This window comes from Polaribacter sp. 2305UL8-11 (assembly GCF_058147165.1).
Genome location: NZ_JBYVJW010000001.1, coordinates 288,358 through 346,028, shown reverse-complemented (window position 1 = coordinate 346,028; position 57,671 = coordinate 288,358). Strand labels below are relative to the sequence as shown.

Genomic DNA, 57,671 nt, shown 5'->3' with positions numbered 1-57,671 from the left:
AATGCAGCTGGTGTATCTACATTCCATCCACTTTCTGATGCGTCTCCAACAATCCATAATTTATCAAAAGGAGGAAGATCTGGTGTTTTTTTAACAATTTCTATGTTAATTTTTAGATTTAATAAATCTACTGTTAACAAATATTCTTCATCTGCATTTAAATCATTTAAAATTTCCCATTGTAGATCGTCTCCACTTCCTTTTTCATTATAGACAATTTTGTTATCATCATTTTTGTCTTTAGTGTAAAAGTCTTGGCACCAACATCCATCTTGACTTACAGGAAATTTAAATTTTCCTTTTTTTAGAGCTCCTTTGTAAATAAATACACCTTTTTTGTCTTTGTCTGGAGTTAGTTGTGTTGCATTGGAAATATTCCAACCATTAGGAGTTGCATCGCCAACCATATAAAGGTTTTTAGAGACTGGTTTATAGGTTATTACATCAAAATTAATTAATGATATTTGCGTAGATTTATCTTGTAATACTTTGGCAGTTACCCTTGCTTTTAAAGCAACTTTTGTATTTGGAGAAATACCGAATTGCAAAAGTAAATTATTTAATGTTTCATGATTAATTTCGAAATTATAATTATTTTTTTTATCTGAAATAGGTTGAAGTAAAGGAACAGAAAAATCGTTTTCTTTGAAATCTAAATCAAGTGTGTAAGTAATTGCAGAACCTGTACCATTGTTAGTACCTGTTGACCAAGAAAATTTTAATTTCTTGTTAAATTGTAATTCTTTAAGTTCTGATATACTATCTGAAATTTTTAATGTTAGTTTATCATCTATATTATTTAGTGAAATATCTGTCAAATCTTGTTCGCAAGAGAATAACATTATTGCGATTAATGGAAGCAAAAGCCTATACATTATAGAAATTTTGTATTTTATATTTGTTTTCATTTTGTAACTTTTTTTAAATTAATACCCAGAATTTTGCGTTAAATTGGGGTTTCTATCCCTTTCTATTTGAGGTATTGGTAGTAGTAAATGTTTTTGAGATGCATTTGATTTTCCTATAGATTGCAAAAAGTCTAGCCCAAATTGTCCATTATTTACTCTAATTAAATCAAACCAACGTTGCCCTTCAAAAGCTAATTCTATTCTTCTTTCTTTTAAAACAGCATTTCTAAATGAATCTTTATCTAAACCAGATGTAATATTTGGCAAACCTGCTCTTTTTCTAACAGTGTTTAGAGGTTTTTCTGCCAAATTTGTTTGTCCTATTTCATTTAAAGCTTCTGCTTTCATTAATAAAACATCTGAAAAACGTAGCACAGGAAAATTCATTGGACTATTATCAAAAGTAGATATTACACTTGCTGGCACTAAAAATTTTCTAACATTATACCCTGTAAAAGAGAATGCAGGATCATATACTTTGCCGTCAAAATTTGGACCATCTTTATAAAGGACTGTGACATCTTTTCTTAAATCATTCTGTTCATAGGTATCTATAAACTCTTGTGTGGGCTGGTTCCATCCAAAGCCTCCACCTACAAACCCTGAACCTCTTGGTCCCATAAATGGGCTAGTCCAAGATGCTTGGTTTTCGTTATTCCAAAAACTATATCCAGCATTACTTGTGTATTGAACTTCGAATAAAGACTCTATAGAGTTTTCTTGATTTGGATTAAAATTATCTGCATAATTAGCATTTAAAGAAAAGCCTAAAGATTCTACTTGTTCTACAAGTGGTACAACTTCGCTCCATCTACCTAATGTAAGATAAACTTTTGCTAGCATTCCTAAAGCTGCACCTTTGCTAGCTCTACCAATATCGTTATTGCTATAGCTAGATTTGGTAGGTAATAATTCTATGGCTTTTTTAAAATCATTAATAATTAATTCATACACATCTTCTTTTGGTTTTCTTGATGGCATTAAATCTGTATCTGAAGATCCTGGTTCAGTAATTATTGGTACGTCTCCAAAATATCTAACTAATATGAAGTAGTAATGTGCTCTAAGAAAATACGCTTCTCCCATAGACCTGTCTTGAATTGCTTTATCTATGTCTAAAGCAGGTGCTACTTTTAATACTATGTTTGTCATTAAAATACCTGGCCAAGGGCCTCTCCATAAATCTAAAACTCCTGCATTGTCTGTAGCTGTTACAAAATTAGACATGTCTTGAGTTTCTATACCATCTGAGCCTCCACCAGCTCCAACAATACTATTACCTGCCATAATATCTGAAGTCCACATTCTTAAGTTATATAGCTTTGGCCATTGTAGGGGTTGGTATGCACCATTAACAACAGTAATTAACTCCTCTTTATTTTCTGGGAAATTTAAAGTATTTATGGTATCTGGAGGTGTTTTGTCTAAGAAATCGTCAGAACATCCTGAAATACTAATAATTAGTATAAAAATCGATATGAAATGTTTTATATTTTTCATTGTTTTATATTTTTAAAATCCTACATTTAATCCTAAAGAAATGGTTCTAGATACAGGGTATAAGTTGTTATCTATACCATTTGCACTTACTTCTGGATCAAAACCAGAATAATTTGTAATTGTAAATAAGTTTTGACCTGATAAATACAATTTAGCATAACTAAAAATGTTGTTTTTTAATTTATCTACAGGTACATTATAAGCTAAAGAAACATTTTTTAGCCTTAAATAAGAGCCATCTTCTATATATCTACTAGAAGCTCTTAAATTGTTATTAGGGTCTCCAAAAACAGCTCTTGGCATAGTGTTGCTTGTACCAACACCTCTCCACCTGTTTAGTACAGATTTAGAGTGATTTGTAGTTATAGCCATACCTTCTGTAATAATTCTATTTGCATTAAAAATTTCGTTGCCATAAACACCTTGTAAGAATATGTTTAAGCTAAAATCTTTATATCTAAAGGTATTGTTTATTGATAAAGTAAAATCTGGATTAGGGTTTCCAATAAATGTTCTATCTGAATCATTTATAATACCATCGTTATTTAAATCTTTAAATCTGATGTCTCCAGGAGATGTACTATTACTAGGAGAGTTTCCTGGCACTTGCAATGCATGATTACTAACATCTGCTTGGGTTTGAAATATACCATCTTGTACAAAACCGTAAAAAACATCTACTGGGTATCCTTTTTGAATTCTTGACAAGTTATAATTTAAGCCTATACTTCCTCTAGTTAAAGGAACATCGCTATTTATATTAATTACTTTATTTCTGTTTAAAGAAAATACAATATCAGAATCCCAGCTAAAATCTTCTTTTTGGATATTTTTTGTTGATAAAACTACCTCTACACCTTTGTTCTTAATTTGTCCTGCATTTACAAAAGGTACAAATATATCTGAAAAACCAGAAGTTACAGGAACAGCTTGAGGCACCAACATATCTCTTGTGTTTTTAACATAAGCATCTACTGTTAGATTTACTCTATTATCTAAAAAAGCAGCATCTACCCCAACATTAAACTGTTCTTGAGACTCCCATTTTACATTAGAATTTGGCAATGCTGTTGGTGCTACTGCACCAACTATAGAGTTATTAAAATTATATGAAATAGTATTGTATGTAGATGCAAAAGAATAATTACCTATTTCTTGATTACCTGTAATACCATAACCTAGTCTTAGTTTTAAATCGTTTACAATTTTAGATTTAAAAAAATCTTCATTAGATATTCTCCAAGCTAAAGAACCAGAAGGAAACGTACCGTATTTATTACCAGTACCAAACCTAGAAGAACCATCTCTTCTAACTGTAGCTGTTAAATAGTATTTTCTCTTATAATCAAAATTTGCTCTTGCAAAAAGCGAAAAAATAGACCACTCAGAATTTGAACCTCTAACAGTAGGTTGTTTTGTTCCGTTATTAAGCGTTTGGGTAGATTCGCTGGCAAAGTTTCTAATTGAGCCATTAATAAATTCGAATTTATTTTCTTGAGCACTTGTCCCAACAACCGCAGTTACGTTAATTCCGTTATCAAATCTTTTTTGGTATGTTAAGGTATTGTCCCATAAGGTTGTTACACTTTGGTTGGATCCTTCTGAAAGAAATGCATCTAACTGAATATCTGAATCCCATTTGTAGGATGGAGACCATGTGCGTGTTTTCCAAGAATTAATCTCTAAACCTAATAATGTTTTGAATTTAAAATTCTTTAAAAAAGTAAGTTCACCAAAAACTGAACCTTGAAGGTTGTATCCTTTTGTAGAATTTTTTATTGTTGTGGCTTTTCCTATAGGGTTTTCTACATCACCAGAAAAAACAGGCTGCCCAATTGGTCCAGAAAAATTACCATTACTTCTGTATATTGGTTGTGTAGGAAGTGACTGTAAAGCATTTTGGATATTAATATCTCCAGATGATTTAATATCGTGATTTAGCTTTAAATTATTACCAAATTTAATATTATCGTTTATATCTGTGTCTGAGTTGAATTGTACTATATATCTTTTATAGTTATCATTTATAATTATTCCATCTTGGTTAAAAGTATTAAAAGATGTATATATTTTAGATTTTTCACTCGCTCTAGTGTAAGAAAATGTGTAGTTTCTAATAAAAGATGCTTTAAAAAATGCGTCTAACCAATCTGTTCCATTACCAAGTGATTCTGGATTTGTAAAATTAGGATTAGGGGTTATTCCTCCATTAACTAACATTTCGTTACTTAGCTCTGCAAATTCTCTAGCATTTAATACATCCAATAAGTTTGTTGCATTTGCAATACCTGTAAAACTATCAAAGTTTAGTTCAGATTTTCCCTTTTTTCCCTTTTTTGTGGTTAAAATTACAACTCCGTTTGCTCCTCTAGATCCATAAATTGCTGTTGCAGATGCATCTTTTAAAACTTGTAATGAGGCTACATCACTCATGTTTATTTGATTTAACCCACCATTTAAAGGAACACCATCTACAACAATTAAAGGATTATTGTTACCAATAGTTCCTACCCCTCTAATTCTAAAAGTAGGGTTACTACCTGGTTGCCCAGAAGTAATAACTTGTACACCAGCTGCTCTTCCTTGTATAGCATCACCAACATTAGAAACTGGTTGTTCTTTAATATCACTTACATTTACAGTAGTTACAGAACCTGTTAGGTCTTTTCCCTTTATTTTTCCATATCCAATAATTACTATTTCTTCTAGAGCAGCTACATCATTGTTAAGTTTTACTTCAATAAATTTTTTATCTGCTAAAACTTCTGTGTTTTTATAACCAATATAGCTAACTATTAAAATACTTGATTTACTAGATACTGTTATTGTAAAGTTACCATCAAAATCTGTTGCTACTCCATTGGTAGTATTTTTTTCTAAAATAGATGCACCTGGTAAGGGTACTCCAGTCTCATCAATAACTTTACCAGTAATTGTAATATTAGTATTTTCTTGAGCTAATAATACTTGAAACGAAAAAAGAAAAATTAGTAAAAAAAATAATGTACATTTTTTCTCTAAAATCATTTTTAATTTATTTTTCTCCATCTTGTGTTGAATTTAATTTGTGAAAATTGTATAACTAGAATACGACACTTCAAAGTAAATGAAAAAATGAATTGAAAAAACCTACAAAAAATTTCATATAGATAAATATAGACTAATTAAAAACATAAAACCCTTATAATTAAGATTTTACATTAATAATGAGCATTTTTTTATATAGATTATTTTGGGGCTTTATAAGCTATATTTAACTTAAATCTTTATAGAAGTATTTCTAATTAGCTCTTTATCAAACTTGTCGTTATTAAAAATAGAGTTTTTTCTAACTCTACTTTTGAAAGCATATATAGAATTAACAGAATAGTCTAAAATTTGAGCAATCTTATCATTATGAGTTATTCCCAATTTTAATAGTGCAAAAATTCTTAATTCTTTATTTAGAATTTGCCCCTCTTTAAGTTTTACTTTAAAATCTTTTTGCATTAGTCCATTAAAAACATCTACAAAATTTGGAAAAAGATTTATAAACGCAGTATCAAAATTATAAAGTAGTTTTTGTTTCTCTTTTTTTAAATTGTATTTAGACAGGTCAAATTTTGCTTTTTTATAGTTTTCATTTTCAATATCATCAATTAAATTATTTTTAAGCGCATTAAATTTTTCAAAAATATTATCATATTCTGTAAAAAAAAATCCTAGATACTCATCTTTTATCTTATTTGCTTCTATAAGTTGTGTATTAACATCTAACACTTTTCTATTTGTATTTTGAAGATTTTTATGTGCAATAGAAAGTATTTTTCTAGTTTTTTGAAGTTTTTTAAATTGTATAATTACTATTACTGTAAAACAGAATAGTAGTAAAGAAAATGAAGTTACTGCAATGTATTGCCAATATAATTTGTTGCGTTCTATCTCAACACTTTTTACAATTTCGTCTCCTATTAAGGGTAAAATTTTTCCAATTTGTAGTTTACGTTGTTGAGCTCCATAAAAAATGGCATCTATATTTGATTTCTGTATTAATTTTGAAGCATTTTCTAAATCGCCTATTTCAAACAATATTTGAGAGAGCAAAATCATAGATAACGATTCTTTTGTAGAGCCTTTGATATCTGCTATGGTAGATGCTACAAAATAATCTATCGCTTCTTGTTTTTTACCTAAATCTTTATAGGCTTTACCAAGCATGTAATTTAAGATAGCTTGTTCTCCAGAAGAAATGTTAGAATTCTTAATTCTTTTAAATGCAATTATAGCATCTTCTATTTTGTTGTCTTTTAGATTTATATAAGCTTTAAGAAAAGAATGATAAAAAGTTTCTTTTTCGGTATTTTGTAATGCTAAAAGCCTATATTTTTCTGCTAACCTTGAATAATCTTTAGAAAAATAAGAAATAGTATTATATTCTGCCAAATCTCCATAAGTTCTTCCTTTTATACCATAATATATAGAACGTATATTTCTTGGCAATATTAAAGAATCTATTGAATTTAAATAGTCTAAAGATTCTTTATACATACCAGATGCAACTAAAATCTCTGCAAGATTTATTGTGGCTATAGCAATAGTTTCTTTATTTTTTAATTTATAAGCCAATTTTTTTGCACGAAAAGCGTAATGAAATGCAGAATCTCTTTTAAATACTTTAAACTCATTAAAAAGTGCTGTATTAAATTTGTATCTTTTTTCTAAATCATCTTGCTTAGTTTTTTTTAATAAATTACTTAAACTATCTACTTTTTTTTCTTTTAATAAATCATACTCTTTAAAATTACTTGTAAGCCACATAAGTTTTTGAAGAGAACTCTCTGATTGACTAAAAGATTTATTCATAAACATTAATATTATTAAGTAAATAAATGTTTTTATATATTTAAGTTTCATCTGTATTTTTTTGAGTTAAAAATATTACTGTAGAGATAAAGCGTTTAATAGAAAAGTATCTTGTTTTTACTCGTTTTAAACAAGTAAATTTAATAGATTTTTTAACATGTAATAGAAATAGGAGTCTAATAAATATATTATTTGTAGTTGTATTGTTTACATAACATGTAAATCTTGGGCACTAACTTTTTTTAAAAATCAAACAAAAAAATAACTATTTAGCTAAAAAATTACTAACAATTATTATACTTTATTTGATAGTTTATAAACCTATTTAATTCGTTTTACTAATAACTTTGAAAATAATCTAATCACAAAACAATTTCTTCTTATGAAAAAAATCATGTTCTTTTTAAATGCTATTACAACTTTGTTTTTTTCTAATAAATTTATTAAAAACGATTAAAATAAAATCTTTCCCAACATACTTAGACTTTAAATACAAGGTATGTTTATTATATTAAAAAAATGAAAATAACTCTAACAACATTTATCATTATTATTCTTATGTCTTTTTCATGTAATAACACTAAAAAAGAAATAGCTGTTTTTAAAAAAGAGAACTTAATACCTTGGTCTATAGTAGGTTTTGATGTAAAAGAAAGAACACCTAAACAACGTTTAGAAATGTTAAAAAAATTAGGTTACAACCAATATGCTTATGGTTATAGACCAAAACATGTACCTACAATGTTACAAGAATGGCAAATGGCTAAAAAAGAAAAAATTAAAATTAAAGCAGTTTGGTTATATGTAAATCTTTTTAAAGATACAATTGGCAAATTAAGACCAGATGCTGAGGTTGTTTTTAAAAATTTAGAAAAAGCTGAACTAAAAACCCAAATATGGGTAGGATTTTATCCAGAATATTTTGACAAACTTTCAGAGAAAGAATCTTTTAAACAAGCTGTAGAAATGATTTCTTATTTATCTAAAAGAGCAAAAAAAATAGGTTGTAAGATTGGGTTATATAATCATGGTGGTTGGTTTGGGAAGCCAGAAAATCAATTGCGAATTATAAAAGCATTACCTGAAGAAGATTTGGGTGTTGTTTTTAATTTTCATCACGCACACGATACTCTAGATGATTACTCTAACAACATAAAAAAATTACTCCCTTACTTATGGTCTGTTAGTTTAAATGGTATGAAAGCAGAAGGTCCTAAAATTATTACTATTGGAAAAGGCACTTTAGAAAAACAAATGATTCAGCAATTATTAGATTTAAACTACAAAGGGCCTTTTAATATTTTAGGTCATGTAAAAGGTGGTGATCCTGAAGTTATTTTAGAAGAAAATTTTAATGGATTGCAAGCTCTTTTTTAATAAAAATTTAACATAAAAATTAATTTTCTGGTCAATTTTTCACTTCTTTTAAATGTTATTTTACCCTAATTATCATCAATTTTAACTTTATAAGAGTTTTTTTTTAACACAAAAACTAACAAAAAACCTTCTTAATCTATTGATTTTGCAAGGTTTTCACGTTTTTTAAACTTTATCCGACAGTAATTGAACCTTAAAAATGGAATAATATCCGAATTTCACAACCTCAATAAAGAGCAAAATTTTAAATATCAGGCACCAATGAAAAAAATAGTATTTTTATGTATCCTATTTGTAGGATTTTCTACAGCAACTTTTTCGCAATCAAAAAAAGGATTAAAAAAGATAGAAAAAAAAGCAACTGAATTAGTAGAAAAACTAAATGCAGAAATTATTAAAGGAGATAAATCTTTATCTCTTTCTGATGAGCAAAAAGCAAAAGCAATTAAAATTCACGTAGAAAGAATATCTGCTTATAGAAAACTTGGCAAAGACGCTAGTAAAGAAGATAAACAGAAATTAAATAAATCTTACTTTAAAAAAATATTCTCAGAGGTTCTTACTAAAGAGCAACTAAAAGCTAGAAAAAAAGGTAAAAAGAAATAAGTCTTGAAACGGAAAAATATCTTTTTATTAATATTCATTTCTATCTCATTAACTGCGTTTGGACAGATATCCCCTAGCCAAATGGTAGTTAATATGGGTAGAGGTATCAATGCTGGAAATGTTTTGAGTGCTCCTGTAGAAGGTAACTGGGCTCCAGCATTTACAGAAAGTTATTTTCAAGATATTAAAAGCGCTGGTTTTAAAACAGTAAGAATTCCTATAGATTTTTTTGGAAGCAGAACTTCTGGAGATACATCTGGTTATTCTAAAAATGAAAATACAGCCGCGAGTTACTCAGGTAGTTCTTCAGATTACGTAGTAAGTAGTTCTTATTTAGATAGGTTAGAACAAGTAATTAATTGGTCTTTGAACAACGGATTGATAACAATTTTGGATTTTCATGGTAGTACTCTAAAAAAAGAATTTGCCTATACATTTAGTTCAAAAGCAAAATGGGCAAATTATTATACACACCCAACCTCTGCAAAAAGAGCCGCAGATAACCAAAAATTTAAAGCAATTTGGACACAAATAGCCAATCGTTTTAAAAATTATTCAGACAACTTATTATTTGAAATAATTAACGAGCCTTACTTTTGGATTAGTGATACTGAGATGGATACTCTAAATTCAGCTATTATTTCTATTATTAGAAATTCTGGAAGCAAAAATACAGATAGAAACATTATTATTACTGGAGGTTCAAAAAATTCTTATGAAGCTGCTCTGCAAATAAGTGATGCAGTTATAAATAGTGATGACAACTTAATTGCAACGTATCATTATTACTGGCCAAGAGCATTTACAGCTTCTTCTGGTGAAAATGACAATGATTTTGATTGGGGGACAGCAGCAGATAAAGCTGAGATAGACACCAATTTTGGAGCCGTAAAAACTTGGGCGCAATCTAAAAATATTCCTATTTTGTTAGGAGAATTTGGAGCAGATAACGAAAAAGGTTACAATTACGCTAATGAAACTTTTGGCAATTATGGAGGGCCTGAAAAAGAATCTCGTGAAGAGTTTCACAGATATTTGGCTCAAAAAGCAGTAGACTTAGGTTTTTCTTTTACGGTTTGGGATGCAGGAGATAAATCCAATAAAACCATTTATAAGGTTAAAGATAGAACTTGGGTTGTTGGTGTTAAAGACGCTGTTTTAGGAATAAATAGTACTTTAAACGTAGAAAATAATAGCCAACAAAATCATTTTGACTTGTATCCAATACCAGTAAAAAAATACTTGAATATTATATCATCAAAAAAAATAAAAAATATATCTTTAAAAGCATTAGACGGAAAATCGTTTAAATTTAAAAGTATTGATAATCGTATAGATGTATCAAAATTTACTAACGGTATTTATTTCTTGCAGATTTCTTTTCAAGATAAAACTATAAAAAACACTAAAATTATTATTAACAAATAAACTTACTCTTATGAAAAAAATTACTATTTTATTATTTCTATTAATTTCTACAGTTGGCTTTTCACAAGTTGCTAATGGCACTTTTGATTCTGATATAAGTGGCTGGATTTCTCAAAACTCTGCAACCATTTCTTACGAAGCTTCTATGGGAGCTGCTAGTAATGGATCATTAAAAATTGTTGCTGCAGATGCTGTAAACTCTGGAGCAAAAATAGAAAACAATATTACCCCTGCATCAGCTGGAAACTACTTACTTAAATTTAAAGTAAAAGGCACAAAAGACACTAAAATTAGAGGAGACGTATTTCAAGGAAGCTTTAATGGAGGTACAAATTATACTATTAAAGCAACTGATGTATGGGAAGAATACACAACAACCTTTAATAATTTAACTACTGATGAAATTAATATTAGAATAATTGGTAGAACTAAGAATGCTACCTATCTTATTGATGATGTAGAGTTTATCCAAACAACAACAGAAAATTCCTACGTTTCTAATGGCGATTTTGAAACTGGTTCTTTAGATAGTTGGTCTGCTTCTGGAGCAGATGTTACTTTATCTTCTGGTACAGGTAATGGAAGCACAACTGCTGCAGTATTAACTTTTAATCAAGACATTACAGGAAGTAACTTTTTAGATAACGTTGAGCATGATTTTGGTAAAACTGTAAACCCATCTGATATTTCTATAACTTTTGATGCGAAATCTAACAATACAACAATAGAAATACAAGCTGTATTTAAAACAATTGATGCATCTGGTGCTGTGTTAGAAACAGCAACAACTGGAAAAAAATCAGTTTCTGCTGCAGATACATGGGAAACAATTACTTTTAACAAACCTCTAACCAAAGCTTTTAATAAAATACAAGTTAAACTAAAAATAAAAGATTCTAGTCCAGCAAAAAATGCAGATACAGTTTCTTTTGATAATGTTACTTCACAATTCTCTTATCCTGTATTAAATATTAAAAATAATGAGTTTACTTCTAGTGTATCTATTTATCCAAATCCAAGCAGCGGTTTGTTATTTATAAAAACTGATGTTAAATTAGCAACAATTCAGTTGTTTAATCTAATTGGTAAAAAAGTTTTAGAAACAAAGAAATTAAGTAATAAAAGTTTAGATGTATCAAATGTAAACAGCGGGGTTTACTTCCTTAAAATCTATGATATAAACAACAATGTAGCAACTAAAAAATTAATAATTAACTAAAAATCAAATATTATGAGAAAAATTTTACTAACAATATGCTTACTAGCTTCAGTAGCAATAAATGCACAAATAACATCTGCTGCAAATGGTGATTATACAGCTGCTGCAACATGGGTAGGAGGTGCTGTTCCCACAGCAACAGATGATGTAATTATAGAACATGAAATTAAATTAAAAGTTAGTGGCCAGTTTGCACAAAGTATTACCATAAACAATGGCTTTTTACAAATAAATGCAGGCAAAAGTTTAACAGTTACAAATAATGTTACTACAGTTGGTAATAACAGATTAAGATTTGTTGCTGGTCCAAATAATATGGGTACTTTAACTTTAGGCGGAACTTATTCAGGAACAAATGTAACTGCAACTTATAGGTTACCAAATAATGATAAATGGCACTTAATCTCTGCACCAGTAAAACAGGCAAGATTAGATCTTTATGCTAGTAATAGTAAAACTATTGTAACAAATGCAAGTAAATCATCATTAGCAACTTATGATGACACCAATGGTGCTGGAGCAAAATACGTATATTTTGCAGACCCTTTTCCTTCTGGAACTGATAAATTTGTAGTTGGTAAAGGATATAGTACTAAACTAAATAATACTGCAAATACTGCACAACCAGATACTCAATTTAAAGGTAAAATTGTAGATACAGACATTAATTACCAGATGCCAATCTCTACAACTAGCGATTTTATTTTAGTTGGTAACCCATATACAAGTTACTTATTTGCAAACTCTAATGCAAATGCAACAAATAACATTATTACAGAAAACTCAGCCAATCTAGAAGAAAATACAATTTGGCTTTGGAATGGAACAAGTGAAACTTTTACAACAAAAAATCAATCTGATGCCGCATTTAATATAGCTCCAGTTCAAGGTTTTTTTGTGAAAGCTAAAGTTTTAGCAGCAACAACAAATTTTAAATTTAAAGAAGCTATGCAAACTCATGGTAGTGGAAATACTTTTTTAAAGAATGCTTCTAATAATAGATTTGAAATTGATTTATCTATTACCAATAACAAAGCTAACAGTAAAACTTCTATAAGATATATAGACAACAAAACTACATCTTTTGATAATGGATATGATAGCTCTTTATTCAGCGGTTTAGGAAATAATTTTGCAGTATACACAAATTTAGTAGAAAACAATACTGGTAAAAAGCTAGCAATACAATCTTTACCAAATTCAGATTACGAAAACATGGTAGTTCCAGTTGGTGTAAATGCTGTAGCCAATACAGAAATAGTTTTTTCTGCAAAATCTATAAATATACCAAATGGTTATAAAGTATTTTTAGAAGATAGGTTAGAAAATACATTTACACGTTTAGATGTAGAAAATTCAGAATACAAAACCAAGGTTACAGAAGCATCTACAATAGGAAGATTCTTTTTACATACCAAAACTTCTAATGTTTTAAACACAGATTCAGAATTATTAAATACAGTAAGCATATATAAAACAAACAACTCTAATTTAAGAATTACTGGATTACAAAAAGGAAATGCATCTATTTCTATATTTAGTACTTTAGGTAAAAATGTTTTTACAACTTCTTTCAAAGCTTCTAATAGTAACACCATTAGTTTACCACAATTATCTACTGGTGTTTACATAGTAAACGTAAAAACAAACACAGGACAATTAAGCAAAAAAATAGTATTACAATAATCTACCCACCTAAAATAGAAAACATCATGAAAAAAAATATAGAAAATAAAAACCAAGATATTACTCGTAAAGAAGCCATAAAAAAAATTGGTAATTATGGTAAATATGCTGCTTTAACTGCATTAGGAACTTATATGATTTTAAACCCCCAAAAAGCCCAGGCACAAAGCCCTGAAGCTCCTGGTACAGGATTTTAAAAAATTTCCCCTAAATAAGTGCCTAAAAAGGATAAACATAACGTTTATCCTTTTTTTGTTTAAAAAATATCCGTTTGTAAACGGATATTTTTATTTACTTTTATAGAGATGAAATTTTATATAGAAACAGAAAGACTTATTCTTAAAGAAATAGAAGAAAGTAATATTGATGCAATGTTTGCTTTAGATTCTAATATTAAAGTACATAAATATTTAGGAAAAAATCCGATTACAACTAAAAAAGAGGCTGAAGAAAATATTAATTTTATTAGAAAACAATACAAAGAAAGAGGAATTGGACGTTTTGCAGTAATCGAAAAAGAGTCTAAAGAGTTTATAGGTTGGTCTGGACTAAAGTTAAATAAAGGCAATAAAGAGTCTTTAAATGGCTTTAAAAACTTTATTGATATTGGCTACAGATTTATACCTACATATTGGAGAAAAGGGTATGCTTTAGAGTCTGCCAAAGCTTGCTTGGAATATGGGTTTAAAATAATGAACTACCAAACCATATATGGAGCTGCAGACATAGAAAATATTGGTTCTAATAAAATTTTACAAAAAATTGGATTGCAATTTGTAAACGAATTTGATTACAAAGATGTAAAAGTAAATTGGTACGAATTAAAAAAAGAAAACTATGGAAAATAAAAAATGCTTAGAATGTGGAGACGTTGTTAAAGGCAGGGTTGATAAAAAATTTTGTTCAGACTATTGTAGAAACTCCTTTAATAATAAGATAAACAAAGACAGTAAAAACTTAATTAGAAACATAAATAATAGGCTAAGAAAAAATTATAAAATTTTATCAGAATTAAACGTCTCTGGTAAAACAAAAGTTTCTAGAACAAAATTGTATGATAAAGGTTTCGACTTTAATTTTTTTACCTCTATCTATAAAACTAAAACAGGAAACACTTATTTTTATATTTATGATGAAGGGTATTTGCCCTTAGAAAATGAAACTTTTTTGTTGATTAAAAGAGATCTGTAACATATTTCAAAACCAACAAAAAAATATTTTAAAAATAAAAAAGTTAACGTTTATTTTAACCCAAAGAAACATAGTGATTCTTTACTAGAAAGAGGCTTTTCTATTAACTTTCTAATAATTATAACCCTTATAACATTTGTCTTTTTCCTAATTACTGTTTATTTTTTTTATAAGTATTATAAAAATAGAAAAATGAATTTATGAGTAAAATAAGATTTTTTTACTTCCAAGTATTTCCCTGTACACTAATAGCAGCTTTTAAAACATCTTTTTGGCTTAATTGCCCAATTAATTTTCCGTTTTCTACTACAGGAAACCTTCTTCTATGTGAGCTAATAAATTTAAAGGCGGCATCAAAAATATTCATGTCCTTATCTATTGTATCTACATCTGTAACCATATATTTACCAACAGTATTGTTCGTATCAGAAGGCATATTATAATATTTGCTTTCAGAAATATGTTTAATACAATCTGTTTCAGAAATAATACCAATCAATTCATTTTTATCATTAACCACTGGTCCACCAGAAATTTTATAAGTAATTAATTGTTCTATAACATGATCTAAAGAATCTTCTGCTTTAAAAGTAACTAATTTTGTAGTCATATAATCAGACACTAAAATTTGCGCTTCTTCTTTTTTTTGACTCGTATCTCTTTTTCCTTGAAAGCTTTTAATACCCATAATAATTAGTTTTAGTTTGTTTTAAATTTAGTGATTTTTCTGTTTTATCCAACATTTAGTCTAAGTTTTTTTTATTTCATACTTTTATAAAAACTTATTTTTTAAAATGAAAGCATTTTCTTCTCTTGTTTCTGTATTAATTATTCTTGGTACAATTTATTGGAGTTTTTCCGATTTAAAACCTTCTTTATCAAATCAAAAAAAAGAATCAAAAACAGATTTTTCTATAGATAATGCTTTGCATCATTTAAAAAACATTAGTAAAGAAACCCATTTTGTAGGTTCTAAAAACCATAAAAACGTTCAAGACTATATTGTAAAAGAACTACAACAGATGGGGTTATCAACAGAAATTCAAACCCAAACAGCTATTAATAAAAAATGGGTAGCAGCAACAACAGCACAAAACATCATAGCCAAAATTAAGGGCACTACAGACAAAAAAGCATTGCTGTTATTAACACATTATGATTCTAACCCACATTCTTCACTTGGTGCAAGCGATGCTGGTTCTGGAGTTGTTACAATATTAGAAGGCGTTAGAGCTTTTTTAGCCCAAAATAAACAACCAATAAACGATATTATTATTTTAATTTCTGATGCAGAAGAACTAGGTTTACTTGGTGCTCAAGCATTTGTAAACGAACATTCTTGGGCAAAAAATATTGGACTGGTTTTAAATTTTGAAGCTAGAGGAAGTGGAGGTCCAAGTTATATGTTGATGGAAACCAATGGAAAAAACAGCAAATTATTATCAGAATTTTTAGCTGCAAAACCCAATTATCCTGCTGCAAATTCTTTAATGTATAGCATTTATAAAAAATTACCCAATGATACAGATTTAACTGTTTTTAGAGAAGATGCAAATATAAACGGATTTAATTTTGCTTTTATTGGCGATCATTTCGATTATCATACAGCACAAGATTCTTACCCAAGGTTAGACAGAGAAACACTTTTACACCAAGCAGATTATTTTACAACTACTTTAAACTATTTTGCCAATGCAGATTTATCTAACCTTAATTCTGATGAAGATTTTGTCTATGTAAATTTCCCTTTTGTAAAACTGGTTATTTATCCTTTTTCTTGGGTAATTCCCATGTTAATTATTGCTACTATTCTTTTTATTGTTATCGTTTTCTTCGGATTTAAAAAAAGAAAACTCTCTGTAAACGGAATTTCAAAAGGTTTAGGAGTTTTTCTCTTATCCACACTTCTTTGTGGAGGAGTATCCTTTGGTTTATGGAAATTATTATTGATAATTCACCCACAATATCAAGATATTTTACACGGTTTTACCTACAATGGTTACCAATATATTGCTGCTTTTGCGTTTTTAAACCTTTGGCTTTTATTTAAAACCTATAAATACATTGCCAAACATGAAAAAACAACAGATTTATTAATTGCACCAATTTTAATTTGGTTAATTATTAACATTTTAATTAGTGGCTCATTAAAAGGAGCTGGTTTTTTTATTATTCCTGTTTTTTGCGCTTTGATAATTTTAGCAGTTGCTATTTTTATGGATTTAGAAGAAAAATCAAAACGAATTTTATTTACAATCATATCAATTCCAATCATTTATATTTTTGCTCCTTTAATAAAAATGTTTCCAGTAGGTTTAGGCCTAAAAATACTTTTTGTAAGCGGAATTTTAATTGCACTAGTTTTTGGATTAATGATTCTTACATTTCACCAAAAGAAAACATTTTGGATGCAAAAAACAGCTGGTTTATTTACAATTATTTTCTTTGGATTAGCTACTTATAATAGTGGTTTTTCTATTGATAATAAAAAACCAAACAGTATTGTTTACATTCAAAATTCTGATGATAAAACAGCTTATTTTGGCACGTATAATAATACTTTAGACAATTATACAAAACAAATTTTTGACGAGAATGCCACCAAAGGAAGTATTGTTAATGCAGAAACCAAGAGCAAATACAATACACGTTTTACCTATCATAAAAAGACAGATTTTAAAAATATACCACCATCAACTGTAAATATAGAAATAGATACTATTATTGGTAACAAACGTTTTTTAGAGCTAACCATTTTGCCAGAAAGAAAAGTAAATAAGCTAGAACTTATTACCAAGAAAGAACTTAATTTTCATCAATTTAAAGTAAACGATGTTTTGGTAAATAATGGTAAGAATTACAGCGTTAAAAAGGGAACTTTTTTGGTCTACCAATTAGCGAATGTAGACAAAGAGGTTACTTTATCTTTTTCTGTTTTAAAAGATTATGATTTTGATGTAATTTTAAACGAGATTTCTTATGATTTGTTAGAAAATAGTAGTTTTTCAATCGCTCCAAGAACCGAAGAAATGATGCCAATGCCATTTGTTACTAATGATGCGATTATTATCACTAAAAAGCTAAACTTGTAATTTATTTAAAGGAAGTAAAATGGAAAAAATCTTTTACTAATTTTTTTAGTATTTTTCATTTCCTAACTTGTCTATACAATAAACAAAAAAGCATTCTAAAAAATAGAATGCTTTTTAAATATTATTTTTAACTACTTTTATTCTATTTCAGAAACACGAAGTGTATTTACCATACCTTCTGCTTCTACAGGCATAGAAGTAAGGTTAATCATTAAATCTCCTTCTTTAACATAACCAATTTCTTTAGTTATGTTGTTAATATCTACAACTGTATCATCTGTACTTAAACGTTTGTCATAATAGAATGCTTTAACACCCCAAAGTAAATTTAGTTTTCCTAAAATTCTTTTTTCTGAAGAAAAAGCCAATATTTTAGCTTGTGGTCTCCAAGCAGAGATTTGAAAAGCTGTGTAACCACTTCTTGTTAAAGTAGAAATTGCTTTAGCATCAATATCATTTGCCATTAATGCTGCATGATGACAAACGGCTTTTGTAATAAAACGATTTGTTCTAATATGTGGTGCTTCATGTGGCACTTTAATCATTCTAGAGTTTTCTACTGCTTTAATAATTTCTGCCATTTTTTGGATAACTCTTACTGGATGTTTTCCTACGGATGTTTCTCCAGAAAGCATTACTGCGTCTGCTCCATCCATAATAGAGTTTGCAACGTCATTTACTTCTGCTCTAGTTGGTACAGAGTTATCTATCATTGTCTCCATCATTTGTGTGGCAATAATTACAGGAATTCTTGCTCTTTTGGCGCGTCTTACTAATTTTTTCTGTATTAGAGGTACGTCTTGCATTGGTATTTCTACACCTAAATCTCCACGAGCTACCATTAAACCATCACAATAAGGAATTAATGCATCCATATTTGCAACTGCTTCTGGTTTTTCTATTTTAGCAATTACTGGCACTCTATAGTCTGAATGTTCGTCTATTAAATCACGTAACATTCTTAAATCTTCTGGCGTTCTTACAAAAGACAAAGCAATCCAATCTACTTCTAAACCTAATGCAAAAATTGCATCTTCTTTATCTTTTTCTGTTAATGCAGGAAGAGAAATTGCTGTGTTTGGTAAGTTTACTCCTTTTTTAGATTTTAAAGGTCCTCCAACAATTGTTTTTACAACAACTTCTTTGTCTTTGTCTGTAGAAATTACCTCAAATAATAGTTTACCATCATCTACCAAAATTTGTTCTCCAACTTTTACGTCTTTTGGAAAACGTCCATAGGTCATAAATGCTTTTTCTTTGGTTCCTTTACATTTTTCTGTAGTAAATATAAAAGTGTCTCCATCTGCCAACTCTACACCATCTTCCATAACCCCAACTCTTAATTTTGGGCCTTGTAAATCTGCTAAAATGGCTACATTATAACCATTTTCTTCATTAATTTCTCTTATGGTTTTTACAGTATTTCTTACATTTTCATATTCTGCATGAGAAAAATTAATACGAAATACATTTACACCTTCTTTGGCTAATTCTGCTAGGGTTTCTTTACTACTTGTTGCAGGGCCTAGGGTTGCAACAATTTTAGTTTTCTTGTAATCAATCATATTTTAAAATATTAAAAAGTCTTTAGACTTTAAAGTGTTTTTATCTATTGAATATGCAGTAATTACATTATCAATATTTTTTATTTTACTAATTGTATTTAAAACAAATTCATATTTAGATTCGCCACAAATTTTTATAAAAAAATCTACTTTTTTCTTTTCTGGAATAAGATATGTTTTCGTTTCTGTGGTTAATAATAACTCATTAGATTCTGTTTGGTTTTCTCTCCTGTAGCTATTTGCTATTAAAAACCAGTTAAAATCATATTTTATGTTTTCATAATTATAAATAGAAAAAGAGGCTTTCTTTTTTTCTCTTATAAATTCTAAATCTTGTTTGGCTTTATAAAATTTAGTGTTTAATGTCTTGTTAAGTAAGTAAGCAAGTTTATAGTCCTCTAAAGTAGAATGGATTCCTATTAAAGAGTATTCTTCTTCGCAAAAATCATCTAATTCTAAAGCGTACACCTGCATAAATTATAACTAATTATTAGGTTTTATGAGTAAGCTAAATTACTAATTGTTTATGAGATTTCATGTTAATTTAACGATAACGTTTTCGTTAACTAACTTACAGAAATCTCGTTTTGAAAAGCATAATACACTCTTTTAGAGGCTTGTTCTTCTGCTTTTTTCTTTGAAGTAGATCTGCCTTTGGCAACTTGTTCTCCATCGATGCTAATTTTTACACTAAAGTGTTTGATTGCTTCGTTTCCAGAATCTTCATAAGTATCAAAACTGTATTTTTTCTTCTGTTTTTGACACCATTCTATAATTAATCCTTTGTAGCTAGTTATTTTACCTTCTAGTTTTTCTATATCTACATAAGGCACAATTACCTTTTTGTAAATAAATTTTTGGCAAACATTATACCCTTTGTCTAAATAAATGGCTCCAATTAAGGCTTCGAAAATATTGCCATGAATATTATCACCAACACTATCTTGATCTACATTACTTTTTACGAATCTAATTAAATTCAAATCCTTACCCAGCTCATTTAAATGCTCTCTACTTACAATTTTTGAACGCATTTGTGTTAAGTAACCTTCTGAACCAGTTGGTACTTTTTTATACAAATAAGCAGCAATAACAGAGCCTAAAATAGAGTCTCCTAAAAACTCTAAACGTTCATAATTTATGGGTATTCCATTTTTATCTAACATTTGCACAGACCTGTGTGTAAATGCTTTTTTGTATTTATTAATCTTTCTTGGAGAAAAATTGAGTAGTATTTTTAATTCGTTATATAATTGCTCGTCCTCTTGGGTATGAGGCTTCACTATTTTACGAATAAAATTCATATACGTTTACTCTTCTAACTTTCTAAAGGCAACACAAGCGTTATGCCCACCAAAACCAAATGTATTACTCATAGCTATTTTAATATCTCGCTTTTGAGCTTTATTTAAAGTTAAATTTAATTCTGGATTAATATTTTCATCTATGTTTGTATGATTAATTGTTGGAGGCACAATACCATTTTGCATTGCTAATATAGAAGCAATAGATTCTATAGCTCCTGCAGCTCCTAACAAGTGACCTGTCATAGATTTTGTAGAATTAATATTTATGTTTTTAGCATGGTCACCAAAAACAGCTGAGATTGCTTTTAATTCTGCAACATCTCCTAGAGGTGTAGAAGTACCATGTGTATTGATATGGTCTACATCTTCTGGTTTAATTCCTGCATTTTCTAAGCAGTTTTTCATCACAGCTATTACACCAACTCCATCTGGATGTGGTGCAGTCATGTGATATGCATCAGAAGACATACCTCCTCCAATAACTTCTGCATAAATTTTTGCTCCTCTTGCTTTAGCATGATCGTAATCTTCTAAAACAATAGCACCTGCTCCTTCACCTAATACAAAACCATCACGTTCTGCATCAAAAGGTCTAGATGCGGTTTCTGGACTTTCATTTCTTGTAGATAAAGCATGCATTGCATTAAAACCACCTACTCCAGCAATAGCAACAGCAGCTTCTGAGCCACCAGTTACAATTACATCACAATATCCTAAACGAATATAGTTTAAAGCATCTATCATTGCGTTTGCAGAAGATGCACATGCAGAAACAGTGGTGTAATTTGGCCCCATAAATCCATTTTTAATAGAAATATTTCCTGGAGCTATGTCTGCAATCATTTTTGGAATAAAGAAAGGGTTAAATCTTGGTGTTCCATCTCCTTCTCCAAAGTTTAAAGCCTCGTTTTGAAAAGTTTCTAAACCACCTATACCTGCACCCCAAATTACGCCAACACGTAATTTATTAATTTTTTCTAGATCTAAATTTGCATCTGCAATAGCTTCATCAGAAGCTACCATTGCATACTGCGTAAATCGATCCATTTTTCTAGCTTCTTTCCTATCTATGTGGTCAGTAGCTTTAAAATCTTTTAATTCACATGCAAAACGAGTTTTGAACTTGGCAGCATCAAAGTAAGTGATAGGTGCTGCTCCGCTAACTCCGTTAACAAGGGCGTTCCAATATTCTTCAATATTATTACCAATTGGCGTTAATGCGCCAAGTCCAGTAACTACAACTCGTTTTAACTGCATATAAATGTTACTTTTTTGCCTCTTCTATATAGCTAACTGCTTGACCAACTGTTCCAATATTTTCAGCTTGATCGTCTGGAATTTGAATATCGAATTCTTTTTCGAATTCCATAATTAACTCAACAGTATCCAAAGAATCTGCTCCTAAATCGTTTGTGAAGCTAGCTTCTGTTGTTACCTCATTATCGTCTACGCCTAATTTATCTACGATAATAGCTTTTACTCTTGATGCAATGTCTGACATAATTTTTTTGTTTTTAAAATTTTAATCGGGGCAAAAATACAAATCTTTATAATTATATCTAATTTTTGTCCGAAAAATGATTACTAAATGTAAATAAATTTTTTGAATCTCTCTACAAAAGCAATCAATTTGTTAATAATTATTCCTTTTTTTGTACTCTAGAAATGTAGTTATGAAGCGTATTGTTATTTTTGCATCTGGTTCTGGAACGAACGCAGAAAACATTATTAAGTTTTTTAATCATACTAAAACCACTAGGGTTACTAATGTACTTTGTAACAATGAGCATGCCAAAGTGTTTGAAAGGTGTAAAAATTTAAAAACCAGTTGTTTACATTTTAATAAAGAAGATTTTTATACTTCTGATAAGATTCTTAAATTCCTTAAAAAAGAAGCCGATTATATCATATTAGCAGGCTTTTTATGGAAAATTCCTGAAAATATTATTGATGCTTTTCCTGATAAAATTATAAATATTCACCCTGCATTATTGCCAAAATATGGTGGTAAAGGTATGTATGGAATGCATGTTCATAAGGCTGTAAAAGAAAACATGGAAACAGAAACTGGTATTACAATTCATTATGTAAATGCCAATTATGATGAAGGAGCCATTATTTTTCAGGCAAAAACTCCTGTTTTAGAGACAGATAGCCCTGAAAAAATTGCTGAAAAAATTCATATTTTAGAGCAACAGTATTTTCCAAGGGTTATAGAGGATACAATTTTAAGTGTAAATGAGTAAAAAAAAGTTTTACGTAGTTTGGAAAGGAAGAAAAACGGGTCTTTTTACTTCTTGGAATGCTTGTAAACGACAAATTGATGGTTTTGAGGCTGCTCAATACAAATCTTTTGTAAATTTAGATGAAGCTGAATTAGCAGCTTCTAAAAAATATGAAGATTATAAAGGAAAAAACACTAAAAAACCAACATTAACTGTTACTGAAAAGGCAAAATATGGTACTCCTATTTTAGAAAGTATTTCTGTAGATGCTGCTTGTAGTGGAAATCCTGGGAAAATGGAATACAGAGGTGTTTTAACGCATAATAAAAAAGAAATTTTTAAAAAAGGGCCTTACTTAAAAGGAACCAATAATATTGGCGAGTTTTTGGCTTTGGTGCATGGTATAGCTTTATTAAAGAACAAAAACAAAGAAGATATTCCTATTTATTCTGATTCTAAGATTGCCATGAGCTGGGTTAAGCAAAAGCGATGTAAAACCAACATTCATTTTGATGCTTCTAACAAAGACCTATTAGATTTGATAAAAAGAGCCGAAAAATGGTTACACCAAAACACCTATAAAAATCCTATTTTAAAATGGGAAACCAAAGCCTGGGGAGAAATTCCTGCAGATTTTGGAAGGAAATGATGAGTTGGGAGTTGGAAGTAAAATAGTTAAAAGTTTACATCACTGCAAACTATTGACTGTAGACTGTAGACTGTAGACTGTAGACTGTAGACTGTAGACTGTAGACTGTAGACTGTAGACTGTAGACTGTAGACTAAAACCTACAAATTATACCCAATACTAAACATAATTATTCTTGGTAAAATAAAGGTTCTTGTATCTGAAATTAAACAGTTTTTAAAGTTTTTGTTATACTGAAAACCTTATTTTAAATAATACCTGCCTTATTCTTAAAATAAAATTAGATTCCAAATAACTAAAATTATTAATATTTACAGTTCTGTAATTTTCTGTGTTAAAAATATTATTCCATTGTATTTCAAAATCAATATTTTTTTTACTCCAAGTATAACGATATAATAAATCTGCAAATAAATTTTTAGTGTTTTCAGAGAATAAATTATTCTTGATAAGTTCAGTTTTTAAATTTAAGTATTGATTTTCTTTTGGGTAAATGTTAATATTGAATTTATGAAATTGTTGAGTTATCGTTTGATTTTTCTGTTCTTGGATTTGATTGTTTGAAAATTGAAAAGTAGATGTTAATTCTGTATTTAACCAATCAGTAATATCGATATCTACCTTTCCGTTAAAACCCCAATTTTGATTAGATATATCTGTTATATCAGAATTCAAAATTTGCTGAAAATATTGTAAACTATAATTGGTACTCATAGTTATATTAGTGTTTATTGAACTAATATATTTACTCGCTTTGGTAGAAAAATTATGAGATTGTCTTTTATTATCTTGTTCAATAGCTTGAAACTCAATTGCGCCATTATTTAAAACTTGTGTATTGTAAAGTAAGTTATTATTTGTTGTTGTATTTGAATAAGTCAAATTTAAAAATAAAGCATTAATAGGATTTCTATAACCGATAAATGCAGAATAATTAATAGTTTGTTTTTCAGGTAAAGGTGCATCTATACGTTGTATGTTTCTATAATTTAGCAAGATGTAATTATAATATACTTGATTTATAGTCCCAAATTGATTGCTAAAACTGGCGGATGAAGCAATACGCCAAAAATTAGTGATATCATAATTTAAAGAAAAGCGTGGTTCAAAAGTTAATCGATTTAGGTTTTGATTTCGAAATAAAGGTTTGTCTTCTAATTGGTAGTTCTGAAAATTAACTGGCATTGTCAATTCCATTCTCCATTTATATTTTTTATATTGTGTTTTTAAATTAAAATACAATTTGGCACGTCTCCAATCTAAATTGTTGTCAAAATTTGAGATTTGATTTGTGTTTGATGTTAAAATTTTACTTTTTAAATCTTGCTGTTCTAACTGAAAACCAACTTTAGGGCTAAAACTGAATTGTTTCCAACCTTTTGTAAAACCTAAAGAGTTATTAGTATAAAACGTATTAAGTTCAACGTTTTGAATAACTTTTTCATAAGCATTACCATTATTTAATAAGTCGTTAAACTGACCTGAATGAATAATTAATGATTGTGGTGTTTTATTAAATCCTATATAAGAATTTAATGAAGCAATCTGTTTACCAATTGAGAATAGAGTTTTAAATTTATTTTTTAGTTTAAAATATCTATTACTTAAATTTTGACCAATATTACTATTATTGAGTTGAATATTACCTTGTTGACTATCCCAAAACCCTTGAAATTGTAAACTGTTTTTTAAAAAGTTTTTATTAGTATTCTTTTGAAGTGTTAGATTTGTTTCTAAAGTGTTTATGTAAAGTTGGTTATATTTCTGCTCAAATAAATTAATAGTGTCATTTGAGGTGAAAAATTGAGTATTTGTAACTCCATTTTGTTGTTGATAATCATTAATGTAAGAAACATTTAATCGCAATTCATAATCGTTTTTTAATTTTTGCAAATAATTAGTAGTAATTAAATGAATGTTGTTATCTAACCAACGTTTTTCTGAAAAATTAGGTGTTTGAAGTTTTTGAATAGATAACCAATCTTGTTTTTCATTATTACTTTCAAATTGTTCTAATAAATCTTCAATTGTTAAAGTTTTTAATTGTGAAGCCACATCGTTTCCAGTATTATTAGATTGATAAGAACTTAACATTTGTTTTTTCTTTGAAAACAGCATAGCAGTTATATTGGCATTCCAAAGTAAAGGAGATAATCCACTACCAATTTCTGCTTGACCTGTAAAAGTGTAATTGCTTTTAAGTTTTATATTTATAGCTGCTTGGTCTGAATAAACCAAGCTATCTAACATTTTTATAGGTTGATGGTTTTCTAAAACCTGAACTTTAGTTACTTCTTTATAGGGTAAATTTTTGTTTGCTAAATTATATTTACCTTCTAATAAATCTAAACCTTCAATGTAATATTTATTAATAGGCTTACCCTGATATAATATTTTCCCATTATCTAAAACTTCAATCCCTGGCATATTCTTTAGAACATCTGCAATAGTTCTATCTTCTTGTTTAGAAAATGCACTAACAGAATAATTAATAGTATCTCCTTTACGTGAAATTGGAAAAGACTTTAAAATAACTTCTTTTAATTGTGTTATCTCTTCTTCTAAAACAAAATTTAAAGTTTGAGTTTTATTTTCAATAATTTTGGTAACATTTTTAAAACCCATTGACCTAATTTTAAGTTGAACTTTTTCTGTTTTAGAAAATATTCTAATTGAAAATTCTCCTTTATTATTAGATATACTATAGTTTAATGTATTATCTGTATTTAATAGCCTAATTGTTACACTAACACCAGAAATTGGTATACCTTCTATAGTTTTTAATTTACCATTAACTATGCTTTGAGAAAAACTAAAAATTGAAAAAAGAAAAAATATACCAAAACTTATAAATAACTTCATTAATCAATAATTTCTATAGGGTTATATGGTATTTTTTTGAAATTTGCACCTCCTCTAATAGTTCCTGTAATAAAATTTTCAGGCTTTTCATAAAAATTTCTTTCAGCTTTAAAAAAGTTTTCTTTTGATGTTTCTATTGTGTTTTTTTTAATTGACTTGTAAATTTCTTTTTGTTCGTTATCCACACCAATAGCTATAAAATGGAAGTTTTTTTTATCATCATACAACTCTAAAATTAAACCTGGTAAATTACCGAAAACATAAGGACCTAAATTGATTGGTATTTCTTCTGTATACCAAGCTATCCATTTTCTACCTCCATAATTTATAATTGCTTTTTTTACTTTATAATTTAAAATTGTTTTATTTCCTTTTACAAGCTGCCAATTTAAACTATTTTTTTTCTCTTTATACTCATAATTTTTTTTGTAAATTTTACTTTGAATTGTTAAGGAGTTATTTTTTAAATCTTTAAAAATATTTTTTTTAAATCCTATTTTCTCCCTTACAGCGAGTAACTTATTTAATTCAACTGCGCCTAAATTTTTATAATAGCTAAATTTTTCTTCTATAGAATCTTTTTTTAAAGTGTTAAAATCTACAAATTTTGACCAATTTTGACCAATTTGGAGTAAAGTTAAAGAAGACTTTGTTTTTTCTGTTTTTTTAGGATTTGAAATATATGTATAATTATAATAAATATTTTGTTTTGTTTGTTCTAATTTTTTTGCATTATATTCGATAGGAGGAAAACTCATATTACCCTTAATTTGAATTTGTCCAATAACGTTACTCGTAAATAAACAGAAAAATAATATTTTTAAAATTTGTTTCATATTTAATAATTGTATTTGATTAAATGTGCGCAAAATTAATTTGCGCACAAAAAAAAATTAACATCTTCCATTTGAGAAATACCAAGCATCTTCTAATACTTCTTCAAACGTTTGACCATCTGTGCATAAGTAAAAGTTATTGTCGCATTCAACCTTTACTTCTACCCAATTACCACAAACAAATTCCTCTGCAGTTGCACTTTCTTTAACATCTGTAGTTCCACTAAATGATGCTAATAAAAATGCTAATCCTAAAAATAACCTTTTCATAATTTTTAAATTTACAACCTAAATATTAGGTTAGTTATATAATTAAATTTGAATTCTATATGATTAAACAAGTCTAAAATTCTGTAAAAACTTGTAGAAAAAGCTTTACTTTTGCAACACTTCCTCTGCTTGTTGTTGTTTACTTACATAGGCATTTGTTTTAAGTTATACATTTATTTACACGGTTTTTATATTTCTTAATTCCGCAAGCGGAGGTTTTTGTTATGGATTCCTGCTTTCGCAGGAATGACAAGATAAATTTAGATTTCTCAATCGCCTAAATAGGCTTATTTCGAAATGATAATGGAGGAAGAAATTTCTCTTTCATAGCAACTTCTTTTTCCAAATTTGAGAAACATTTTTGTTACCACCAAAAAAATCACTTTCCATTTTGGATTAACGGTTTTCAGTGAGAGTAAAAATCTCACCATTTTCAGTTAGTCCAAAATGGATGGTTTATAGCATGCTTTTTTTTCCTATTTTTATATCAGAAAAAGAATACCTAATGAAAACAAGAGAAAGAGAAAGAGAAAGAGAAAGAGAAAGAGAAAGAGAAAGAGAAAGAGAAAGAGAAAGAGAAAGAGAAAGAGAAAATATTATAGAAAAATACCAAACTATTTTAAAAAAAATAGTAGAAAAAAGACAAATTTCTGGTTTTACTCAATATGATATTGCCAATGCTTTGGGTTTAACTGTAGGTGGCTATTTTAAAGTAGAGAAAGGAAAAACAAAATTAGACCTAGAGCGTTTGTTAATTATTTTAAATAAACTCGAAATTTCTCCTGAAGATTTTTTTAAAGGAATCAAATAATTTTATAAAACAAACCCCAAATCTAGATGAGATTTGGAGTTTAAAAATTTAAGTTGTCTTTTTTTTTAGATTTATCAATCGCCTAAAATGGCTCATTTTAGAATGATAGTAAGAAAGTAAACTAAATAGAAGCTTTCATTAACTCTCTATTCATTCTTGCAATGTTTTCTAAAGAAATTCCTTTAGGGCATTCTACTTCACAAGCTCCTGTGTTTGTACAATTTCCAAATCCTTCTAAATCCATTTGAGCTACCATATTTTTAACACGATCTGCAGCTTCTACTTGACCTTGAGGTAGCAATGCATATTGAGATACTTTTGCTCCTACAAATAACATTGCTGATGAGTTTTTACAGGTTGCTACACAAGCACCACAACCAATACAGGTAGCAGCATCCATTGCTTCATCTGCAGCATGTTTAGAAATCGGAATTGAGTTTGCATCTTGTGTATTACCAGAAGTGTTTACAGAAATGTAACCACCTGCATGTTGTATTCTATCAAAAGAAGATCTGTCTACAACCAAGTCTTTAATTACTGGAAATGCTGCTGCTCTAAATGGTTCTATTGTAATAGTTTCGCCATCTTTAAACATTCGCATGTGTAATTGACAAGTTGTTATACCTCTATCTGGGCCATGTGCTTCTCCATTTATATACATAGAGCACATCCCACAAATACCCTCTCTACAATCGTGATCAAAAGCTACAGGCTCTTCACCAGCGTTTACCAACTGTTCATTTAAAACATCCATCATTTCTAAAAAAGACATGTGTTCTGAAATTTCAGTTACTTTGTAATCGACCATTTGACCCTTTGTACTAGCGTCTTTCTGTCTCCAAATTTTTAACGTTAAATTCATGTTTTTTAGTTTTTGGTTTTTAGTTGTTTGTTGTTAGTTGTTGTTGCCATAAACTAACAACCATCAACCATAAACTATATTTATTTATAACTTCTTTCTTTAACTTCTATATTCTCATAAACCAAGGGCTCTTTGTGTAAAACAGCATCTTTGGGTTCTCCTTTATATTCCCAAGCAGAAACAAACTGAAATTCTTTAAGCCTTTTTGCTTCTCCTTCTTCTGTTTGGTGCTCTTCTCTAAAATGCCCACCTGCAGATTCTTCTCTTTCTAAAGCATCTTTTGCAAACAGCTCTCCTAATTCTAGGAAATCTGCAACTCTACCTGCTTTTGCAAGTTCTTCATTATATTCATTTGCACCTCCAGGAACTGAAACATTTTGCCAGAAATCTTTTCTTAAATCTGATATTTCTTGAATAGCTTCTTTTAAACCAGCAGCGTTTCTAGACATACCACATTTATCCCACATTATTTTTCCTAATTTCTTATGATAATAATCTACAGAATGACTTCCTTTATTATTTACAAAAAAGTTGATTGCATCTTTTACAGCCTTTTCTGCAGCCTCAAATTCTGGAGTATCTGTTGGTATCTTTCCTGTTCTAATATCATCTGCTAAATAATCTCCAATGGTGTAAGGCAACACAAAATAACCATCTGCCAAACCTTGCATTAATGCAGAAGCCCCTAATCTGTTTGCTCCATGATCAGAGAAATTTGCTTCTCCAATACAATAACATCCAGGTATCGTAGTCATTAAGTTATAATCTACCCAAACACCACCCATTGTATAGTGTACAGCTGGGTAAATCATCATAGGAGTTTCATACGGATTTTGATCTACGATTTTCTCATACATCTGAAATAAATTTCCATATTTAGCTCTTACAATTTCTTGCCCTAATTCTTTAATTTTTGCGTCTGTAGGGTTGTTAATTCCGTGAATCTTTGCTTGCTCTGTTCCATATCTTACAAAAGATGCAGCAAAATCTAAATACACAGCTTCTCCTGTTGCATTTACTCCATAACCAGCATCACAACGTTCTTTTGCAGCTCTAGAAGCAACATCTCTTGGCACTAAGTTACCAAATGCAGGGTAACGTCTTTCTAAATAGTAATCTCTATCTTCTTCTTTTAATTCTGTAGGTTTTAATTTACCTGCTCTAATAGCCTCTACATCTTTTAAATGTTTTGGTACCCAAATACGTCCATCATTTCTTAAAGATTCTGACATTAACGTTAGTTTTGATTGATAATCTCCAGAACGTGGAATACAAGTTGGGTGAATTTGTGTATAACAAGGGTTTGCAAAATATGCGCCTTTTTTATGTATTTTCCAAGCTGCTGTTACATTAGAACCCATAGCATTTGTAGACAAGAAATATACGTTTCCATATCCTCCAGAACCAATAACTACTGCATGCGCAGAATGACGTTCTATTTCTCCTGTTACTAAATTTCTTGCAATAATACCTCTTGCTTTACCATCAACAATAACAACATCTAACATTTCGTGTCTGTTAAACATTTCTATTTTTCCACGAGCAATTTGTCTGTTCATTGCAGAATATGCTCCTAATAATAACTGTTGACCTGTTTGTCCTTTGGCATAAAAAGTTCTAGATACTAAAACTCCACCAAAAGAACGGTTGTCTAACAAACCTCCATAATCACGCGCAAAAGGGACTCCTTGTGCCACACATTGGTCTATAATATTTGCAGAAACTTCTGCTAGTCTGTATACGTTTGATTCTCTAGAACGATAATCTCCTCCTTTTACAGTATCGTAAAATAATCTGTAAGTAGAGTCTCCATCTCCTTGGTAATTTTTTGCTGCATTAATACCTCCTTGAGCTGCAATAGAGTGTGCTCTTCTTGGAGAATCTTGGTAAGCAAATGCTTTTACATTATACCCTAACTCTGCTAAGGTTGCAGCTGCAGAACCACCTGCTAAACCTGTACCTACAACAATAACATCTATATGACGTTTGTTGGCAGGGTTTACCAAGTTTATATGGTTTTTATAATCTGTCCATTTATCTTTAAGTGGACCTTTTGGTACTTTTGAATCTAAAGCCATAATAATAAAAAATTAATGGTTTAAGTGATGATAAATTGCTATAAAAATAAATCCTGCAGGAACAATTATAGAATATGCTTTACCGAATTTCTGTAACTTTTCTTTTCTAATTGTTGATGCTCCCATAGATTGGAAAGCTGAGGCAAAACCATGTGTTAAATGCAATCCTAAAAATACAAATGCAATAACATAAGCTCCAACTCTTAGTGGATTTACGAATTTATGAACCAATTCTTCATAATATCTGTATCCATCTACACCTGCCATAGTTCCAGACCAATCTCCTTGTATAAATTTTGTATTGATTTCTGGAAACCAAAAATCGATAAAGTGTAAAACAATGAAAGCTAAAATTGTAATTCCGCTTAAAATCATATTTCTACTTACCCAAGATGAGTTTGCAGCTCCGTTGTTTTTAGCGTAAGAAACATTTCTTGCTCTAGAGTTTCTCAATTCTAAGATGAAACCCATCACAAAATGAAAAACAACTGCAAAAATTAAAACTGGTTGCAATGCAAATTGAACAACTGGATTTGAGCCCATAAAATGAGAAACTTCATTAAAAGTATCTGGACTAAAAACCGATAAAATGTTAATTGTTAAATGCTGTAATAGGAAGAACATAAGAAAAAATGCAGAAAGTGCCATTGACACCTTTCTTCCAATTGAAGATTTGAAAAATCCGCCCATTGTGAAAATTAGTTAAAATTGTGATTACAAAAATACGGCTAAAGAATTCTCAATGCAAAGAATTTACAACGTTTTAATAGGTATTTAGAATTGTTTTAAATAACTAAATGAGGCTTTTTTTGCTTTCATAAAATAAGATGTTGTTTTTACAAATTATTTCTTAGAAGACACTAAGCACTTGTTATTTTTCCATTTCCCTTTTAATTCTTCTGCAGAAATTATTTTTCCTTCACAGGTTAAAAAATTGCCCTTTTTATCTTTTTTAATAATTTTCATTTTTCCTGATTGTATGGCATTTATAATCCTATAAATAAGTCCTTTTCTTGGAACTTTACTACCTTTAGAAATTAGTTTTAAACCTTGATCGTTGTTGTATAAATCCATTTCTGATGATATTTTATCTGGCACAACACCATCTTCTAATTTGTTCTTTTTGTAAGTCAAATAATTTTCTTTTTCATGTGCCTTTCCTAAAGATCTAGCTGCTCTTTTACCCATTTCTTGCGCTAATCTCGCCATCCAATAAGCATGTCTAAAAGCATCTACTTGACCACCTGAAGCATCTCCATCTAACAATTTTGTTTTAGCAATAGAGTCTGTAACTTTCTGTACTTCTTTTGAAACTTTATACGATTTTTTTGCTTTAAATGGATGAAACAACACCCAAGTTCTTTTGGGACCAGAAAGATTAAAAAAATCTTTAATGCTTGATTGCCCATTTGTTGAAATTGAAAACACAAAAAATAAAAGGATTGCTGTTCTTTTCATTTATTAAACTTATTATTTTTACTAAAAAAGGATTAACAGATGCATTATTTTGAAATGATTATTTTATTTCAAACTCATTTTCTGCATCACCAATTTTAACTACATATTTTCCTTTTGGTAAATAAAAAACTCCATTTTGACCAGCAATTAATTTCGTTTTTTTATTTGCCTTTTCATAGTCTCTTTTTCCTTTTTTTGAAAAAGAAACATCAAAGTTAGCTTCATTATAACCTTTATCTGCATTAACAGAAATCGAATTTACTCTTACATCTCCAGCATACACATCAATTGTAGTTTTTCTTGATGAATTTGTATAAAATGGAATGGTAATTTCGGGTGTGTAAGCTTCTCTCCATTGGCTCCAAGAACGTCCCCAATTTCTACTTTTTCTAATATTATTTATTGCAAAAATATGGCTTGATTTTGCTAAAATAGCATCTGTCATTTTTTGAAGTGAAGCTATATTTGCCTTATACAAACTTCTTCCATGTGTTGCTACAATTAAGTGTTTTGCTTTAGGCTGAATTACCAAATCGTGTACTGCTACATTTGGTAAATTATGGCTAAGTGCTTCCCAAGAATTCCCTTGATTGAAAGAAACATACAATCCATTATCTGTACCTACATATAAAATATTTTCGTTTTCTGGGTCTTCTTTTATCACATTTACTGGTGCTGTTGGCATGTTACTACCAATACTTTTCCACGTTTGTCCATAATCATCTGAAACGTAAATGTAGGTCGTAAAATCATCAAATCTATACCCATTTAAAGTTGCATACACACGTTCTTTTTTGTGTGATGAAGCTATGACTCTAGAAACCCATAAATTTTGTGGTAGATTGTTGGAAATTCGCGTCCAATTACCTCCTCCGTTTTTGGTTACGTTGATGTATCCATCATCTGAACCTACATAAATTAAACCAAATTGAAACGGACTTTCAGAAATTGAGGTTAATGTTCCATAAGCTACATTTCCTTTTTTACCTCCAGTAGTTAAATCACCAGAAATGGTTTCCCAATCATCTCCTTGATTTAAAGAACGATGTAATTTATTTCCTCCTAAATATAAAATATCTTGATTGTGTTTTGACAAATAAATTGGAGTTTGCCAGTTAAATCTGTAAGGAGTTTCACCTAAGGTATGTTTTGGTTGAATATATTCATTTTTGCCTGTTTTTCTATTAATTCTGAAGTAATTTCCAAACTGATAACCTGTATACACAATGTTTGCATCTCTACTATCTACTTGCACTTGCATACCATCTCCACCCATAATAGATTCGTACGGATTTTGACCACTTTGTTGCCAACCTTTGTTAATTCTTGCATTGTGGTCTGCAACCCAAACTCCATTATCTTGCAAACCTCCATATACTTTGTAATTTTTTTGATTGTCTGCAAAAACCGAATAAAATTGCCCAACAGCAGGATCATTTAATTTAATCCAATTTTCTCCATCATCATAAGAAAGATTTAAACCACCATCATTTCCGTTTAAAATATGTCCCGATTTTTTTGGATTTACCCATAATGCTTGATGGTCTGAATGTACATTTTCTCTGCTAATAGAGGTAAATGTTTTTCCTCCATCTTCCGATTTTATAATAGGTACACCCAAAACATAAATTTTGTTTTCGTCTTGTAAGTCTACTCTAATTTCTCCAAAATAATAGCCATAAGAACTGTATACACCATCTAAAAAATTATCATGTGTTTTTTTCCAAGATTTTCCGCCATTTGTGGTTTTAAAAACTTCTGCACCAATTACTTGAGTGTCAAACAACATTGCATTTGCATCTTCTAAATAACTTGCCAAATCTATAGGTTTTACAGTACCTACTCTCACCATTTGTTTTACATTTTGTGCTCTGTATTTTTCTTGAAATCCATTATTTTTTAAATAGGTATTTAATTTTTTGTCTGATAATTTTAGGAAATCACTAGCAGACATGGTTTTAAAATCTTCTTTTGTTAAAGCATCTGAAGGCTTTTTGTTTTTCTTTTTGGGTCTTCTAAATTGACTGTCATGCAAAGCATAAACTGTATTTTCATTAAAAACCGCTAAACCAATTCTACCCACTCCAGTTCCTGTTGGAAAACCAGCATTGTCAGAAATCTTAGTCCAAGAGCTTCCTGCATCTGTACTTTTATAAATGGCTGAGTTATTTCCATCTCCATCAAAGTTCCAAGCTTTACGCTCTCTTTCCCAAGAAGCAGCATACATTATATTAAAATTTTCTGGAGCAAAAGCCACATCTATAATTCCTGTATCTTGGTTTATAAAAAGTGATTTTGTCCACGTTTTTCCTCCATTTGTGGTTTTAAAAACACCTCTTTCTGCATTTGGAGAATATAAATGGCCAATTACGCCAACAATAACTTCATCTGTATTATTTGGGTTGATGAGGATTCTACTTACGTGATGAGAATCAAGCAAACCAACATTTGTCCACGTTTTTCCTTTGTCTGTAGATTTTAACATTCCAATTCCTGCATACGAAGATCTTGAAGAATTTTTTTCTCCTGTTCCTACCCAAATGGTTCCAGAAGTCCAATCTACTGCAATATCACCAATATTTTGTGTTGGAGAATTGTCTAAAATTGGTGTAAAAGTAGTTCCATTATTGTTGGTGTGCCACAAACCTCCTGAAGCATAACCCACATAAAATTCTGTTGGATTTTTTGGATTTACAGCAACATCTGCAACTCTACCACTCATTACAGTGGGCCCAATATTGGTAAACGCAACATTTTTTACTAAAGACGATTTCGTCATCATAGATTTTTGGTCTAAAGATTGCTGAATTTGAGTTGATTTTGTGGGTATTTGTGCCATTAAAGTTGCTGAAAAACAAATTAGAAGCAATTGAAAAAAGGATTTCATAAGAAGAAAATTTGGTTTGAATTGATGAAATTACTACTTGTAAAGTGAATATCAAAAAAATTAACAGGTTTTAGTTGTTTTAACAAAGAATTCATCCTGTAAGGTTTCTAAAACCTTGTCGGTGTTTTTAACCTTCTTTTTTTTATACCTACAAGGTTTTGAAAACTTTGCAGGATATTTGTAAATAAGCAATTTGCGTTAGGGATAGAGCGACCTGTTTGAGCTCTTTTTTCTTTTTCAGAAAAAAAGCGAGTAGTGAAAGCCCGTTAAAACGCCCAAAAAATAATGAAATATTTATTCATACCTACAAGGACTTAAAGACCTTGCAGGAAAACGTATCTTTGCCCAAAGAAATCGCTACATAAAGCGTGTTTTGTAACTATTATTTATGACATTTAAAGATTTAGGTTTATCTGCAGCATTGGTAAAAGCAGTAGAAGAGAAAGGATACACCAAACCATCACCCATACAAGAAAAAGCGATTCCACATATTTTAGAAGGCAAAGATATTTTAGCTTCTGCACAAACAGGAACAGGAAAAACAGCTGGTTTTACCTTGCCTGTTTTGCAATATTTATCGGACACAAAACATCCAAAATATAGACCTTTACGTGCCTTGGTTTTAACACCAACAAGAGAATTGGCAGCACAAGTTTATGATAATGTTAGAGAATACAGCAAGTATGTAAACATAAAATCTGCTGTAGTTTTTGGTGGTGTTAATGCAAAGCCACAAATTGCGACATTAAGAAGTGGTGTAGATATTTTAGTGGCAACACCTGGTAGATTGTTAGATTTGCATGACCAAAAAGCTGTTTCTTTTAAACGTGTTGATGTTTTAATTTTAGATGAAGCAGATAGGATGTTAGATATGGGTTTTGTTAGAGATATTAACAAAATCATAAGTTTTATGCCAGAAAAGCGTCAGAACTTGATGTTTTCTGCTACTTTTTCTAAAGATATAAAAAAATTAGCGGCAACTATTTTAAGAAATCCTGTTGCTGTAGAAACGGCTCCTCAAAATTCGACTGCCAAAAAGGTAACCCATAAAGTTTTTAAAGTTGATAAAAAGCGAAAAACAGAATTTACCATTAAACTAATACAAGAAAACAATTGGAGCCAGGTTTTAATTTTTACTAGAACCAAGCATGGAGCCAACAGACTAACTCAAAAATTGATAAAGTCTAAAATTTCTGCAGCTGCCATTCATGGAAACAAAAGTCAAGGTGCAAGAACAAAGGCTTTGAAAAATTTTAAGGAAAATACGATAAAGGTTTTAGTAGCAACAGATATTGCTGCTCGTGGTTTGGACATTCCTTTATTGCCTCATGTAATTAATTATGAACTACCCAATGTACCTGAAGATTATGTACATAGAATTGGAAGAACAGGAAGAGCAGGAGCTGCTGGAGAAGCCATTTCTTTGGTGTGTAGTGAAGAAACTGAATACCAAAGTGAAATTGAAAAATTACTTGGAGAAGAGTTAAAATCTGCAATTGTTGCTGGTTTTGAACCTACAGATACTGCACCACCAAAAAGAGCTGCTTCTCAAAGTAAAGGTTCTTTTGGAAAGAAAAACAACAGTAACAGTTCTAATAGAAAGACATCAAAAAATAGAGATGCTGAAACAAGTTCAGCACAGAGAAGAAAACCAAATTTTAAAGGTAATAAACCTACAGGTACTACTTCAGGACGTAGAAGAACTGGTGCTCCTAAAAAGAAGCGTTAATAGTTTTTATGTTCCTATTTAGTAATCTTTTAAACTCAATTTTGAAATTTTACTATTTCACTTCTCGTTTCAAGTTGGTGTTTAGATTTCTTACCTTTGGGTTTTAAACATTATTCAATATGAAATACAATCCTATAGATTCTCAATTATTTATTAAGAACCGTAAAAACTTTGCTTCGCAAATGCAGCCAAAAAGTATTGCTGTTTTTAACTCAAATGACATTTACCCAGTAAGTGCAGATAGCACAATGCCTTTTGAACAACACAGAGATATTTTTTATTTGTCTGGTGTAGACCAAGAAGAAAGTGTTTTAATGTTATTTCCAGATTGCCCAAATCCAGAATTAAGAGAAGTATTATTTGTTAGAGAAACTAATGAACATATTGCTGTTTGGGAAGGAGAGAAATTAACCAAACAAGCTGCAACTAAAACGAGTGGAATAAAAACGATTTATTGGTTGCAAGATTTAGAAAAAGTGCTTTTTGAAATGAGCACGTATGCAGATACGTTTTACATCAATACCAACGAACATTATAGAGCCTCTGTAGAAACAGAAACTAGAGAAGATCGTTTTACAAAATGGTTATTAGCAAAATATCCTGCACACTCTGTAGCTAAAAGTAACCCTATTTTGCAAAGATTACGCTCTGTAAAAGACCCTATTGAATTAGAGTTGATGCAACATGCTTGCAATATCACAGAAAAAGGTTTTCGTAGAATTTTAAATTTTATAAAACCGGGTGTTTGGGAATATGAAATTGAAGCAGAATTGTTGCACGAATTTATTAGAAATAGATCTAAAGGATTTGCCTATACACCTATTATTGCTGCTGGAAATAATGCCAATGTGTTGCATTATATAGAAAACAATCAGCAGTGTAAAGAAGGCGATTTAATTTTGTTTGATATTGCTGCTGAATATGCCAATTATAAAAGTGATTTAAGTAGAACTGTACCTGTTTCTGGTCGTTTTTCAGATAGACAAAAAGCAGTATATAATGCTGTAAATCACGTAAAAAAGGAAGCTACAAAATTATTAGTTCCTGGAACTTTATGGAAAGAATATCATGTTGAAGTAGGTGATATTATGACAGCTGAATTATTAAAATTAGGTCTATTAGACAAAGCTGATGTACAAAATGAAGATAAAAATTGGCCTGCTTATAAAAAATACTTTATGCATGGTACAAGTCATCATATTGGTTTAGATACGCATGACTATGGATTATTACACGAACCTATGCAACCCAATATGGTTTTTACTGTAGAACCAGGTATTTATATTCCTGAAGAAGATTTTGGAATTCGTTTAGAAGATGATGTGGTTATTCAAGAAAAAGGAGAACCTTTTAATTTAATGGGAAACATACCTATTGAAGCAGATGAAATTGAAGATTTAATGAATTAAAACAATTCTATCTTAAAAATTATATCAAAAAAAAGAGGCTGTCTGAAAAGTATTAAAATTTGTCATTTCGACTGTAATGGAGAAATCTTATTCACTCAAAATCAATTACATAGATTTTTCGACTTCGCTCAAAATGACAGATAAATTAACTTTTCAGACAGCCTCTTTTGCTACTCAAAAGAAGAGTGTTTTTTATTTATTAGCAGCTATTTTAGCTTCATGTTTCCATAAATTTACATGAACAACTGCATTGTTATCATAATTAATTTCTTTTAAAGATTCTTTGGTCCAAACAAACCACTTCCCAACTTTTTTACCATTATCATAAAAAGCCATTTGAGTTTTGTTCCCAGACTTGTCAAAACGAACCCATTTACCTGTTAATTTTTTATTTTTAAAATAACCTTGTGTACTTATAGAACCGTCTTCATAATAATAAGTTGCTTTAACTAAATCTCCTTCAGCTTTGTAAGTAGGTTTCTTTTCTTGAGAATATGCTATTGTAACTGCAAAAAGCACAATAAGTGTAAGTATATTTTTCATCTTTTTTATAGAGTTAACGTTATACTTACAAATCTATGTATTTTTTTACAATTACGCAACATTTTGGTAACATTAAATTAACATTGGAGTTTCTTTCAAATAAATTTGATATATTTACTGTAATATAAATTTAAATAAATTGTAAGATTATGGCAGTAATGAAAGTTATTGAAGTGTTAGCAAATTCTGAGAAAAGCTGGGAAGATGCTACAAAAAAAGCAGTAAAACAAGCTTCTAAATCAGTTAAAAACATCAAGTCTGTATTTGTACAATCGCAAAGTGCTGTTGTAAATGGTGATGATGTAACTGAATTTAGAGTAAACCTAAAAATTACTTTTGAAGTAAATTAACCTATTTACACTAACTACTATACTATAAAGCGATTTGATACATTATTAAATCGCTTTTTTAATTTCTTACATTATGAATGCTCTTCAAATATCAATTGTACTTCTAGTTGCTCTTATACACATTTATATTCTATATTTAGAAATGGTTTTGTGGACAACCAAAAAAGGAATAAAAACATTTGGATTAAAAGACAAACAATTTGCAGAAGAAACAAAAGTTATGGCAGCCAATCAAGGTTTATACAATGGTTTTTTGGCAGCAGGTTTAATTTGGTCTTTTATTTCTGATGCCTCTAATATTGCTATATTCTTTTTAACATGTGTTGCTGTAGCTGGTTTATATGGAGCTTTTTCTACAAAAATAATTCGTATATTATATATTCAGACTATTCCTGCAACTCTAGGATTAATTTCTTTACTATTATAATACTCTAATTTTTTAATGTTCTACAAGAAACGAGTATTTTTGCTACTTCATTTATAAAAAATAATAGTATGGAAGCATATATCGAAAAATTAAAAGAATTACTAGTAGAGTACACTCCAAAAATATTAATTGCCTTAGCTATTTTAATTATTGGTTTGTTTGTAATAACCATAGCTGTTAAAACTTCTAGAAACATAATGAAAAAACGTGGAGTAGATGCTACTTTGCAAAAGTTTTTGGGTGATTTAATAGGATGGACTTTAAAACTGTTATTATTTATTACTGTAATTGCTAAATTAGGTGTAGAAACTGCGTCTTTTGCGGCTATTATTGCAGCAGCTGGTTTAGCTGTAGGTTTAGCTTTACAAGGTTCTTTAGGTAATTTTGCTGGAGGTGTTTTAATTATGATTTTTAAACCATTTAAAATTGGTGATTTAGTGGAAGCTCAAGGTGAAATTGGAGTAATAAAAGAAATTGAAATTTTTACAACCAAATTAACAGGATTATCTAATAAAGAAATTATCATTCCGAATGGAAGTTTATCTAATGGAAACATTGTAAACTATTCTACAGAAGGAACTCGTAGAGTAGATTTGGTAATTGGGGTTTCTTATGATGCAGATATTAAACAAACTAAAGAGGTTTTAATGAATATTTTAACTTCTCATGATAAAGTTTTAAAAGACCCAACTCCTGGGGTTACTGTTTTAGAATTAGCAGATAGTTCTGTAAATTTTGCAGTTAGACCTTGGTGTAAAACAGAACATTATTGGGATGTTTATTTTCAGGTAACAGAGGCTGCCAAATTAGAGTTAGATAAAGCAGGAATAGAAATTCCATATCCACATAGAGTAAATATTAACAAATCTGAATAGTTTTTAAAAGATTGGTTTCTTTTTCTTTTCTGGAATAACCACAAAATCTTTTAAATAAAAAGGTTCAAAATAAGCGACATCTTCGATGTCGTTTTTTTTGTATTTATCATAAGATAATTTAGCCATTTCTTTAGCTGATGGAAACTTATCATCTATAAAAATGGCATTTTTATGTTTGATAATTTCTTTGCATTTATGAGCCCCATCTCCTAAAAAATAAACATTGTTATTTTGCAAATATTCACCAAAAGAATTTTCATGAATAATTTCTGCTTTAATTTCTCTTACTTGTTGGTAATTCTCACTGTAAACAGCTGCATAAACCTCCATTCTTCTTGCATCTAACATGGGTATTATAATTCCGCTTTCTACAGAAATAGAATGTGCTAAAGAAGTTAAGGTTTCTAAAGAAATTAAAGGTTTGTCAAAAGCAAAACAAAGTCCTTTTGCAGCAGAAACTCCAATTCTTAATCCTGTGTAAGAACCTGGGCCTTTACTTACAGCTACTGCATCTATTTCTTGGGTAGTAATAGTTGCTTCTTTTAAAATAGCAACAATAAATGGGTGTAATACTTCTGCATGAGAATAATTACCATTATTTAATTCTTTTATTGCTAAAATCTCACCATTTTTTGCAAGACTTACAGAGCAATTTTTTGTTGCAGTTTCTATATTTAAAATAATTGCCAATTTCTAGTTTTTTACAAAGATAAGGGTTACAAAAAAGAAAACCTCACAAGTTTAAAACTTGTGAGGCTGTATATACTATTTAAAAAGTTTATTCTAAAACTAACTCTCCAGAGTAGAATTGTAATACTTTAGTTTTAAACACGTAATCGTACTTTGCTCTTATCATTGCTGCTTCAGCGTTTACGAGACGAGTTCTTACCAAATCAAAATCAAATAAGGTTGTTGCACCATAATTATAGCTTTCTTGTGCATTTTTAAAAGCTTCTTTTTGAGATTCTAAAGAAATTTTAGCTGCCTCATACGTTTTTACAGCCGCTTTTACATCTAAAAAAGACTGTTCTATTGTTTGCTGTAGATTTAACTTTTCGTTTTCTAACCTTGTTTCAAATATTTGTTTGTTAATTTTTGACCTTGCTACACTTGCATCATTTTTAAAACCATTAAAAATAGGAACGCTTATGCTTACTCCTAAACCATATCCTAAATTTCCTTCTAATTGATCGAAAAACTTTCCACTAGGAACTCCTGATGGTTTTAAAATATAGTTATAATTTGAATTTGCAAAAATAGAAGAAGTAATGGTTGGTAAATAAGAACTCTTACTAATTTCTATATTTAAATCTGCATTTTCAATAGCCAATTTAGCTCTTTCTATTTGTGGCTGTGTAGTAAGTGCTTTATCATAAACAATTTGTGAATTATTATACAATAATTGTATTGAAGGAGTGTCTATATTTAGATTTGCAACATCAAAATTTTCTGAAGGTAACTGAAGCAATTGAGCCAAGTTTAATAATGCCAAATTTAACGCATTCTCATTAGCAATTACATTTTGCAAATCGTTGGCTGCTGTAGATTGTATATTTAATAAGTCTCCTTTTGGTATAACTCCTGCATCAAATCTGCTTTTAGCAGCATCAATTTGTTTTTTACTAATATTTGCTTGTACTTTAGAGGCTGCTAAATTTTCTTTGGAAAATAAAACATTTAAATACGCATTTATAACTCTAAGCGAAATATCGTTTTTTATAGTTTCTAAATCTACTTTGCTTGTTTCTATTCCTAATTTAGCTTGCTTATAGATATTTAAATTTCTATATCCATTAAACAATGTTACTCCAGCACTTAAACCAAGACCACCCCCAAAAAAAGTTTGACTAGATGTTCTGTTGTTTGTAACTGGGTTAAAATTGGATCCTGCAGAAAGATTTCCAGAGGCACTACCACTTACTCTTGGTAAAAAATTACCTTTTGCATCTTTAACATTAGTTTCTGCAATGTCTAAATTTAACATATTTTGTTTAACAGTAATGTTATTCTCTAAAGCATAGTCTACAGCTTCTTTTAATGTCCATTTTTTTTGTGAAAATGTAGCAATTGAGGTAATTAAAGCTACAAATAATATAAGGTTGGTTTTCAAAATTTTTAGTTTTATAATTTCTTATTAGTTGATTTTCAATGGTTGTGCCAAAAAAATAAAATGTAAAAAATACTGAAAATCAATAGTTTATGTTTTTATAATAATTTTTTATTATTTAAAAACGGACACTTACTATATCAATACTGAACACTTTACCTTTTAACAGTTTCTATAAGACGACTAAAAGTAAAATATGTTACAATACTTGACTCTTATATAAATGTTAATTTTTGGCTTTCTTTTTATATCTATAAATTATAAAGAACAAAGCTCCAATTAAAAGGTAAGGAAAAACCATTAAATAAGTAATTCCATTATTTACACCTTCTGCCATAGAAACATCGCCATTTTCTACTACAGCTTTGCACATTGCACATTGTGTAAATGATGTTTTAGATGAAAAAATCATCAATAAAAATAAGCCGAAAATTCTTTTTTTATACATAATATGGAGAAATCATTACATACACAACAACACCAGTTACAGCAACATACAACCATAAAGGAAACGTAATTTTGGCAATTTTTTTATGTGCTGGAAAATTACCTAATTTTGCTCTCATAAATGTTGTTAATACAAACGGAATTACAATTATTGATAAAATAATATGTGTGATTAAAATAAAATAATACACATATTTTATAACTCCTTCACCACCAAATTTGGTAGAATCTGAAGTCATGTGATAAGCTATATACATCAGTAAAAAAACCAAAGAACACAAGATTGCAAATGTGTTTAATTGCTCGTGTAATTTTCTATTTCCTTTTTTTATAGCCATAACTGCTACAACTAATACTATTGCTGTTAAACCATTTATTGATGCATAAATTGGAGGTAAAAAAGTTAATGGTTTTACATCAAAACCTAGCTTTTTTAAATTGACTCCAAACAGCGCAGCTACAGCTAAAGGAATAATAACTGATAGTGCTGTAATTATTTTTTTGTATTTTTTTTCTTGTGCTTGAACTTTTGCTGAATTCATTTCAGTATTACTCATTTAACAACAATTTAATATCTTCTTTCAATTCTTTTATTTGGTCTGGAAATCCTTGTTCTTCTATGGCTCTGTAAAACATAATTGGATTTCCAAATTCATCTTTCCTAGATCTTATATAACCTTCTTTATCAACCAAAGCAAATAAGCCTGAATGTTCAAAACCACCATGTGCTTCATCTCCTTTTCCAGCATATAATTTAAAACCTTTGTTTGATAAGGCATAAACTACATCTTCTGATTTTCCTGTAAGTAAATGCCAATTTTTATGAGTTATGCCATTGTTTTTAGCATACGTTTTTAAAATTTCTGGTGTATCTATTTCTGGTGTAATAGATATTGAAGCTATACCAAATTCTGGATTTCCAAAAAACGCATCTTGTATGGTTACCATTTTTTGATTCATTATTGGACAAATGGTTGGGCAAGTAGAAAAGAAAAACTCTACTACATACACCTTACCTTGATAATCTTTATTGGTAATTGTTTGACCTTCTTGATCTGTAAATTCAAAATCTGGTACTTTATTAAATTTATATAAATCTACTTTTTTAAAATGGTTTACAACTTTAGGAACTGTGTAAATACCAAATAATAAAATAATAAAAGTAATACCTATGTAAGAATATTTTTTGTTCATAAACCTACTTCTTTTCTATCTGCTTTGTTTTTATTTCTATCTTTAAATGCTGCATAATACTCGTAATACAAAACTTTTACATCATCTTTTAATTTTGCATTTAATTCTGCTACAGAATTCATATTATACCCAAAAAGCTTACCGTTTTTAGAGTCTTCATCTTTTAGCCTACCTCTTAAATTTACATTTTTATCTACCAAAAATACTTTTGATGATGATAGGTTATCCAATGGCTCATTAAAAGAAAAACTTTGGTAAAAACTTTCTATTTCTTCTTTTGAGCTTGCTATAAACTTCCATTTTTGCATATCTGTAAAAGCACCAATCTCTTTTTGTAATTTTTGTGCTTCTATTTCTTTACCTATTGGATAAATGGCAATTATTTGAAATTTTTTATAATCTGTAAACTTCTTATATACTTTTTCATTCAAATTAAACAGTCCAGATTTTTTTGCGTTGATGTCATTTCCTAAAAAACATATAATAGATATATGGTCTTTTAATTTTGCTTGTTTGCTTGCATCAATCTGAGAAACATCAATAATATTTTGTGTAACTATAGGTAGTTTTGTAAAGTTATTTTCTCCAGTAGATAAAATTAAAAAACAGATTAAAGGGAATATAAAAAGTAGAAATAATACGATTCTTTTTTTTGTAAAAAATTTCATTTGTTAAAAAATTAATTTAAACTAAAACAACTTTTTATAGCTAAAAAAAGGTGGTTAAAACCACCTTAATATTATTTAATTACCATCTTACAAGTGGTGCTAATGTACTGTGTAAATAGTCTCCTTCTATTAATAACAAGGTTACTAAATAACAAATTAGAAAAACGGCTGTCCAAACTACAGCACGTCTAAACCATTTTTTTTCTCCTTCCATGTGCATAAAAGCCCAAGTAATTCCGTAAGCTTTTGCTAGGGTTAAAAGAATAAAAATCCAGTTTAGAGGACTTGTTCCTAAAATACTTGTAAGGTGTAATGAATCTGGTTTATAGATACCCAATACTACTTCTACAATTGTAATTGCAGATAAAATCCAAAATACGTTCCAAATTCTTTTTGTGTGCGATTGTGCGTGTGCCATTTTTTAATATGCTATTATTTTTTATAAGATTCCTGTTTTTACAGAAATGACAGTTTTATTGAAATTAAGATGTCTACATCTTAAAAACTTATTTTACACTAAGTAGAAGAAAGTAAATACAAATACCCAAACTAAATCTACAAAGTGCCAATATAATCCTACTTTTTCTACCATTTCATAATGTCCTCTTTTTTCATAAGTACCTAAGATAACATTAAAGAAAATGATGATATTAATTATAATTCCTGATAAAACGTGAAAACCATGAAACCCTGTAATAAAGAAAAAGAAGTCTGCAAAAATGGTATTTCCATACTCGTTTACTTTAAGGTTTGCACCCTCTACAACCATTTTTGTTTTAGCTAATTGGGCTGCTCCTTCTGCTCTAGACAGAATTACTTTACTTTTCTCATCAGCATTAATTAATTCTGATTTTATTAAGATATCTGGATTTGCATTGTATGCGTTTATTACTTGATCTACAGAATATGTAGAAATGGTTGCTTCTTTTTCAAACCACAACCCATTTTTTCTAGTATGCTCTACTCTACCATCTGTTCTTTCTCCTACCACAAAATCGGACAATGCTATTTGATGACCGTCTTTTACAAATTGTAAAATTTTACCATCTGTAGTTTTTACTGCTCCATAAGAACCTTTAATAAATGTATTCCATTCCCAAGCTTGAGAACCCACAAAAATTAAACCACCAATAATGGTTGCAAACATATACCAAGCTACTTTATTTTTTTTCATTTGATGGCCAGCATCTACAGCTAATACCATTGTTACAGAAGAAAAAATAAGAATAAAGGTCATAAAAGCAACGTAAATCATTGGAAACTCTCCATGAACAAAAGGTACGTGCGTAAATACTTCATCTGCAATTGGCCAAGAATCTATAAATTTAAAACGTGTTAAACCGTAAGCTGCTAAAAAACCTGAAAAGGTCAATGCATCAGAAACGATAAAAAACCACATCATCATTTTACCATAACTTGCGCCAAAAGGTTTTACACCTCCACCATTCCAAGTGTCTTTGTTATCAGTAGGTATAGCAATATTTGCTTCCATATTATATTCTCTGTTAATTAATTCTTAATTAGTTCGCCAAAAATAACTATTTTTCATCACTTGATAAAATAGAAAAAGAAAAATAGATAAATCCATAGTATATCTACAAAATGCCAAAAGATTGCACCAAGTTCAAACCCAAGCATATTGTCTGATTTGTATTTGTATTTAAAATGATTATAAATTACAACAAAAAGCACAATAATACCTGCTAAGAGGTGTAAAACGTGCATAAATGTAATTCCTATAATAAATGAGGTTGATACTGTACTTTCTGGGCCCGTAAAAAATAATCCAACACTTTTAAGTTGATTAAATCCAACATATTGTTGCCACACAAAAGCGATACCTAATAATAAAGTAACAACAACTAAAGTTAAAGAAATTGCTCTTTTATCTTGTTTTAAAAACTTTTGCGATAAGAACAATGTAATACTACTTGCCACTATTAATATTGTGCTTACATAAAATGCCTGAGGCAAATCAAAAGAAACCCAATCATCTCTTTTCATACTTATTACGTAAGCGCTTGTTAATCCTGCAAAAAACATTACCATACTAATCATAGAAACCCATAACATTGGTTTTGCAGATTTTTTCTTGGCAACCGTTAATTCTTCTTTTAAAGTTTGTTCTCCTACCATTTTAATGTAAAAATTTATCTACCACATATACAATTTGTACAACAGTAATATATAAAACGCTGGATAGCATTAATTTTCTTGCGTCTGTATTTTCTTCAGTTTTATGCAGTTTAATTGCAAAATACAACATGTAAATTCCTAAAAGTGCTACTATAATTGCTGTAATAGGATGGATGTAAAAAGCACCAGACAATTTTAAAACAGGTGCAATAGATACTAAAATCATAATTACTGTGTAAAAAATGATTTGTTTTACAGCTCCTTTATCTTTTGTGTTCATAGGTAGCATGTTAAAACCTGCTTTTTTATACTCTTCATATTGCAACCAACCAATTGCCCAAAAATGAGGAAATTGCCAGAAAAATTGAATCATAAATAAAAAACCTGCTTCTATACCAAATTGGTTTGTTGCAGCTACCCAACCTAACATAAATGGTATTGCTCCTGGAATAGCGCCTACAAAAACAGCAAGTGGTGTTACCGATTTTAAAGGTGTGTATACACTTGTGTATAAAAATATTGAAATGGCACCAAACAGGGCAGTTTTAGGGTTGATACTATATAAAATTGAAATACCAGAAATGGTAAATAAAACAGCTATAGTTAACGCCATATTTACAGACATTCTTGCTGTTGGTAAAGGTCTGTTTTGTGTACGTTTCATAATAGCATCTGTGTCTTTTTCTATAATTTGGTTAAAAGCATTTGATGCTCCAACCATAAAAAACCCTCCTAAAGCTAAAAGAAACAATGTAAAATAATTAACAATGTCTACAGCTAATAAATAACCAGCCACAGATGAAAAAACCACACTTAAAGACAAACCAACTTTAGTAAGTTGCTTAAAGTCTGAAATAATAGCTTTCATAGTTGTAGAATTGCCTGTAACAAATGTTGTATTCATTTTATAACAAATAGTTTGCAAAGATATTTGATAAATATGACTTTACCATATATTTAATAAGGTTTTAGCATAAAAAAACCCACTCAATAAATTGAGTGGGAAAATTGCTATGAAAAAGAAAAAGTGTGATTTACTTAAAAATCACCCTGCAAATATATGTAAAAATGCTTGTTCTTCAATATTAAATTTGAAATTTTTTAAAAATCTAAGTACCAATTAAACATATCTGCCCTAATCCCTACTGAAAACCAAACATTTGAGCCTTCAGGAAAACCAACCAAAGATACTTTTGGCGAAAAATTTCTATAAGATAGGCTTGCAAATAGGCTTGTATTGGTAGCTGGGTTAATTAAATAACTAGCTTGAAAGTCTGCAATAAAAATATTTGCAGTGTTTCCTTGCCCTAATTCATTTCCTGTATCTGCAAAACGATCGTTATAAGATTGATAAATATCTCCTCCATAACTAACTGCTTGATTTTGAAAATCGAACCCTTTTTTTCCTAAAATAAATTTTGCGTAACCAGTCCATCTATCTTTTCTGTACCTAGCTATTGCAATTGCTTCCCAAAAGTTGGCACCCCAAAGATGTCCTAAAGGTTGGCTATAATTCCCATAATTGAGTATTGGAGATTTGTGTGCAAAAGTATATGGTCTTGCATAATTGTATTCTAATTGAAGAAATAGATCTTTTACATCAAAAGCATCAAAATATTTTGCGCCAATTTGATAGGCAAATTTGTTTCTCCAATCACTCAAATCATTAAGGTTTCCAAAAGAAAACTCATCAATAATTAATTGAGAGTATAAAGAAACATTATCATTTAATTTGTATTTACCTGTAAGACCAATAATGGCATTTCCTGCATCTTCCCCTCTATTAAACTCTAATGATCTGTAAAAAATTAAGGGGTTTAAAAAACCTGCATCAAAACCATTTTCTCCAGCTGAAATTGCAGTTTCAAAAAAACCTAAATTTAATCTTTCTGAAACATTAAAGCTTAAATAATGTGCAGCTACATATTTTCTGGCATGTTCATTTGGGTCAGATATTGAAGATATAGAGGGTTCTGTATTCCATAACCAAACATTGGTGTATTGGAATTTCCACAAATCTATTTTCATTTTTAAATATGTTGTTGGTGCAGAAACATCAGACAAAACAAAAGAACGATACCCATCTCCAATAAAATTTTTACCATTACCAAACTGAAATTGCATGTATTTATTTGGGGTATATGCTAAATAGCCTTCTGCAACAGGATAATCGAAAGAATCTGTTCTATGACGTTTTGCTTTGCCTCTTCCTGGCACCAAACCTTCTGAGTTTTTAGGTCTTACATTGGGTGCAGGGTTTTCTATAAAACTGTTTACGTAACTGGCAAATCTTCCTTGACTTTCATAATATGTTGTAGAAAAAGAAAAGTTTTTACCTATAGCACCATTTAAATGAACTGCTCTTGTATTGTTGAATGTATATGGTACATCTGAGTTGTCTTTACCAAGTTGTACGTCTAAAAGAAAATCTATGGTTAGCCAATAATCTTTCTTTTTGATTTGCAGTAGGTGTTCGTTCCAAATTTTATTTCCTACCCAAGTTCTTTTATTAGGTTTTAAAAATTGTTTTTTTTGTGCTGTTAAATCAAAATGCTTTTCAACCTCTATATATGTATAAGGTTTAGATGCTGTATGTGTACCTTTTGCTTTGTGCATTGCAAACTCATAATCTACATATTTTTGATGTGTAAATGGTACATTTATATTGCTGTTGTGTTCTAAAAAAGTAGAGTCTGCAATTCTTGTTTTTTCTACAACTGTAAAAATATCTTGTTTTTTATCATTAGTTGTATCTGTTTTTACACTTACTTCTGCTTGATCTTGAGTAATTGGAAATTTTACTGGAAGTATAAATTTCATTTCTGTTGGATGATTGTTGTACCAACCAGGAGTAATTTTAGGATAATTTTTAAAAACCCTTTTAACCTCATCTTCTAGCTCCTTGTAAGGTGTATTTATGTAAATTAATTTAAAATCTCCTTTTTCTGTAACTGCAAACTTAATATTTACTGAGCCTGTAAATGCTTCGTTTTCTACAATTGAAGGTGTTTTAAAAACAGAGAAAAAATATTTTTTTGTAGTTGCAAAAAAACAGTTTTCTAAAGACTCTATTTGCGATCCTTTACACACATCATAAATAGGGTATCTTTCTTCTTGAGAAAATAATATTGAAGGAAATAATAAAACTAAAAATAGGTATCTTTTTATCATTCTATAATTTTGTTACTGTGTTATTTTTTAATTGATATGCTTGCAGGCTCTCTTTACAAGTTGCAAAACCGTCTTTATTAAATTCTAGTCTGTGTCCAAATTCACTAACCCAACCAATTTGTTTTGATGGGTTACCTACAACAAGTGCATAAGGTAAAACCTCTTTGGTTACTACTGCTCCTGCACCAATAAATGCATATTTACCAATAGTGTTGCCACAAATAATGGTTGCATTTGCACCAATACTTGCGCCTTTTTTAACTGTAGTTTTTTGATATTCGTTTTTTCTTTGCACTGCACTTCTTGGGTTAATTACGTTTGTAAAAACCATAGAAGGCCCTAAAAAAACATCGTCTTCGCAAATAACGCCTGTGTAAATAGAAACATTGTTTTGCACCTTTACATTTTTACCCAAAATTACTTCTGGAGAAATTACCACATTTTGCCCAATATTACACTTTTGCCCAATTACTGAATTAGACATAATATGACTAAAATGCCATATTTTGGTGCCTTTACCTATTTTGCAATTGGCATCTATTACAGCTGTTTCGTGGGCAAAAAAATCTTCCAAAGTTAGTATCCTGTATTTGTTGCTTTTTCTTTGTTTACAATTTCTTTAGAAGAAGAAGTTCCTATTCTATCTACTCCTAAACTAATCATTTTTAAAGCAGTTTCATAATCTCTTACACCTCCAGCTGCCTTTATTTTTAATGGTTTTGCAGTTTTAGAAATTATTTTCATCACCTCTAAAGTTGCACCATTTGGTAAATTATTTTCTGTTTTAAAAAATCCTGTTGATGATTTTACAAAAACATTTTTCGCATTTTCTGATCCAAAAACATTAAAAACAACGTCTTTGATTAATTGCGAAATTACAACTATTTCTTTTTCTGTTAAGGCTGCAACCTCAATAATCCATTTAATAACTTTATGATTTTTAAGACAAATAGCTGTACATTTAGTTACTTCTTCTTTTACTAACTCTAAATTACCTTGCTTAAATTGGTTATAGTTGATGACAAAATCCAGTTCATCTGCGCCTAAATTAATTGCTTTTTCTGCTTCTATTAATTTCTCTTGAATGGTGTTTGTGCCTTGATGAAAACCAATTACTGTTCCAATTAAGGTTTCTTTTTTTGCTTCTTGAAGCATTTTTTTTGCTAATGGAATGTGTTTGGCTCTAATCATTACTAGCTTATAATCGTACAAAATAGCTTCGTTTATTAAATCGATAACTTTTTGCTGATTTTCTTTTTCAGTAAGATTTGCCTGATTTGCAGTTTTTAAATATGTAGCGTCTAAATATTGATTGATTCTCATATTACAAAAGTAAAAAATAAACTATTAAAAAAACCCAACCTTTTAGGCTGGGCTTATATTTATTGTACACTAAATAAAATGGGCAAGGTATATTTAACTTTTACAGGTTTATCTCTTTGTTTGCCTGGTGTAAATTGTGGTAGTTTTTTTATTAATCTACCTGCCTCTTTTTCTAATTTTTGATGTGGTGCTCTTACTTTTAAATCTATAATATGTCCTGTTTTGTCTATTACAAATTCTGTATAAATTCTATGTTTACCAGAATTTAGCCCCAATTCATTAGCCAATTCTATATCAAAATTACGTTGTACAAATTTTTTCATTTTTTTATCGAAACAAATTTTGTTTTCTTTTTTAGATAATCCTTCACAACCTTTAAACACAGGTGCATTTTCTATTAATAAAAAAGGTATTGTTTCTGGACCTGGGTCTACAGGAATTTCTATTTCAACTATATCTTCAGGATTTACAGCAACAGGCTCGTCTTTTGGTAAATCTATTACTGTTTCTATATCTTCATTTTTGCCTTTTTCTATTGGTGCATCTACAATAAATTTATCTGTTTTAGGAATCTCTACTTTTGGTACAACTTTTACTTCTTTAGTAAAGAAAACTTCTGTGGTTGGTTCTATAAATGTAGTTTGGGGTTCATAAGTAGCATCTGCAATTATGTTTTTTTGTTCTGTTTGATGTTCTAAAGAAACATAAACAATAAATAGCACTAAAACTAAGCCTAGTTGTGTAAAAATGTTTGAGAACTTTTCTAGTTTTCTGATAGGTTTTTTTGAGTTTTTCATAATAGTTAAGTTTTAAAATGTTAAAGACTTGTTAAAACAATTAACGTGCCAAAAAAAAACAGCATCAAATTTCTTTGACACTGTTTACACAATCATTTTTATTAACCCCTAATCTTAATAATTGCGATTTTTACTTTCTCCTTTTAAATTTTACCAAGTATATGATTTACCAGAAATATGGTTTGTATAAGTTCCTTTTCCATCTGAGCTCCAAACATAAGAAGCTGTTAAAGTGCTAGATTCATATAATTTTAAACTACCAGAATTGTTAGACGTATTAGATTCTAAAGTATATTTAATACCATCTGATGTTAATTCTATTTTTGTAATATCATCTTTTATAGACCATTTTATTTTAGATATTTCTGTATTATCATCATATAAAGTTAGCTCTGCATAACTCCCATCTTTTAGTTGATATCCGTCCATTAATTTACCTGTTGCATTAGCAGATGCAATAGCGTAAGAAAAAGTATACCTGTCTGATTGTTCTGAAATTACATACGTAACAGTTACACCATCTGCAGACCAAGTATAAGTTTTAGAATTAAACTCTAAAAATTTAGTTGCTGTTTTAGATTTAACACTGCTTTTTGCTGATACTGCATTATCTGGAACCGTAAAAAAACCTGTAAATGCTCCTGCTAAACTTTGCAAGGCTGTAAATTGAGTGCTTGCTTGCTGTGCATAAGTATTGCTAGAGTTTTTCATAGAATTAGGCACTGCTAGACTATTGATGTTTTTTGCAAAATCTTGCATTACTTTTTCAGAAAGCTCTTCTTGCGCTTCTAAATCATTATCATTACTACTACAAGAGGTAAAAGTTAAAAAACAAGCGATTAAAAAAGTAGTTAAAATTGGTTTTAAATTTTTCATATTACATTTATTTTTAAGTGATTATTTAATGATTAATTTTTTTGTAATTACTGTATTTCCAGATATTACTTTTATGATATATATACCTGTTGATAAATTACTTGTGTTTATTTTTACTTCAAGTAAATCATTATATAAATTTTCAACTACTTTTTGTCCTCTAAGGTTAAAGAAAGAGATTTTAGAAATATGTTTATTACTACTTAACAAAATATTAGTGTTAAAGTTAGCTGGATTTGGATATAATTTTATTTCTAATAATTTATTTGTGTTAAAATTATCAGTATTTAGGGCTGTACTATTAATTTTCCATAATTCTGATCCATTATCATTATTACTGATATTAAACTTTGCTGCTATAAATAAAGAACTGTTAAAAACAATTGGTTTATAGATATCTGTTTCTACATCAGTTAAAGTAGTGTTTTCTGGCATAATTATTTTAGGCGAATTTGAAAAATCGTATGACCATAATGTCCCTTTTGAAGTATCATTAAAATCTCTACCTGTAAAAAGCAATCTATTGTTATGGTTAAAAAATGAACAATAATCATCCATAGAGTTACCATTTGGATTTAAGTCAGCTATTTGTTTTGTTCCTGCAACTGTTCCATCTGTTTCCCAAGGTTCTATATTATTGGCGACATTACCTGCATTATAAGTACTAGAAGCTTTAAAATACATTTTATCTTGATATACGTAAAAGAGCTGTTGTTGTATATCTGTTTCTTGAATACCATTTTGATTTCCTGTCGGATTTGTATCTACAAATAAATTTGTACCAGCTTCTGTACCATCAGAAACCCATATTTCTCTACCATGTACGCCATCATTTGCAGAAAAATATAGTTTGTTTTTAAAGACTTTAAACCTTGCATAATTAGTAAAAGAGCTGAAACCTCCTGGTCTTATATCTTTAACTAAAATAGTTCCAGAAACTGTCCCATCTGTTTTCCATAATTCTTTTCCTTCTCCATTTCTGTCAGCAACAAAATAAACAAGATTATTGTAGACTATCATTTCTGAAGGAGAAGATGAACTGGAACCTGGGTTAATGTCTTTTACAATAGTTGTAATTGTTCCATCGTGTTTCCATAATTCTTCACCAACATTAGTTCCTCCATTACTATTTCCATTAAAAAAAAGAGTATTTCCTAATGTTACTAAACCTCTTTCTGTGCTATTATTAAAATCAACTTTTACATTGCTTGAAATTCGTTTTGTTCCAACTTCTGTACCATCAGATTCAAAAAGAAAAGAGCCTCCATTAGGATTCATTAAAAACCCAGCAAAGACAAGTTTATTGTTATGAATGTGAAAAGGCTTATATATACTTACTAATCCATCTCCAGGTCCAGTTAGTACATCTTTTACCATTACTGTACCTGCTTCTGTACCATCTGTTTTCCATAATTCTCTACCATTAGTACCATTTTTTGCAGTAAAAAAAAGTTCATTATTTAAAACGGTTAATCTTCTTGGGTCACCATCTCCATTAGGGTTTATATCTCTAACCAAAGTTGTGCCTGATACTGTACCATCTGTTTTCCACAATTCTCTGCCAGAATTATCGTTTATAGCAGAAAAATAGATTGCTCCATTAAATTCTACAAAACTATGTGGTTGTGAACTTCCATTGGGGTTAATATCAACTTCCTCAAAGTTATATTGGGCATTAATATATGTGCTTAAAAAAAGTAATGTGATAAGTAATTTTGTTTTCATAATTTCAATTTTTTAAAATCCAAAAGATTTATATTCTTTAGTATTTATAATTACGTTTTTATTTTTATTGAATTTGATTACTTTAAGAGTTGCAGATTCTTTTTTACTAGATTTTATGTCTATTTCTAACACAAAACCATCAACAAATCCGTTTTCACGCATTCCTAACATGCTAATATTTGTTTTTTGAATAGGAAAATCTTTACTTGCCCAAATACTCATAGAACCACCATCATTGGTGTATTTATATTCGTTACAAGTATATCCTAAAATGGTTTTTGTTGCTCCTGTTTTTTGTAAATTCTCTGGGTTTTTTGGCATTTTACTATCAAAATTTACTTGAGAAAATTGGTCTACAGAAACTGTTTTTTTCATTTTCATACCTGGCATATTCATAAACATAGTAATACTTTTTGGAGTAATTACATTATACACTGTACCTTGCTCTCCCATTTCTGCAGAAGAAAGAGACATTGCATGTATATCTTTATATGCTCCTATTAAAATTTCCATGGCTGCTTTGGCACCATCTTCTGTAGTAATTTCTACTTCTATACTAGAATTAAATTTAAACGTGTCTGGAATAGCAACTTCTGTTGATGAAGTGGAATAGTTTGGTGTATTTTTTGTGTTTGATATATTAGATTTCTTAGATTTAGAAACCTTGTTTTTAGAATTGTTTAATTTTCTTTTATCATTTACAGCTGTCACATTCATACTAACAAAAGAACCAGAAACAACTTTATTATTATTGTCTAAATCATTCCAAAAACCATCCACAGAAAAAACAATTTTCTTAGCATCTGCATGATGTATTGTAATTTTACCACCTTTCGGATTTAAAAACCCGCCTTTATTGTAAATTAAAGCGTAACCTGGAGGATAAGCATCTACTGGTTTAATAATTTTATCTTGATTATAGGTTTTTACAGAACTCGATAAATTCTCTGTCGTAAATTTACCATATACAGAAATGGCAAAATCTTCAGTCACATATTCATAACCATGATCATATAGTTCTAAAACTCCATTACCAGTAGTAAAATTTGGAGTTTTTGTTGATTGATTTATATTCTTATGTTTTCTTTTACCATTTAAAGTACTATCTATTAACTTATCTGATTCTTTGTCTATTTTCTCCTCTACTTTTTGCTCAACTTTCTTTTCTATTTTTTTTTGAATTTTTTTCCAAAACTGAGCATTTGTAGAAAGGCTACTTCCTGTAAAAAGAAATAGTGCTAAAAGTAATTTTAAAGATTTCATAATTAAAAAGATTTTGCGCGTTGTTTTGGGCAAAGATGTTTGTTTTAAAAACATGTTTTACCTGTATTTGTACAGTTTGTATTGTTTTTTGTATAAATGGTATTCTTAATAATTTGGGTATATTTTTACCATTTATAGGTAAAAAACAACCATTTGTAATTAAAAAGTTTACTTTTTATACATCTTTAAAAGCAATCATAGAAATATGTTTTAACTTTGAGAAAATTGACTTTTATGATTAAAGCCGTAATTATAGATGATGAACCGAAAGCCATAAAAGGTTTATCTTGGGAGTTGTCTAACTTTAAAGACGAAATAGAGGTTATTGCAACCTTTACAGAACCTGAAAAAGCTATTTCTTATCTAAAATCTTCTGAGATAGATTGCCTTTTTTTAGATATAGAAATGCCTACAATGGATGGTTTTCAATTTTTAGAAAAACTAGACAAAAAAGATTTTGCAGTTGTAATTACCACTGCTTATAATGAATATGCTATTACTGCATTAAAAAAAGAAGCCATAGACTATTTGCTAAAGCCAATAGATTCTGATGATTTAGCAGAAACTATAGAAAAAATAAAAAAACACAACACCAAAGGTTTTAATGCAGATAAGTTTGAAGATATGCTGCTAAAATTTAATAAAAAACTTAATCATAAAAAAATAACCATAAACACAGATGGTAAATTAGTGTTTTTAGAACCTAAAGATATTTTTTACGTAGCTTCAGATGGCAATTATTCTACCTTATTTTTAGCAGATCATAAAAAAATAGTTGTTACTAAAAAATTAAAAGACATAGACCAGTTATTACCTAAAGATCACTTTTTTAGAATTCATAATTCTTATATTATAAACTTAGATAAAATAAAAGAATTTTTAAAAGCAGATGGCTATGTAGTTTTAGAAAACAATATAAAAATACCTGTGTCTAGACAAAGAAAATCAGAGTTTTTAGAAAAATTCTAACAC

At 29.4% G+C, this 57,671-nt stretch carries 54 protein-coding genes (1 of these 54 running past the window's edge); 18 read left to right on the top strand and 36 right to left on the bottom strand.

The features are described from left to right. The 4 genes from ACY2RW_RS01630 to susR form a co-directional block, all read right to left on the bottom strand. Positions 1–908, bottom strand: the 5' portion of a protein-coding gene (locus tag ACY2RW_RS01630; protein ID WP_490120941.1) for a SusE domain-containing protein. It extends 601 nt beyond the left edge of the window; 908 of the gene's 1,509 nt are visible here — the first part of the coding sequence; the start codon lies at positions 906–908; its stop codon lies off the left edge, out of view. An 18-nt stretch (positions 909–926) separates the two neighbouring features. Then, positions 927–2,408, bottom strand: a complete 1,482-nt coding sequence (locus ACY2RW_RS01625; protein WP_490120940.1) for a RagB/SusD family nutrient uptake outer membrane protein — start codon at positions 2,406–2,408, stop codon at positions 927–929. A 12-nt stretch (positions 2,409–2,420) separates the two neighbouring features. Next, a complete protein-coding gene (locus ACY2RW_RS01620; protein WP_490120939.1) occupies positions 2,421–5,456 on the bottom strand; it encodes a SusC/RagA family TonB-linked outer membrane protein in 3,036 nt (1,011 codons plus the stop codon). 210 nt (positions 5,457–5,666) lie between these two features. Then, positions 5,667–7,250, bottom strand: coding sequence for a SusR family glycan utilization regulator (gene susR / locus ACY2RW_RS01615; protein WP_490120938.1), 1,584 nt, complete (start codon positions 7,248–7,250; stop codon positions 5,667–5,669). A gap of 519 nt (positions 7,251–7,769) precedes the next feature. Between susR and ACY2RW_RS01610 the strand changes: the two genes are divergently transcribed. The 8 genes from ACY2RW_RS01610 to ACY2RW_RS01575 all read left to right on the top strand — a co-directional run bounded on the left by ACY2RW_RS01610 (position 7,770) and on the right by ACY2RW_RS01575 (position 14,757). Then, entirely contained in the window at positions 7,770–8,627 is an 858-nt protein-coding gene (locus ACY2RW_RS01610) for a sugar phosphate isomerase/epimerase family protein (protein WP_490120937.1), read from the top strand. 261 nt (positions 8,628–8,888) lie between these two features. After that, positions 8,889–9,233, top strand: a complete 345-nt coding sequence (locus ACY2RW_RS01605; RefSeq protein ID WP_490120936.1) for a hypothetical protein — start codon at positions 8,889–8,891, stop codon at positions 9,231–9,233. 81 nt (positions 9,234–9,314) lie between these two features. Further along, the gene (locus ACY2RW_RS01600) at positions 9,315–10,661 is read left to right on the top strand and encodes a cellulase family glycosylhydrolase (protein WP_490120935.1); all 1,347 of its coding nucleotides are present in this window, start codon (positions 9,315–9,317) and stop codon (positions 10,659–10,661) included. Between the two features lie 10 nt (positions 10,662–10,671). Further along, positions 10,672–11,880, top strand: a complete 1,209-nt coding sequence (locus tag ACY2RW_RS01595) for a T9SS type A sorting domain-containing protein (protein WP_490120934.1) — start codon at positions 10,672–10,674, stop codon at positions 11,878–11,880. A gap of 12 nt (positions 11,881–11,892) precedes the next feature. Further along, on the top strand, positions 11,893–13,566 hold the full coding sequence (locus ACY2RW_RS01590) for a T9SS type A sorting domain-containing protein (RefSeq protein ID WP_490120933.1): 1,674 nt from the start codon (positions 11,893–11,895) through the stop codon (positions 13,564–13,566). A 26-nt stretch (positions 13,567–13,592) separates the two neighbouring features. After that, complete coding sequence (locus ACY2RW_RS01585) at positions 13,593–13,763, top strand: hypothetical protein (RefSeq protein WP_490120932.1); 171 nt, start codon at positions 13,593–13,595, stop codon at positions 13,761–13,763. Between the two features lie 108 nt (positions 13,764–13,871). Then, the gene (locus ACY2RW_RS01580) at positions 13,872–14,414 is read left to right on the top strand and encodes a GNAT family N-acetyltransferase (protein WP_490120931.1); all 543 of its coding nucleotides are present in this window, start codon (positions 13,872–13,874) and stop codon (positions 14,412–14,414) included. Beyond that, entirely contained in the window at positions 14,404–14,757 is a 354-nt protein-coding gene (locus ACY2RW_RS01575) for a hypothetical protein (RefSeq protein WP_490120930.1), read from the top strand. Before ACY2RW_RS01580 ends, ACY2RW_RS01575 begins: the two co-directional genes overlap by 11 nt. A 220-nt stretch (positions 14,758–14,977) precedes the next feature. Here ACY2RW_RS01575 and ACY2RW_RS01570 read toward each other — a convergent pair whose 3' ends face one another. Beyond that, the gene (locus ACY2RW_RS01570) at positions 14,978–15,445 is read right to left on the bottom strand and encodes a CBS domain-containing protein (RefSeq protein ID WP_490120929.1); all 468 of its coding nucleotides are present in this window, start codon (positions 15,443–15,445) and stop codon (positions 14,978–14,980) included. Between the two features lie 106 nt (positions 15,446–15,551). Between ACY2RW_RS01570 and ACY2RW_RS01565 the strand changes: the two genes are divergently transcribed. Then, a complete protein-coding gene (locus tag ACY2RW_RS01565) occupies positions 15,552–17,849 on the top strand; it encodes a M28 family peptidase (protein WP_490120928.1) in 2,298 nt (765 codons plus the stop codon). 137 nt (positions 17,850–17,986) lie between these two features. Here the strand turns inward: ACY2RW_RS01565 and pyk are convergent, their stop codons facing one another. The 5 genes from pyk to ACY2RW_RS01540 all read right to left on the bottom strand — a co-directional run bounded on the left by pyk (position 17,987) and on the right by ACY2RW_RS01540 (position 22,222). Continuing rightward, the gene (gene pyk, locus ACY2RW_RS01560; RefSeq protein WP_490120927.1) at positions 17,987–19,414 is read right to left on the bottom strand and encodes a pyruvate kinase; all 1,428 of its coding nucleotides are present in this window, start codon (positions 19,412–19,414) and stop codon (positions 17,987–17,989) included. 3 nt (positions 19,415–19,417) lie between these two features. Then, positions 19,418–19,888 carry an IPExxxVDY family protein gene (locus ACY2RW_RS01555; RefSeq protein WP_490120926.1) on the bottom strand — a complete coding sequence of 157 codons (471 nt, stop codon included), beginning with the start codon at positions 19,886–19,888 and terminating at the stop codon, positions 19,418–19,420. A gap of 92 nt (positions 19,889–19,980) precedes the next feature. Continuing rightward, complete coding sequence (gene rnc, locus ACY2RW_RS01550; protein WP_490120925.1) at positions 19,981–20,718, bottom strand: ribonuclease III; 738 nt, start codon at positions 20,716–20,718, stop codon at positions 19,981–19,983. A gap of 6 nt (positions 20,719–20,724) precedes the next feature. Continuing rightward, positions 20,725–21,978, bottom strand: coding sequence for a beta-ketoacyl-ACP synthase II (gene fabF / locus ACY2RW_RS01545; RefSeq protein WP_490120924.1), 1,254 nt, complete (start codon positions 21,976–21,978; stop codon positions 20,725–20,727). 7 nt (positions 21,979–21,985) lie between these two features. Beyond that, positions 21,986–22,222 carry an acyl carrier protein gene (locus ACY2RW_RS01540; RefSeq protein ID WP_004569249.1) on the bottom strand — a complete coding sequence of 79 codons (237 nt, stop codon included), beginning with the start codon at positions 22,220–22,222 and terminating at the stop codon, positions 21,986–21,988. A 172-nt stretch (positions 22,223–22,394) separates the two neighbouring features. Between ACY2RW_RS01540 and purN the strand changes: the two genes are divergently transcribed. Then, on the top strand, positions 22,395–22,967 hold the full coding sequence (gene purN, locus ACY2RW_RS01535) for a phosphoribosylglycinamide formyltransferase (RefSeq protein ID WP_490120923.1): 573 nt from the start codon (positions 22,395–22,397) through the stop codon (positions 22,965–22,967). Beyond that, entirely contained in the window at positions 22,960–23,595 is a 636-nt protein-coding gene (locus ACY2RW_RS01530) for a ribonuclease H1 domain-containing protein (protein ID WP_490120922.1), read from the top strand. Before purN ends, ACY2RW_RS01530 begins: the two co-directional genes overlap by 8 nt. Positions 23,596–23,823: 228 nt before the next feature. Here the strand turns inward: ACY2RW_RS01530 and ACY2RW_RS01525 are convergent, their stop codons facing one another. Genes ACY2RW_RS01525 through ACY2RW_RS01515 form a run of 3 tightly spaced genes read right to left on the bottom strand, consistent with a single transcriptional unit; the run spans position 23,824 to position 27,563 of the window. After that, a complete protein-coding gene (locus ACY2RW_RS01525) occupies positions 23,824–26,457 on the bottom strand; it encodes a carboxypeptidase-like regulatory domain-containing protein (RefSeq protein WP_490120921.1) in 2,634 nt (877 codons plus the stop codon). Further along, entirely contained in the window at positions 26,457–27,293 is an 837-nt protein-coding gene (locus ACY2RW_RS01520; RefSeq protein WP_490120920.1) for a GLPGLI family protein, read from the bottom strand. Before ACY2RW_RS01520 ends, ACY2RW_RS01525 begins: the two co-directional genes overlap by 1 nt. Positions 27,294–27,350: 57 nt before the next feature. Then, positions 27,351–27,563, bottom strand: coding sequence for a hypothetical protein (locus ACY2RW_RS01515; RefSeq protein ID WP_490120919.1), 213 nt, complete (start codon positions 27,561–27,563; stop codon positions 27,351–27,353). Between the two features lie 505 nt (positions 27,564–28,068). Between ACY2RW_RS01515 and ACY2RW_RS01510 the strand changes: the two genes are divergently transcribed. Further along, entirely contained in the window at positions 28,069–28,374 is a 306-nt protein-coding gene (locus tag ACY2RW_RS01510; RefSeq protein WP_490120918.1) for a helix-turn-helix domain-containing protein, read from the top strand. A 121-nt stretch (positions 28,375–28,495) separates the two neighbouring features. Here the strand turns inward: ACY2RW_RS01510 and ACY2RW_RS01505 are convergent, their stop codons facing one another. From ACY2RW_RS01505 to ACY2RW_RS01485, 5 genes are all read right to left on the bottom strand, one after another. Then, on the bottom strand, positions 28,496–29,236 hold the full coding sequence (locus ACY2RW_RS01505) for a succinate dehydrogenase/fumarate reductase iron-sulfur subunit (RefSeq protein ID WP_490120917.1): 741 nt from the start codon (positions 29,234–29,236) through the stop codon (positions 28,496–28,498). A gap of 80 nt (positions 29,237–29,316) precedes the next feature. Then, on the bottom strand, positions 29,317–31,314 hold the full coding sequence (locus ACY2RW_RS01500) for a fumarate reductase/succinate dehydrogenase flavoprotein subunit (RefSeq protein ID WP_490120916.1): 1,998 nt from the start codon (positions 31,312–31,314) through the stop codon (positions 29,317–29,319). 12 nt (positions 31,315–31,326) lie between these two features. Beyond that, positions 31,327–32,004 (bottom strand): succinate dehydrogenase cytochrome b subunit, encoded by a 678-nt coding sequence (locus ACY2RW_RS01495; protein ID WP_490120915.1) that lies wholly within the window; start codon positions 32,002–32,004, stop codon positions 31,327–31,329. Between the two features lie 153 nt (positions 32,005–32,157). Then, a complete protein-coding gene (locus ACY2RW_RS01490; protein ID WP_490120914.1) occupies positions 32,158–32,772 on the bottom strand; it encodes a DUF6973 domain-containing protein in 615 nt (204 codons plus the stop codon). A gap of 58 nt (positions 32,773–32,830) precedes the next feature. Next, positions 32,831–35,659 (bottom strand): WD40/YVTN/BNR-like repeat-containing protein, encoded by a 2,829-nt coding sequence (locus ACY2RW_RS01485; protein ID WP_490120913.1) that lies wholly within the window; start codon positions 35,657–35,659, stop codon positions 32,831–32,833. Positions 35,660–36,047: 388 nt separating this feature from the next. Between ACY2RW_RS01485 and ACY2RW_RS01480 the strand changes: the two genes are divergently transcribed. Together ACY2RW_RS01480 and ACY2RW_RS01475 are read left to right on the top strand one after the other, a co-directional pair. Beyond that, positions 36,048–37,388: a DEAD/DEAH box helicase gene (locus tag ACY2RW_RS01480; protein ID WP_490120912.1), complete on the top strand. Its 1,341-nt coding sequence runs from the start codon at positions 36,048–36,050 to the stop codon at positions 37,386–37,388. 119 nt (positions 37,389–37,507) lie between these two features. Then, on the top strand, positions 37,508–38,797 hold the full coding sequence (locus tag ACY2RW_RS01475; RefSeq protein WP_490120911.1) for an aminopeptidase P family protein: 1,290 nt from the start codon (positions 37,508–37,510) through the stop codon (positions 38,795–38,797). Between the two features lie 192 nt (positions 38,798–38,989). On the opposite strand, the gene ACY2RW_RS01470 is transcribed toward ACY2RW_RS01475, so the two are convergent. Further along, the gene (locus ACY2RW_RS01470) at positions 38,990–39,340 is read right to left on the bottom strand and encodes a toxin-antitoxin system YwqK family antitoxin (protein WP_490120910.1); all 351 of its coding nucleotides are present in this window, start codon (positions 39,338–39,340) and stop codon (positions 38,990–38,992) included. 149 nt (positions 39,341–39,489) lie between these two features. Between ACY2RW_RS01470 and ACY2RW_RS01465 the strand changes: the two genes are divergently transcribed. The 3 genes from ACY2RW_RS01465 to ACY2RW_RS01455 all read left to right on the top strand — a co-directional run bounded on the left by ACY2RW_RS01465 (position 39,490) and on the right by ACY2RW_RS01455 (position 40,992). Beyond that, the gene (locus ACY2RW_RS01465) at positions 39,490–39,690 is read left to right on the top strand and encodes a dodecin family protein (protein ID WP_207970761.1); all 201 of its coding nucleotides are present in this window, start codon (positions 39,490–39,492) and stop codon (positions 39,688–39,690) included. A 73-nt stretch (positions 39,691–39,763) separates the two neighbouring features. After that, on the top strand, positions 39,764–40,117 hold the full coding sequence (locus tag ACY2RW_RS01460) for a DUF1304 domain-containing protein (protein ID WP_490120909.1): 354 nt from the start codon (positions 39,764–39,766) through the stop codon (positions 40,115–40,117). 68 nt (positions 40,118–40,185) lie between these two features. Further along, entirely contained in the window at positions 40,186–40,992 is an 807-nt protein-coding gene (locus ACY2RW_RS01455; RefSeq protein WP_490120908.1) for a mechanosensitive ion channel family protein, read from the top strand. Positions 40,993–40,995: 3 nt separating this feature from the next. Here the strand turns inward: ACY2RW_RS01455 and tsaB are convergent, their stop codons facing one another. The 17 genes from tsaB to ACY2RW_RS01370 all read right to left on the bottom strand — a co-directional run bounded on the left by tsaB (position 40,996) and on the right by ACY2RW_RS01370 (position 56,699). Continuing rightward, on the bottom strand, positions 40,996–41,682 hold the full coding sequence (gene tsaB, locus ACY2RW_RS01450) for a tRNA (adenosine(37)-N6)-threonylcarbamoyltransferase complex dimerization subunit type 1 TsaB (RefSeq protein ID WP_490120907.1): 687 nt from the start codon (positions 41,680–41,682) through the stop codon (positions 40,996–40,998). 88 nt (positions 41,683–41,770) lie between these two features. Continuing rightward, on the bottom strand, positions 41,771–43,102 hold the full coding sequence (locus ACY2RW_RS01445) for a TolC family protein (protein WP_490120906.1): 1,332 nt from the start codon (positions 43,100–43,102) through the stop codon (positions 41,771–41,773). A 223-nt stretch (positions 43,103–43,325) separates the two neighbouring features. Then, entirely contained in the window at positions 43,326–43,547 is a 222-nt protein-coding gene (locus ACY2RW_RS01440; protein ID WP_490120905.1) for a hypothetical protein, read from the bottom strand. Beyond that, on the bottom strand, positions 43,540–44,103 hold the full coding sequence (locus ACY2RW_RS01435) for a DUF420 domain-containing protein (RefSeq protein ID WP_490120904.1): 564 nt from the start codon (positions 44,101–44,103) through the stop codon (positions 43,540–43,542). Before ACY2RW_RS01435 ends, ACY2RW_RS01440 begins: the two co-directional genes overlap by 8 nt. Next, positions 44,096–44,740 carry an SCO family protein gene (locus ACY2RW_RS01430; RefSeq protein ID WP_490120903.1) on the bottom strand — a complete coding sequence of 215 codons (645 nt, stop codon included), beginning with the start codon at positions 44,738–44,740 and terminating at the stop codon, positions 44,096–44,098. Before ACY2RW_RS01430 ends, ACY2RW_RS01435 begins: the two co-directional genes overlap by 8 nt. Then, positions 44,737–45,408: a hypothetical protein gene (locus ACY2RW_RS01425; RefSeq protein ID WP_490120902.1), complete on the bottom strand. Its 672-nt coding sequence runs from the start codon at positions 45,406–45,408 to the stop codon at positions 44,737–44,739. Before ACY2RW_RS01425 ends, ACY2RW_RS01430 begins: the two co-directional genes overlap by 4 nt. A 79-nt stretch (positions 45,409–45,487) precedes the next feature. After that, positions 45,488–45,826 carry a cytochrome C oxidase subunit IV family protein gene (locus tag ACY2RW_RS01420; protein ID WP_490120901.1) on the bottom strand — a complete coding sequence of 113 codons (339 nt, stop codon included), beginning with the start codon at positions 45,824–45,826 and terminating at the stop codon, positions 45,488–45,490. A gap of 93 nt (positions 45,827–45,919) precedes the next feature. Further along, positions 45,920–46,900, bottom strand: a complete 981-nt coding sequence (locus ACY2RW_RS01415) for a cytochrome c oxidase subunit 3 (RefSeq protein ID WP_490120900.1) — start codon at positions 46,898–46,900, stop codon at positions 45,920–45,922. A 56-nt stretch (positions 46,901–46,956) separates the two neighbouring features. Then, complete coding sequence (locus ACY2RW_RS01410) at positions 46,957–47,544, bottom strand: cytochrome c oxidase subunit 3 (RefSeq protein ID WP_490120899.1); 588 nt, start codon at positions 47,542–47,544, stop codon at positions 46,957–46,959. Position 47,545: 1 nt separating this feature from the next. Then, entirely contained in the window at positions 47,546–48,448 is a 903-nt protein-coding gene (gene cyoE, locus ACY2RW_RS01405; protein WP_490120898.1) for a heme o synthase, read from the bottom strand. Positions 48,449–48,645: 197 nt separating this feature from the next. Continuing rightward, complete coding sequence (locus tag ACY2RW_RS01400; RefSeq protein WP_490120897.1) at positions 48,646–50,715, bottom strand: gliding motility protein RemB; 2,070 nt, start codon at positions 50,713–50,715, stop codon at positions 48,646–48,648. A 1-nt stretch (position 50,716) separates the two neighbouring features. Beyond that, a complete protein-coding gene (locus ACY2RW_RS01395; protein WP_490120896.1) occupies positions 50,717–51,289 on the bottom strand; it encodes an acyltransferase in 573 nt (190 codons plus the stop codon). 2 nt (positions 51,290–51,291) lie between these two features. Further along, positions 51,292–52,038: a deoxyribose-phosphate aldolase gene (gene deoC, locus ACY2RW_RS01390; protein WP_490120895.1), complete on the bottom strand. Its 747-nt coding sequence runs from the start codon at positions 52,036–52,038 to the stop codon at positions 51,292–51,294. A gap of 59 nt (positions 52,039–52,097) precedes the next feature. Continuing rightward, positions 52,098–52,835 carry an energy transducer TonB gene (locus ACY2RW_RS01385; protein WP_490120894.1) on the bottom strand — a complete coding sequence of 246 codons (738 nt, stop codon included), beginning with the start codon at positions 52,833–52,835 and terminating at the stop codon, positions 52,098–52,100. A 150-nt stretch (positions 52,836–52,985) separates the two neighbouring features. Next, positions 52,986–53,711 carry a hypothetical protein gene (locus ACY2RW_RS01380; RefSeq protein WP_490120893.1) on the bottom strand — a complete coding sequence of 242 codons (726 nt, stop codon included), beginning with the start codon at positions 53,709–53,711 and terminating at the stop codon, positions 52,986–52,988. A gap of 21 nt (positions 53,712–53,732) precedes the next feature. Continuing rightward, positions 53,733–55,436 carry an ELWxxDGT repeat protein gene (locus ACY2RW_RS01375; protein ID WP_490120892.1) on the bottom strand — a complete coding sequence of 568 codons (1,704 nt, stop codon included), beginning with the start codon at positions 55,434–55,436 and terminating at the stop codon, positions 53,733–53,735. 12 nt (positions 55,437–55,448) lie between these two features. After that, entirely contained in the window at positions 55,449–56,699 is a 1,251-nt protein-coding gene (locus tag ACY2RW_RS01370; protein WP_490120891.1) for a DUF4412 domain-containing protein, read from the bottom strand. Positions 56,700–56,933: 234 nt separating this feature from the next. On the opposite strand from ACY2RW_RS01370, the gene ACY2RW_RS01365 reads away from it, so the two are divergent. Next, on the top strand, positions 56,934–57,668 hold the full coding sequence (locus ACY2RW_RS01365) for a LytR/AlgR family response regulator transcription factor (protein ID WP_490120890.1): 735 nt from the start codon (positions 56,934–56,936) through the stop codon (positions 57,666–57,668). Positions 57,669–57,671: the final 3 nt, after the last annotated feature.

Excerpts from the sequence above, each read along its gene's own strand:
- ACY2RW_RS01385 (WP_490120894.1), bottom strand. The coding sequence starts at position 52,835 with ATGAAAAACTCAAAAAAACCTATCAGAAAACTAGAAAAGTTCTCAAAC.
- ACY2RW_RS01510 (WP_490120918.1), top strand. The coding sequence starts at position 28,069 with ATGAAAACAAGAGAAAGAGAAAGAGAAAGAGAAAGAGAAAGAGAAAGA.
- ACY2RW_RS01505 (WP_490120917.1), bottom strand. The coding sequence starts at position 29,236 with ATGAATTTAACGTTAAAAATTTGGAGACAGAAAGACGCTAGTACAAAG.
- ACY2RW_RS01515 (WP_490120919.1), bottom strand. The coding sequence starts at position 27,563 with ATGAAAAGGTTATTTTTAGGATTAGCATTTTTATTAGCATCATTTAGT.
- ACY2RW_RS01580 (WP_490120931.1), top strand. The coding sequence starts at position 13,872 with ATGAAATTTTATATAGAAACAGAAAGACTTATTCTTAAAGAAATAGAA.
- ACY2RW_RS01605 (WP_490120936.1), top strand. The coding sequence starts at position 8,889 with ATGAAAAAAATAGTATTTTTATGTATCCTATTTGTAGGATTTTCTACA.
- ACY2RW_RS01370 (WP_490120891.1), bottom strand. The coding sequence starts at position 56,699 with ATGAAATCTTTAAAATTACTTTTAGCACTATTTCTTTTTACAGGAAGT.
- ACY2RW_RS01590 (WP_490120933.1), top strand. The coding sequence starts at position 11,893 with ATGAGAAAAATTTTACTAACAATATGCTTACTAGCTTCAGTAGCAATA.
- deoC (WP_490120895.1), bottom strand. The coding sequence starts at position 52,038 with ATGAGAATCAATCAATATTTAGACGCTACATATTTAAAAACTGCAAAT.
- ACY2RW_RS01570 (WP_490120929.1), bottom strand. The coding sequence starts at position 15,445 with ATGGGTATTAAAAGCTTTCAAGGAAAAAGAGATACGAGTCAAAAAAAA.
- pyk (WP_490120927.1), bottom strand. The coding sequence starts at position 19,414 with ATGATTGATTACAAGAAAACTAAAATTGTTGCAACCCTAGGCCCTGCA.
- ACY2RW_RS01625 (WP_490120940.1), bottom strand. The coding sequence starts at position 2,408 with ATGAAAAATATAAAACATTTCATATCGATTTTTATACTAATTATTAGT.
- ACY2RW_RS01530 (WP_490120922.1), top strand. The coding sequence starts at position 22,960 with ATGAGTAAAAAAAAGTTTTACGTAGTTTGGAAAGGAAGAAAAACGGGT.
- ACY2RW_RS01555 (WP_490120926.1), bottom strand. The coding sequence starts at position 19,888 with ATGCAGGTGTACGCTTTAGAATTAGATGATTTTTGCGAAGAAGAATAC.
- ACY2RW_RS01585 (WP_490120932.1), top strand. The coding sequence starts at position 13,593 with ATGAAAAAAAATATAGAAAATAAAAACCAAGATATTACTCGTAAAGAA.
- ACY2RW_RS01465 (WP_207970761.1), top strand. The coding sequence starts at position 39,490 with ATGGCAGTAATGAAAGTTATTGAAGTGTTAGCAAATTCTGAGAAAAGC.
- ACY2RW_RS01435 (WP_490120904.1), bottom strand. The coding sequence starts at position 44,103 with ATGAGTAATACTGAAATGAATTCAGCAAAAGTTCAAGCACAAGAAAAA.
- ACY2RW_RS01595 (WP_490120934.1), top strand. The coding sequence starts at position 10,672 with ATGAAAAAAATTACTATTTTATTATTTCTATTAATTTCTACAGTTGGC.
- ACY2RW_RS01475 (WP_490120911.1), top strand. The coding sequence starts at position 37,508 with ATGAAATACAATCCTATAGATTCTCAATTATTTATTAAGAACCGTAAA.
- ACY2RW_RS01610 (WP_490120937.1), top strand. The coding sequence starts at position 7,770 with ATGAAAATAACTCTAACAACATTTATCATTATTATTCTTATGTCTTTT.
- cyoE (WP_490120898.1), bottom strand. The coding sequence starts at position 48,448 with ATGAATACAACATTTGTTACAGGCAATTCTACAACTATGAAAGCTATT.
- ACY2RW_RS01440 (WP_490120905.1), bottom strand. The coding sequence starts at position 43,547 with ATGTATAAAAAAAGAATTTTCGGCTTATTTTTATTGATGATTTTTTCA.
- ACY2RW_RS01575 (WP_490120930.1), top strand. The coding sequence starts at position 14,404 with ATGGAAAATAAAAAATGCTTAGAATGTGGAGACGTTGTTAAAGGCAGG.
- ACY2RW_RS01600 (WP_490120935.1), top strand. The coding sequence starts at position 9,315 with ATGGTAGTTAATATGGGTAGAGGTATCAATGCTGGAAATGTTTTGAGT.
- ACY2RW_RS01365 (WP_490120890.1), top strand. The coding sequence starts at position 56,934 with ATGATTAAAGCCGTAATTATAGATGATGAACCGAAAGCCATAAAAGGT.
- ACY2RW_RS01500 (WP_490120916.1), bottom strand. The coding sequence starts at position 31,314 with ATGGCTTTAGATTCAAAAGTACCAAAAGGTCCACTTAAAGATAAATGG.
- ACY2RW_RS01485 (WP_490120913.1), bottom strand. The coding sequence starts at position 35,659 with ATGAAATCCTTTTTTCAATTGCTTCTAATTTGTTTTTCAGCAACTTTA.
- rnc (WP_490120925.1), bottom strand. The coding sequence starts at position 20,718 with ATGAATTTTATTCGTAAAATAGTGAAGCCTCATACCCAAGAGGACGAG.
- ACY2RW_RS01380 (WP_490120893.1), bottom strand. The coding sequence starts at position 53,711 with ATGAAAAATTTAAAACCAATTTTAACTACTTTTTTAATCGCTTGTTTT.
- ACY2RW_RS01455 (WP_490120908.1), top strand. The coding sequence starts at position 40,186 with ATGGAAGCATATATCGAAAAATTAAAAGAATTACTAGTAGAGTACACT.
- ACY2RW_RS01520 (WP_490120920.1), bottom strand. The coding sequence starts at position 27,293 with ATGAAACAAATTTTAAAAATATTATTTTTCTGTTTATTTACGAGTAAC.
- ACY2RW_RS01540 (WP_004569249.1), bottom strand. The coding sequence starts at position 22,222 with ATGTCAGACATTGCATCAAGAGTAAAAGCTATTATCGTAGATAAATTA.
- ACY2RW_RS01470 (WP_490120910.1), bottom strand. The coding sequence starts at position 39,340 with ATGAAAAATATACTTACACTTATTGTGCTTTTTGCAGTTACAATAGCA.
- susR (WP_490120938.1), bottom strand. The coding sequence starts at position 7,250 with ATGAATAAATCTTTTAGTCAATCAGAGAGTTCTCTTCAAAAACTTATG.
- ACY2RW_RS01425 (WP_490120902.1), bottom strand. The coding sequence starts at position 45,408 with ATGAAATTTTTTACAAAAAAAAGAATCGTATTATTTCTACTTTTTATA.
- ACY2RW_RS01565 (WP_490120928.1), top strand. The coding sequence starts at position 15,552 with ATGAAAGCATTTTCTTCTCTTGTTTCTGTATTAATTATTCTTGGTACA.
- ACY2RW_RS01480 (WP_490120912.1), top strand. The coding sequence starts at position 36,048 with ATGACATTTAAAGATTTAGGTTTATCTGCAGCATTGGTAAAAGCAGTA.
- ACY2RW_RS01490 (WP_490120914.1), bottom strand. The coding sequence starts at position 32,772 with ATGAAAAGAACAGCAATCCTTTTATTTTTTGTGTTTTCAATTTCAACA.
- ACY2RW_RS01400 (WP_490120897.1), bottom strand. The coding sequence starts at position 50,715 with ATGATAAAAAGATACCTATTTTTAGTTTTATTATTTCCTTCAATATTA.
- ACY2RW_RS01410 (WP_490120899.1), bottom strand. The coding sequence starts at position 47,544 with ATGGTAGGAGAACAAACTTTAAAAGAAGAATTAACGGTTGCCAAGAAA.
- purN (WP_490120923.1), top strand. The coding sequence starts at position 22,395 with ATGAAGCGTATTGTTATTTTTGCATCTGGTTCTGGAACGAACGCAGAA.
- fabF (WP_490120924.1), bottom strand. The coding sequence starts at position 21,978 with ATGCAGTTAAAACGAGTTGTAGTTACTGGACTTGGCGCATTAACGCCA.
- ACY2RW_RS01525 (WP_490120921.1), bottom strand. The coding sequence starts at position 26,457 with ATGAAGTTATTTATAAGTTTTGGTATATTTTTTCTTTTTTCAATTTTT.
- ACY2RW_RS01375 (WP_490120892.1), bottom strand. The coding sequence starts at position 55,436 with ATGAAAACAAAATTACTTATCACATTACTTTTTTTAAGCACATATATT.
- ACY2RW_RS01420 (WP_490120901.1), bottom strand. The coding sequence starts at position 45,826 with ATGGCACACGCACAATCGCACACAAAAAGAATTTGGAACGTATTTTGG.
- ACY2RW_RS01620 (WP_490120939.1), bottom strand. The coding sequence starts at position 5,456 with ATGGAGAAAAATAAATTAAAAATGATTTTAGAGAAAAAATGTACATTA.
- ACY2RW_RS01430 (WP_490120903.1), bottom strand. The coding sequence starts at position 44,740 with ATGAACAAAAAATATTCTTACATAGGTATTACTTTTATTATTTTATTA.
- ACY2RW_RS01415 (WP_490120900.1), bottom strand. The coding sequence starts at position 46,900 with ATGGAAGCAAATATTGCTATACCTACTGATAACAAAGACACTTGGAAT.
- ACY2RW_RS01495 (WP_490120915.1), bottom strand. The coding sequence starts at position 32,004 with ATGGGCGGATTTTTCAAATCTTCAATTGGAAGAAAGGTGTCAATGGCA.
- ACY2RW_RS01460 (WP_490120909.1), top strand. The coding sequence starts at position 39,764 with ATGAATGCTCTTCAAATATCAATTGTACTTCTAGTTGCTCTTATACAC.